At 68.6% G+C, this 57,240-nt stretch carries 50 protein-coding genes and 2 pseudogenes (1 of these 52 only partly in view); 35 read left to right on the top strand and 17 right to left on the bottom strand.

The features are described from left to right. Positions 1-339 precede the first annotated feature (339 nt). Positions 340-1,353, top strand: coding sequence for a hypothetical protein (locus KEC56_RS09125; RefSeq protein ID WP_227530728.1), 1,014 nt, complete (start codon positions 340-342; stop codon positions 1,351-1,353). A 352-nt stretch (positions 1,354-1,705) separates the two neighbouring features. Here KEC56_RS09125 and KEC56_RS09130 read toward each other — a convergent pair whose 3' ends face one another. Continuing rightward, positions 1,706-2,782 (bottom strand): hypothetical protein, encoded by a 1,077-nt coding sequence (locus KEC56_RS09130; RefSeq protein WP_227530729.1) that lies wholly within the window; start codon positions 2,780-2,782, stop codon positions 1,706-1,708. Between the two features lie 456 nt (positions 2,783-3,238). Between KEC56_RS09130 and KEC56_RS09135 the strand changes: the two are divergent. Then, positions 3,239-3,745 (top strand): annotated as a pseudogene (locus tag KEC56_RS09135) (integrase core domain-containing protein); the annotation flags it as partial. A 197-nt stretch (positions 3,746-3,942) separates the two neighbouring features. Next, a complete protein-coding gene (locus KEC56_RS09140; RefSeq protein WP_227530730.1) occupies positions 3,943-4,635 on the top strand; it encodes a hypothetical protein in 693 nt (230 codons plus the stop codon). Between the two features lie 367 nt (positions 4,636-5,002). On the opposite strand, the gene KEC56_RS09145 is transcribed toward KEC56_RS09140, so the two are convergent. Further along, positions 5,003-6,103, bottom strand: a complete 1,101-nt coding sequence (locus KEC56_RS09145; protein ID WP_227530731.1) for an NAD(P)-dependent alcohol dehydrogenase — start codon at positions 6,101-6,103, stop codon at positions 5,003-5,005. Positions 6,104-6,235: 132 nt separating this feature from the next. Between KEC56_RS09145 and KEC56_RS09150 the strand changes: the two genes are divergently transcribed. From KEC56_RS09150 to KEC56_RS09160, 3 genes are read left to right on the top strand one after another with little or no spacing between them, the layout of a single operon-like run. Continuing rightward, complete coding sequence (locus KEC56_RS09150) at positions 6,236-6,625, top strand: winged helix-turn-helix transcriptional regulator (RefSeq protein WP_175987990.1); 390 nt, start codon at positions 6,236-6,238, stop codon at positions 6,623-6,625. After that, a complete protein-coding gene (locus KEC56_RS09155) occupies positions 6,622-7,689 on the top strand; it encodes an LLM class flavin-dependent oxidoreductase (RefSeq protein WP_175987992.1) in 1,068 nt (355 codons plus the stop codon). The genes KEC56_RS09150 and KEC56_RS09155 overlap by 4 nt, the downstream gene beginning before the upstream one ends. A gap of 23 nt (positions 7,690-7,712) precedes the next feature. After that, positions 7,713-8,270: an NAD(P)H-dependent oxidoreductase gene (locus KEC56_RS09160; RefSeq protein ID WP_250646213.1), complete on the top strand. Its 558-nt coding sequence runs from the start codon at positions 7,713-7,715 to the stop codon at positions 8,268-8,270. 127 nt (positions 8,271-8,397) lie between these two features. Here the strand turns inward: KEC56_RS09160 and KEC56_RS09165 are convergent, their stop codons facing one another. The 3 genes from KEC56_RS09165 to KEC56_RS09175 all read right to left on the bottom strand — a co-directional run bounded on the left by KEC56_RS09165 (position 8,398) and on the right by KEC56_RS09175 (position 10,922). Further along, on the bottom strand, positions 8,398-9,153 hold the full coding sequence (locus KEC56_RS09165; RefSeq protein ID WP_372456270.1) for an NADPH-dependent F420 reductase: 756 nt from the start codon (positions 9,151-9,153) through the stop codon (positions 8,398-8,400). Between the two features lie 122 nt (positions 9,154-9,275). Continuing rightward, positions 9,276-9,920: a DedA family protein gene (locus KEC56_RS09170; protein ID WP_227530733.1), complete on the bottom strand. Its 645-nt coding sequence runs from the start codon at positions 9,918-9,920 to the stop codon at positions 9,276-9,278. 42 nt (positions 9,921-9,962) lie between these two features. Beyond that, complete coding sequence (locus KEC56_RS09175) at positions 9,963-10,922, bottom strand: methyltransferase family protein (RefSeq protein WP_227530734.1); 960 nt, start codon at positions 10,920-10,922, stop codon at positions 9,963-9,965. A gap of 61 nt (positions 10,923-10,983) precedes the next feature. Between KEC56_RS09175 and KEC56_RS09180 the strand changes: the two genes are divergently transcribed. Continuing rightward, on the top strand, positions 10,984-11,364 hold the full coding sequence (locus tag KEC56_RS09180; RefSeq protein WP_227530735.1) for a hypothetical protein: 381 nt from the start codon (positions 10,984-10,986) through the stop codon (positions 11,362-11,364). A 27-nt stretch (positions 11,365-11,391) separates the two neighbouring features. Here the strand turns inward: KEC56_RS09180 and KEC56_RS09185 are convergent, their stop codons facing one another. Genes KEC56_RS09185 through imuA' form a run of 3 tightly spaced genes read right to left on the bottom strand, consistent with a single transcriptional unit; the run spans position 11,392 to position 17,074 of the window. After that, complete coding sequence (locus KEC56_RS09185; RefSeq protein ID WP_227530950.1) at positions 11,392-14,814, bottom strand: error-prone DNA polymerase; 3,423 nt, start codon at positions 14,812-14,814, stop codon at positions 11,392-11,394. After that, positions 14,814-16,340, bottom strand: a complete 1,527-nt coding sequence (locus tag KEC56_RS09190; protein ID WP_227530736.1) for a DNA polymerase Y family protein — start codon at positions 16,338-16,340, stop codon at positions 14,814-14,816. Before KEC56_RS09190 ends, KEC56_RS09185 begins: the two co-directional genes overlap by 1 nt. Continuing rightward, positions 16,337-17,074, bottom strand: a complete 738-nt coding sequence (imuA', locus tag KEC56_RS09195; RefSeq protein ID WP_227530737.1) for a DnaE2-dependent mutagenesis accessory factor ImuA' — start codon at positions 17,072-17,074, stop codon at positions 16,337-16,339. The genes KEC56_RS09190 and imuA' overlap by 4 nt, the downstream gene beginning before the upstream one ends. A 124-nt stretch (positions 17,075-17,198) precedes the next feature. Between imuA' and KEC56_RS09200 the strand changes: the two genes are divergently transcribed. The 6 genes and pseudogenes from KEC56_RS09200 to KEC56_RS09225 all read left to right on the top strand — a co-directional run bounded on the left by KEC56_RS09200 (position 17,199) and on the right by KEC56_RS09225 (position 21,584). Then, positions 17,199-17,678 carry a prepilin peptidase gene (locus tag KEC56_RS09200; RefSeq protein ID WP_227530738.1) on the top strand — a complete coding sequence of 160 codons (480 nt, stop codon included), beginning with the start codon at positions 17,199-17,201 and terminating at the stop codon, positions 17,676-17,678. Between the two features lie 88 nt (positions 17,679-17,766). Then, positions 17,767-17,865, top strand: a pseudogene (locus tag KEC56_RS14110) (type II toxin-antitoxin system HicA family toxin); the annotation flags it as partial. 93 nt (positions 17,866-17,958) lie between these two features. Then, a complete protein-coding gene (locus KEC56_RS09210; RefSeq protein WP_227530964.1) occupies positions 17,959-18,396 on the top strand; it encodes a hypothetical protein in 438 nt (145 codons plus the stop codon). 52 nt (positions 18,397-18,448) lie between these two features. Further along, on the top strand, positions 18,449-18,661 hold the full coding sequence (locus KEC56_RS09215; protein WP_175988010.1) for a response regulator: 213 nt from the start codon (positions 18,449-18,451) through the stop codon (positions 18,659-18,661). After that, positions 18,654-19,262, top strand: coding sequence for a CYTH domain-containing protein (locus KEC56_RS09220; protein ID WP_227530739.1), 609 nt, complete (start codon positions 18,654-18,656; stop codon positions 19,260-19,262). The genes KEC56_RS09215 and KEC56_RS09220 overlap by 8 nt, the downstream gene beginning before the upstream one ends. A gap of 54 nt (positions 19,263-19,316) precedes the next feature. Then, entirely contained in the window at positions 19,317-21,584 is a 2,268-nt protein-coding gene (locus KEC56_RS09225) for a TIM-barrel domain-containing protein (protein ID WP_227530740.1), read from the top strand. Between the two features lie 13 nt (positions 21,585-21,597). Here the strand turns inward: KEC56_RS09225 and KEC56_RS09230 are convergent, their stop codons facing one another. Then, complete coding sequence (locus tag KEC56_RS09230) at positions 21,598-22,497, bottom strand: diacylglycerol/lipid kinase family protein (RefSeq protein ID WP_175988018.1); 900 nt, start codon at positions 22,495-22,497, stop codon at positions 21,598-21,600. A gap of 1 nt (position 22,498) precedes the next feature. Further along, positions 22,499-24,115: an FAD-binding oxidoreductase gene (locus tag KEC56_RS09235; protein WP_227530741.1), complete on the bottom strand. Its 1,617-nt coding sequence runs from the start codon at positions 24,113-24,115 to the stop codon at positions 22,499-22,501. A 20-nt stretch (positions 24,116-24,135) separates the two neighbouring features. Between KEC56_RS09235 and KEC56_RS09240 the strand changes: the two genes are divergently transcribed. Both KEC56_RS09240 and KEC56_RS09245 read left to right on the top strand, forming a co-directional pair. Further along, complete coding sequence (locus tag KEC56_RS09240) at positions 24,136-24,759, top strand: TetR/AcrR family transcriptional regulator (RefSeq protein WP_227530742.1); 624 nt, start codon at positions 24,136-24,138, stop codon at positions 24,757-24,759. Next, positions 24,756-26,324, top strand: a complete 1,569-nt coding sequence (locus KEC56_RS09245) for a glycerol-3-phosphate dehydrogenase/oxidase (protein WP_227530743.1) — start codon at positions 24,756-24,758, stop codon at positions 26,322-26,324. Before KEC56_RS09240 ends, KEC56_RS09245 begins: the two co-directional genes overlap by 4 nt. Before the next feature lie 52 nt (positions 26,325-26,376). Here the strand turns inward: KEC56_RS09245 and lpdA are convergent, their stop codons facing one another. Together lpdA and KEC56_RS09255 are read right to left on the bottom strand one after the other, a co-directional pair. Beyond that, entirely contained in the window at positions 26,377-27,774 is a 1,398-nt protein-coding gene (gene lpdA / locus KEC56_RS09250; RefSeq protein ID WP_175988019.1) for a dihydrolipoyl dehydrogenase, read from the bottom strand. 9 nt (positions 27,775-27,783) lie between these two features. After that, complete coding sequence (locus tag KEC56_RS09255) at positions 27,784-28,449, bottom strand: copper resistance CopC family protein (RefSeq protein ID WP_227530744.1); 666 nt, start codon at positions 28,447-28,449, stop codon at positions 27,784-27,786. A gap of 100 nt (positions 28,450-28,549) precedes the next feature. Between KEC56_RS09255 and KEC56_RS09260 the strand changes: the two genes are divergently transcribed. The 3 genes from KEC56_RS09260 (at position 28,550) to KEC56_RS09270 (ending at position 30,368) form a co-directional block, all read left to right on the top strand. Further along, a complete protein-coding gene (locus tag KEC56_RS09260; protein WP_227530745.1) occupies positions 28,550-29,035 on the top strand; it encodes an FHA domain-containing protein in 486 nt (161 codons plus the stop codon). Beyond that, positions 29,035-29,724 (top strand): transcriptional regulator FtsR, encoded by a 690-nt coding sequence (gene ftsR, locus KEC56_RS09265; protein ID WP_175988021.1) that lies wholly within the window; start codon positions 29,035-29,037, stop codon positions 29,722-29,724. The genes KEC56_RS09260 and ftsR overlap by 1 nt, the downstream gene beginning before the upstream one ends. Before the next feature lie 98 nt (positions 29,725-29,822). Beyond that, positions 29,823-30,368 carry a MerR family transcriptional regulator gene (locus KEC56_RS09270; RefSeq protein WP_276573127.1) on the top strand — a complete coding sequence of 182 codons (546 nt, stop codon included), beginning with the start codon at positions 29,823-29,825 and terminating at the stop codon, positions 30,366-30,368. Positions 30,369-30,467: 99 nt separating this feature from the next. Here the strand turns inward: KEC56_RS09270 and KEC56_RS09275 are convergent, their stop codons facing one another. Next, complete coding sequence (locus KEC56_RS09275; protein WP_175988125.1) at positions 30,468-31,280, bottom strand: ParA family protein; 813 nt, start codon at positions 31,278-31,280, stop codon at positions 30,468-30,470. Between the two features lie 93 nt (positions 31,281-31,373). Between KEC56_RS09275 and KEC56_RS09280 the strand changes: the two genes are divergently transcribed. From KEC56_RS09280 to def, 3 genes are read left to right on the top strand one after another with little or no spacing between them, the layout of a single operon-like run. Further along, positions 31,374-34,781: a pyruvate carboxylase gene (locus tag KEC56_RS09280; protein WP_227530746.1), complete on the top strand. Its 3,408-nt coding sequence runs from the start codon at positions 31,374-31,376 to the stop codon at positions 34,779-34,781. Between the two features lie 42 nt (positions 34,782-34,823). Next, positions 34,824-36,299 (top strand): MinD/ParA family ATP-binding protein, encoded by a 1,476-nt coding sequence (locus tag KEC56_RS09285; RefSeq protein ID WP_227530747.1) that lies wholly within the window; start codon positions 34,824-34,826, stop codon positions 36,297-36,299. After that, positions 36,299-36,790 carry a peptide deformylase gene (def, locus tag KEC56_RS09290; protein ID WP_227530748.1) on the top strand — a complete coding sequence of 164 codons (492 nt, stop codon included), beginning with the start codon at positions 36,299-36,301 and terminating at the stop codon, positions 36,788-36,790. The genes KEC56_RS09285 and def overlap by 1 nt, the downstream gene beginning before the upstream one ends. Positions 36,791-36,927: 137 nt before the next feature. On the opposite strand, the gene KEC56_RS09295 is transcribed toward def, so the two are convergent. Beyond that, positions 36,928-38,754, bottom strand: a complete 1,827-nt coding sequence (locus KEC56_RS09295; RefSeq protein ID WP_227530749.1) for an AMP-dependent synthetase/ligase — start codon at positions 38,752-38,754, stop codon at positions 36,928-36,930. Positions 38,755-38,934: 180 nt separating this feature from the next. On the opposite strand from KEC56_RS09295, the gene KEC56_RS09300 reads away from it, so the two are divergent. Both KEC56_RS09300 and KEC56_RS09305 read left to right on the top strand, forming a co-directional pair. Next, on the top strand, positions 38,935-39,621 hold the full coding sequence (locus KEC56_RS09300; protein ID WP_175988033.1) for a lysophospholipid acyltransferase family protein: 687 nt from the start codon (positions 38,935-38,937) through the stop codon (positions 39,619-39,621). 38 nt (positions 39,622-39,659) lie between these two features. Beyond that, positions 39,660-40,991, top strand: a complete 1,332-nt coding sequence (locus KEC56_RS09305) for a class II 3-deoxy-7-phosphoheptulonate synthase (protein ID WP_227530750.1) — start codon at positions 39,660-39,662, stop codon at positions 40,989-40,991. Positions 40,992-41,084: 93 nt separating this feature from the next. On the opposite strand, the gene pknB is transcribed toward KEC56_RS09305, so the two are convergent. Together pknB and KEC56_RS09315 are read right to left on the bottom strand one after the other, a co-directional pair. Further along, complete coding sequence (pknB, locus tag KEC56_RS09310; protein WP_227530751.1) at positions 41,085-43,025, bottom strand: Stk1 family PASTA domain-containing Ser/Thr kinase; 1,941 nt, start codon at positions 43,023-43,025, stop codon at positions 41,085-41,087. A gap of 89 nt (positions 43,026-43,114) precedes the next feature. Continuing rightward, on the bottom strand, positions 43,115-44,101 hold the full coding sequence (locus KEC56_RS09315) for a LysM peptidoglycan-binding domain-containing protein (protein WP_443676915.1): 987 nt from the start codon (positions 44,099-44,101) through the stop codon (positions 43,115-43,117). A 190-nt stretch (positions 44,102-44,291) separates the two neighbouring features. Here KEC56_RS09315 and KEC56_RS09320 point away from each other — a divergent pair, with 190 nt between their 5' ends. After that, positions 44,292-44,639, top strand: coding sequence for an Rv2175c family DNA-binding protein (locus KEC56_RS09320; RefSeq protein ID WP_227530753.1), 348 nt, complete (start codon positions 44,292-44,294; stop codon positions 44,637-44,639). A 4-nt stretch (positions 44,640-44,643) separates the two neighbouring features. On the opposite strand, the gene KEC56_RS09325 is transcribed toward KEC56_RS09320, so the two are convergent. After that, positions 44,644-45,732: a polyprenyl synthetase family protein gene (locus KEC56_RS09325; RefSeq protein WP_175988041.1), complete on the bottom strand. Its 1,089-nt coding sequence runs from the start codon at positions 45,730-45,732 to the stop codon at positions 44,644-44,646. An 87-nt stretch (positions 45,733-45,819) separates the two neighbouring features. Here KEC56_RS09325 and KEC56_RS09330 point away from each other — a divergent pair, with 87 nt between their 5' ends. The 11 genes from KEC56_RS09330 to murC all read left to right on the top strand — a co-directional run. Then, the gene (locus KEC56_RS09330; RefSeq protein WP_227530754.1) at positions 45,820-46,209 is read left to right on the top strand and encodes an SCO2097 family morphological protein; all 390 of its coding nucleotides are present in this window, start codon (positions 45,820-45,822) and stop codon (positions 46,207-46,209) included. A gap of 267 nt (positions 46,210-46,476) precedes the next feature. Continuing rightward, positions 46,477-46,908 carry a division/cell wall cluster transcriptional repressor MraZ gene (gene mraZ, locus KEC56_RS09335; protein ID WP_175988045.1) on the top strand — a complete coding sequence of 144 codons (432 nt, stop codon included), beginning with the start codon at positions 46,477-46,479 and terminating at the stop codon, positions 46,906-46,908. 99 nt (positions 46,909-47,007) lie between these two features. Next, positions 47,008-47,946, top strand: coding sequence for a 16S rRNA (cytosine(1402)-N(4))-methyltransferase RsmH (rsmH, locus tag KEC56_RS09340; RefSeq protein ID WP_175988047.1), 939 nt, complete (start codon positions 47,008-47,010; stop codon positions 47,944-47,946). Continuing rightward, positions 47,943-48,518: a cell division protein FtsL gene (ftsL, locus tag KEC56_RS09345; RefSeq protein WP_227530755.1), complete on the top strand. Its 576-nt coding sequence runs from the start codon at positions 47,943-47,945 to the stop codon at positions 48,516-48,518. Before rsmH ends, ftsL begins: the two co-directional genes overlap by 4 nt. Before the next feature lie 39 nt (positions 48,519-48,557). Continuing rightward, positions 48,558-50,339, top strand: a complete 1,782-nt coding sequence (locus KEC56_RS09350) for a peptidoglycan D,D-transpeptidase FtsI family protein (protein ID WP_227530756.1) — start codon at positions 48,558-48,560, stop codon at positions 50,337-50,339. A 28-nt stretch (positions 50,340-50,367) separates the two neighbouring features. Next, positions 50,368-51,780: a UDP-N-acetylmuramoyl-tripeptide--D-alanyl-D-alanine ligase gene (locus tag KEC56_RS09355; RefSeq protein WP_227530757.1), complete on the top strand. Its 1,413-nt coding sequence runs from the start codon at positions 50,368-50,370 to the stop codon at positions 51,778-51,780. Further along, positions 51,777-52,886, top strand: a complete 1,110-nt coding sequence (gene mraY / locus KEC56_RS09360) for a phospho-N-acetylmuramoyl-pentapeptide-transferase (protein ID WP_175988051.1) — start codon at positions 51,777-51,779, stop codon at positions 52,884-52,886. The genes KEC56_RS09355 and mraY overlap by 4 nt, the downstream gene beginning before the upstream one ends. Beyond that, positions 52,883-54,436, top strand: a complete 1,554-nt coding sequence (murD, locus tag KEC56_RS09365) for a UDP-N-acetylmuramoyl-L-alanine--D-glutamate ligase (protein ID WP_227530758.1) — start codon at positions 52,883-52,885, stop codon at positions 54,434-54,436. The genes mraY and murD overlap by 4 nt, the downstream gene beginning before the upstream one ends. Then, positions 54,399-55,589, top strand: a complete 1,191-nt coding sequence (gene ftsW / locus KEC56_RS09370) for a putative lipid II flippase FtsW (protein ID WP_175988053.1) — start codon at positions 54,399-54,401, stop codon at positions 55,587-55,589. Before murD ends, ftsW begins: the two co-directional genes overlap by 38 nt. Further along, complete coding sequence (locus KEC56_RS09375) at positions 55,586-56,665, top strand: UDP-N-acetylglucosamine--N-acetylmuramyl-(pentapeptide) pyrophosphoryl-undecaprenol N-acetylglucosamine transferase (RefSeq protein ID WP_227530759.1); 1,080 nt, start codon at positions 55,586-55,588, stop codon at positions 56,663-56,665. Before ftsW ends, KEC56_RS09375 begins: the two co-directional genes overlap by 4 nt. Before the next feature lie 38 nt (positions 56,666-56,703). Continuing rightward, positions 56,704-57,240, top strand: partial view of a UDP-N-acetylmuramate--L-alanine ligase gene (murC, locus tag KEC56_RS09380; RefSeq protein WP_227530760.1) — the start only. Its footprint extends 864 nt past the window's final position; the window shows 537 of its 1,401 coding nt (coding positions 1-537); the start codon lies at positions 56,704-56,706; the stop codon falls past the right edge of the window.

The following is a 57,240-nucleotide window of genomic DNA, read 5'->3' on the forward strand; positions in this document are numbered from 1 at the left end:
TCATCGTGATGATGCCTTTCGAGTGGAGGTAAGAGACTTCTCGAAGGATCACACGGTGGCCGCGCTTACGTCAGGAGCGACGAGCCGGTCACCGAGGGCTACACCACTTTAAGGGGCACTACTCGGCACGAGCACCTGGCCTTAGCTGCGCTGTCGGCCCGGTTCTTCCCATCCATCGTCGGTCGGGTCACCTACCGGGATAGTGCTGAACGCGAGACGCTCCTCGCGGCCCGCTACGATGTTGATGCCACGGCGCGACTGGTCGCAGCCGGTTTTCCTGTGGAGCGCCTTCGCCCCACAGCGGAGTTCCTGCTTTCCCGCGCCCATACCCACGATCCGATGCGCGAGTGGTGGGATCTGGCCAGGCATTCCGATGCGAGTGGGTGGTTCCGTCTCCGTGGCGGGGCGCTCGAAGCGGTCTGGCAGCGAATCGCTGCGGAAGTGTTCCTACGAACACACGAAGAGCTCACCTCGCTTGGCGCCCTTGACCCACTTCCCGAAACGAGCGACCCGCACATGTGGCATCCCCTACAGGAGCGGATCGGATTGCAGCAGGATAGCGACGGCATTCATCGAAGCCTCGCGCGGGTGGGCCTGTCGCCCGAGCCATGTGTTGTGCTCGTGCTCGAAGGTCAGACTGAGATGGCTCACGTACCTGCGCTGCTGGATGCCCTAGGGATCAGCAAGCCACAGCAAGTACGTATCATCAACCAACGCACATCGAGCGACAGACCCAACCAACTCGCTCGCTACGTCTCGCCCCGGTTGGGGCGCGTGCGCGGTGACCGGCAACTTATAGAGGCAGGCCCAACGGCACTCATTATCGCCATGGACGCCGAGGGAAGGTACTGGGGCACCCCGGAAGCGCGAGAGCGACACCTCGGCGAGCTACGTGGGATCGTGCGTCAAGAAGTTGCCGAGCAAGGGGGCACGATCACCGACCATGAACTCGAGATCCTCGTGCAGCTACACACCTGGGGTTGCCAAAAATACGAGCTCGCGAACTTCACCGACGAAGAATTGGAGACAGCGATCGGGCAGGTGCTTCGAGCGAACCCTGACGCGGCAGGCTCAGAGGCAGCCTGGTCGCCTCGACTTCGCGCAGACATCGAGTACGTCCGTGAAAGCATGCTTGATATTGGCGTAGTTTTCGACCGCATCCAGCAGCATGTCAGCAAGGTCAAACTCGCCGAGGTGCTCTTGCCTGTACTTATTGCAAAGCTCGAACACGAGAGATATCCGGGACACATCCACCCACCGGTCGTGGATCTTGCTTACAACCTCGCCAGACTCGTGAGCCGGCTCTCCGGAGGCGGATACAGCCTTGAGACGCCCGTCCCAGTACCCCAATAGTCAATCAGCACCCGGCCGTCTTTGGTCTCGTATACGCAGGTAGGACGGTAAACGGCGAAGGGTTTGATAGCGGCCATTCGAGCGAGCGATCTGAGAAATCCCAGCGTGACATCTGGTGAGCGACTCCAAACTGATGCCACCCTTCTACATGTCGTGCACTGGCTCAGTGACTGGCAAGGGGGACACACGTTGTGGGACGCGGCCCGAGCGAGAACTCTCGGAAACTCAAAGGCTCTGGCAGGCACGAACAGTGAGGTTCCTGCTTGGTCATCGGAGCGCGAGTGCGGCGATGGAGGCTCAGCGGTGCCAAGACGACGTCTGGCTGGGACCTCGTCTTGGTTGGTACCTCCGGTCACTCAGAGTCGTCGCCAAAGTACTCGTTGATGAGGAGATTCCCACGAAACCACGAGCACGCGAGGTTGGACCAGACAGCGGCGGGGAAGTGCCCGTCGATCCGGAAGAGCTTCCTGTAGCGATCGCCCTTACCGCGGTTCTTGAAATCGTGCTGGGCCCGGGGATATCTGTCTCTGGCGTATGCCTTGACTGCCCCGTCGCAATGGATGAATTCGCGCTTAGTAGTGTCGCGGATGGCATGAAGGTATCGAGCAAACACCCACTCAGATTTGGCCTCTGGTGGTGGCATGAACTCTTCGATCTCTACGGTCTTCAGAGAACCATCGACGGTCCACCGAACCGAAAGCCCAGCGTAAGGATTGAGCAGGGACGTGCCACCGTCAGGATCGCCGTGGAATGTCTCGCCGACAATCGCCAAGTTGTCGAGGTCGGCCTCGGAAAGTGAGGGCCCATACCAATAGTCGGCCTCGTGGATTTCGCGGTACTCCTCTTTGAACTGGAGGCGACGTTCATCGAGCGCGAACCGTGCTGTCAGCCGATACTTCTCTGCCATTCGTAGGACGGTCCCGATAAGACCGTAATGAATACCCGACCCGTAGCCCCGCCGAAGGAGCTGGTGATAGTGGAACGCGTAGTCGCCTGTGTGAAGGCCCCATGGGCGTGCATCGAGACCTGTCACCTTGACGAGCCCACTCTCGTCCAGGAGGGGAATCAGATCGGGAGCCATTGCGAATACTCGTGAGTCGGCCGCTGGATAGCCGAAGAGATCGATTAGCGGATCGGCGTAGTCCGACCATGTGGCTGCTTCAAGCAGCGACTCAGATAGTGAGCGACGCCGCACCAGGTCGGGAAGTCGCGCGTGAATCTCGCTGGTCGTCTTCGGCTCGGCTGCTACCCATTGATCGAGCAGCTGGATGGCTGCTGCTCGTGACTGCATGAGACGGGGACGGTCGTCAGAGAACAGGAAAGCCGGGGACGAGTCGAGGTCAAGCATCGTCCTGCGTAGCTCGTCGAACCGGGGCCCAAGGTGCGCGCGAACCGCGGCGACGTGATCCGGGTCCAGATTGAAAGGCATGATGCGAGGGTATCGACGGAAGAGCCGGTGGCCCACCGATAACTCATCTCAATCACCCGCCAAGGCCCGCCACCAACCGGATACACTCGTACCAAGTGAACCGCCCGGTTCCCTGTAAACACAAGGGAATCCGCGAGTTCCCGAGACGATCGGCGGAGACCGGAAATCGACCGGATCCTCCAAGGGGTCGCAGGTTCAAATCCTGTCAGCCCGACCACATAAGGCCCGGAAACTCGCAAGAGTCTCCGGGCCTTCTGCATGTTCTGGAAACGTCAAAGGCGCCAAAAGGGCTCCAGTTCTCCACAGCCTCTGCCAGGATGACGCTGTGGCCGGTTTCGATGCGATGTTCAAGTTCAAGCCGTACGACCGGGAGTTGGTCGTGGCATGCGTCGCAGCCATGCGTCGCCGCGCTCGACGGTTCGAGATCCGGATGAGAGCAACTGTTCGCCGGGGAGCGGCGGCGGGTGGCGTCTCCACGGCCGCGGGCGACGCCCCGCGAGCAAACGGGGACTGGGCTATGACTACGTCCACACCGTCATCGACGACCACTCCCGGGTCGCCTACGCGGAGATCCACGGTGATGAGAAAGGCACCACCGCCGCCGGTGTCCTCGACCGCGCTATCGCGTTCTACCAGGCCCTCGGCGTCACAGTCGAGCGAGTGATCAGCGACAACGCCTTCGCCTATCGCCACTCGACCGCGTTCCGAGGCGTGATCGACGCACACGGCATCACGCAGAAGTTCATCCGCCCACACTGCCCCTGGACCAACGGGAAGGTCGAGCGCCTCAACCGCACCCTCGCCGCCGAATGGGCTTACGCCCGCCCCTGGGCCTCCAACGACAACCGCAGAGCAGCATTGACGACCTGGCTCGACCACTACAACCTAGACAGAGCCCACCTCGGCATCGGAGGCAAGACCCCCATCGACCGAATCAACAACGGTCGAGGTCAATACACCTAGCGGCAGAGCTGCAGAAACCAAAGCCCCGCGCTTCGGCGCTTCAGTTTCATGCTCTCCTAACCAGTGCGTGGAGCGCTTCGCAGCAGTGCGGAGTGCGACTGCGAGTGTTTTGTTCGGAGTAGCATCTTCGCACCGATCATCTGATGTCGGTGCCCGCTGCTACCGTGACGCCACAACCGCGAGACCAGGAGGCCTCCTTGGTAGCTGTCCCGAATGCAGTATCCCGCCTCGGCGACGATGATTCACGAGAAGCTCAGAACACCCGGGCCGTGAAATGGCTGCTTGATCAGCCTGGTGGCCCTGTCGTCGTTGTGACGCCGCGGCGCGACGTTCCTAGCGATGTTCTTAAACGGCTAATCTCGTCACCTGGCGTGGCGCACCACTCGTGGCGCGGCTACGCGGGCGGTCAATACGGCGGGCGGCGCGCGCTGTACGCCTGGCCAGACCGCGCTCACCTTAACAAGATCTGGGGAGTCGAGGCGGACGCTATCACGGTGATCGAATGGAACGAAGCCGAGACCGCGGAATGGATCGCCGACGTCAACCCGATCCAGCTGCTACCGGGCCGGATGATCGAACCTGCGCCGCAACCTGCACCGAACGTCGCGCCACTCCCGAACGGCGTCGAAGAGATCCTGGAACACGTCGCGGCGATGGCCGCAGGCTACTCGTCTGGCTTGAAATGGAACGAGGAAGACAAGCTCAAGGCAGACATGATGAACCGGCCCGAGCGGTGGCAGCCCATCACCGTTGCTCAAGTGAGAGCGAAGTGCCGAGCTCTGGGTATGAGGGCAGATGACGTCGACACCATCGCCGACTACGTCCAGCGCCGTAAGGATGGCCGCCGGTTCAACGTCAGGTCCTCGTATCGAACGTTTGAGTTCGCTTGAGACGACTTTGCGGTAGTTCGACTCCGTTGTCGTTCATCGACCAGAATGCACCGGGCGCTATGGTCGTGCTCCGGCGTCGTGATGTCCGATGGAGCAAGCGCGGCACCCACACGCTCACCTCTTTCCGGCGTGAAGGCGGCCGATCAGCACCGCCTGTCCTTCGGCGGCGCGCCGTCACAGGAAAACCGAGTGCTGGCGACAGGAAACGTGGGTTCGCGGCACCACAAGGTTCAGCGCCAGGAGGGGTTGTGCCAACAGCCCACCGAGAAAGGCCCGGAAACTCGCAAGAGTCTCCGGGCCTTCTACGCGGTCAGCGGTACCCCTCGTGATCGCGAACGATCTTTTCCGGCTCCAGTCGGGATGCCCGTCAGAATGTGATGACGGGTTTGAGGACGGTGCCGTTTTCGCTGTCTTCGAAGGCGATGTTGATGTCGTCGAAGTTGTAGGTTTTGATCATCTTGTCGAAGGGGAAGTCTCCGGCTTGGTGGAGCGCGATGAGTTCGGGGATGAACGTTTGCGGGATCGCGTCGCCTTCGACGATCCAGGTGATGGAGATGCCGCGGGCGAGTGCACTGGGCATGTCGATGATGCCTTCGCTGCCTGGCGCGGAGGCGCCAATGGCTCCGGCCCGTCCGCTCATGGCGAGGGCGTCGATCATCTGCTTGAACACGAACTTGTTGCCGGTGGTGTCGATGGCAAAGTTCGCTCCACCCCTGGTGATCTCCTGAATGCGGGCGACGGCATCTTCTTCTTTACCGTTGATCGTGTGCGTGGCGCCGAATCCGATCGCGGCGTCGAGGCGGCTGGGGATAATGTCCACAGCGATGATGGTGTGGACACGGCTGGCAGCTGCGGCCATGATTGCGGACATTCCGACCGCGCCTGTGCCGAAGACAACAAGGCTGTCGGCGGTACTCGGCTTGAGCACGTTGAGCACGGCGCCGGCGCCGGTCTGGATTCCGCATCCCAGAGGCCCAAGGAGTGCCAGGGGGATCTCCGAGTCAACCTTGACGACACTGCGCACGGACACGTTCGTCACTGAGGCGAAGGATGACTGCCCGAAGAAGTGCGAGCTGATCGGCGAACCGTCTGCGGCGCTGAATGCGGTGGTGCCATCCGGACGGCTTCCCGCGAAGTTGCTGGCATAAAGGTTCGCGCAGTAGGCGGGGTGTCCGGAAAGGCATGCGGAGCACACGCCGCAGCTGTTCACGCTGAGCACCACATGGTCGCCAGGCGCGAGGTGGGTGACGGCTGCGCCTACTTTCTCGATGATCCCGGAGCCCTCGTGCCCGAGGACGATCGGCATGGTGGTGGGAATCCACCCGTCGCGCAGGACCGCGTCGGTGTGACACACGCCGCTGGCGACCATGCGCACCTGGACCTCGTTCGCGCGCGGCTCGTCGAGTTCGATGTCCTGGATCGTCAGTGGTTGCTTGACCTCGGTGGCGACGGCGGCTTTGACCTTCATGATGCTCCTGCTCGTGTTGAAAATGTGACGGTCGCGGGCAGGGCAAGACATGGCTAGCGGTGCCTCGCGTTGCAGACCGGGAGCTATCGCAGTTGATGCCTCCGGCCGCTCACACCATGTTACTCTCTTTTTGTGAGCAAAAGGTTGGATGTCCCACCCCCGAACGAGGGCGCGTGCGCGGCGTTCCTCGCGGCAATGGCCGTAATCGGTAAGCGGTGGAACGGGATCCTGATCCAAGGATTGGGAAACGGCCCACGCCGCTTCGGAGAGCTACGCGACCACGCGGTCGGTATCAGCGATGCGGTCCTGGCTCGTCGGCTCGACGAGCTGCTGGGGTGCGAGTTGATCGCGCGTGTCGAGCCCACCGACGGCGGCGCACGTCACGTGTATGCGTTGACCGAGAAGGGGCGGGCGTTGCTGCCGTCGTTGGATGGTTTGACGGCGTGGAGCACCCAATGGCTGGCTGAGCCCGGTGCGACACATAGTCAGAGCCCGGCGCAAGGAAACGAGGATTCTGTATGAGTTTCGATATCGGTGTTTACCACTTCGGAGAGTTGACGGCCGACCCGGTCACCGGGGCGCGGAAGAGTCCTGCGGAGCGTTTTGATGAGCTGATCGAGCAGGCGGTGCTCGCTGATGAGGTGGGGTTGAGCGTGTTCGCGGTCGGCGAGCATCACCGTTCCGATTTCGCGGTGTCCGCGCCTGCTGTGGTGTTGGCGGCGATGGCCGCGCGCACGACCCAGATCCGTCTCTCCAGCGCGGTGACGGTGTTGAGCTCGGATGATCCGGTGCGGGTGTTTGAGCAGTTCGCGACTCTCGATAACCTGTCCCACGGCCGGGCAGAGCTGATCGTAGGGCGCGGGTCGTACACGGAGTCGTTCCCGCTGTTTGGATACGACCTCGCCGGGTACGGCGACCTGTTCGAGGAGAAACTGGACCTGCTGATGGCGATCCAAGCATCCAACCCACTGACCTGGTCGGGACGCCTGCGCCCCGCACTCCACAACGCGGATGTTGCGCCGCGCGCCTTCGAGGATCGAACCCTCCCTGTCTGGGTCGGCGTGGGCGGGACGCCGGCGTCTGCGGTGCGGGCGGCGACACGCGGGCTCCCGATGGCGCTCGGGATCCTCGGCGGGCGTGTCGACGGCTTCGCCCCGATTGTCGACTTGTACCGCGAGGCGGGCGCACGTGCCGGGCATACACCCGAGCAGTTGCGGGTAAGCGTGAACGGTCCCGGGTTTGTAGCGAAGACGAGTCAGGCAGCGATCGAGATCTCTTACCCGTCGTTCGCGCAGGGGATGAGGGAGAACTTCCACGAACGCGGCCAGGGCGTTCACATGCCGCGTCGCGCCTACGAAGCATCCGCGTCTCCCGCGGGTGCCCTGTTCATCGGGAGTCCGGCGGAGATCGTGGACAAGATCCTCCGCCAGCACGAAGCCTACGGGCATGAGCGATACATCATGCAGCTCGGATTCGGGAACACCCCGCACCGCGAGACGTTGGAAGCGATCGAGCTGCTCGGCACCGAAGTTCTCCCTCAGGTCCGCGCGGCCCTTGCCGGCGTCACTACGGATGATGCGGCATGAGTAGTCCACTACGTGTCGTAACAGTGAACGGGAGCTATAGCGCGCCCAGTAAGACCGGAGCCCTTCTCGAACTCGTCACCACGACACTCGCCGACCACTTCGACCTCGACGTCACCCGCGTGGAGGTCTCAACCCTCGGACCCGGGTTTACCAGCGCGCTGGAACGCACCGCACTCAGCCCCGAAGCCCTCGCGGCGGTAGAAGCGGTCGAGCAGGCCGATCTTGTGGTCGCCGGAACTCCCGTGTTCCGCGGCTCCTATACCGGGCTGTTCAAGCACTTCTTCGACATGGTCGACCAGTACGCCCTCGCCAACCATCCGGTGCTCCTTGTCGCAACGGGTGGAGGCGAGCGTCACGCGCTCGTCCTCGAGCACCAGCTGCGCCCCTTGTTCGGGTTCTTCCAAGCCGCCACGGCCCCGGTCGGTATTTATGCCTCCACGGGCGACTTTGACGGCACCACGATCCTGAACCCCAAGATCTACTCCCGTATCGACACCGCCCTCGGTGACCTCAAACCGCGCCTCCAGGCAGCGATCGCTGCCGACACGGATGCCCACGCCGTGGCTGCCACGGCTGCGTGAAACCCTTATCGCACGACCACAAGAAGGAGCTCCCGTACGACTTCGCGGCACTGGAACCGCCTATCTCCGGCCGACGAACCGATGTGACCTGCGCATGCCGCCATGGTAGACCTGGGCGGTCGCGCGATCACGCCCCCGCGGCCTCCCGGGCCCGCCGAACGACGATGCCGCGCTGCGAGTCCCAGAATCCGTCGAGCATCGCACGCAACTGGTCGGCATCGACATCCGCGCCGAACAGTTCGGAACCGGGCTCGAGCATGATCCCGGCGGCGAGCGGCCCGGCGTGCACCGCATCGAATCCGAGCGTGTCGATGAGCGCTGAGACCACCGCCACATCGGCAGCGGAGCCCCCGGCGACGGCGATCGCCTTCCGCCCTGCCGTGCCGGCCGGGCGCGCCTCGTCCTCGAGATCCTCGTAGCCCATGTGGCTGAGCGCCTTGACGACGCGGGCGCCGGCCAGATGCTCCTGCACGAGTTCGCTCGTCGATGTGCGCGGATCACTGAGATCATCGCGGATGCCGTCGGACGCCCACCAGTAGTTCATGGCGTCGATCACGAGCCTGCCGCGCAGTGCATCGGCGGGCAGCAGCCGGTACCTGCCGAGCGGGAGCGCGAGGACCACGGCATCCGACTCGGCGATCACCGTCTCGCTCGACGCGGCGATGGCGCCGAGCGCCCGCATCCGCCCGGAGATCACGGCCGGGTCGCCGGAACGCGCCACGAGCACGCGCAGCCCTGCGGATGCCGCGAGCCGGGCGAGCATGCTTCCGAGCCGGCCGGCACCGAGGATGCCGAGAGTCTTGATCGAACGGGCGGCGGTCACCCTGTCATCGTATGGCCGGTCCGCATCCCCGGCGCGGCAGCGGTTGTGACCCGGCCGCAGCCTTTTTCCATTCCCCGGACGACTGGAGCGCGTCGACGTCGGCGAAGTCGACCGAGTCGAGCAGGATGCGGGCCGAATGCGTGCCGCCGAGCGCATCCGCGGCTCTCCCGCCCGTTCGTCTGTCAGTCGACGGTGATTCTATTGCGCCGCAGCTGCCGGACCCGGATGACGAGCCAGACGACGAATGCCACGACGACCGCGGCGATCACGACTTTCTGGAAGATCCCGGCGTAGTCCTCGACGATGTGCCAGTTGGCGCCGAGATAGAAGCCGGCGAGCACGAAGATCGTGTTCCAGATCGCGCTGCCGGCGGCGGTGAGGAGCGTAAAGCGGATCAGCGGCATCCGCTCGATTCCCGCGGGAATCGAGATCAGGCTGCGGAAGATCGGGATCATCCGACCGAAGAACACCGCCTTGGAGCCGTGGCGCTCGAACCAGGCCTCGGTGCGTTCGACATCCTCGATCTTGATGAGCGGCATCCGCTGGGCGATCGCATACATGCGGCGCCGGCCCAGCCACGCCCCGATGCCGTAGAGCGCCAGCGCTCCGACGACGGAGCCGACGGTGGTCCAGATGAGCACCTCGGCGAGGCCGAGCGTGCCCTTCGCCGCGGTGAATCCGGCCAGCGGCAGGATGATCTCACTCGGCAGCGGGGGGAACAGGTTCTCCAGTGCGATGGCGACGCCGGCGCCGACACCGCCGAGGGTCTCCATGAGTGAGACGGCCCAGGCCGCGATCGCGTTGAGGTTCTCGGCTCCGGCATCCATGGCTTCCAGCGTAGGGAGGTCTGGCTGTGGATCCCCGCAGAGTCACCGGATGTTCACGTCGGCGTGGAACGGTCGCGGCTGCGGGATCCAGCACCGTACAGCCGAGGCGTACTCGGCGTACTCGTCGCCGAATCGCGCCTCGAGATCCTCCTCCTCGAGCGGGCGGACGATCCAATTCCAGATCAGAGACCCGCTGAGGGCATACACGACGACCAGCCAGGATCCCGCGAGCAGACCCACGGAGACGCCCTGGGCGATGCCCGCGATCGCCATCGGATTGCGCACGAACCGGTAGGGGCCGTCGATCACCAGTCGCCGCGCTATCGCCGACGGCAGCGGTGTGCCCTCGCCGCGCGTCGACATCGTGTAGGCCGACCAGAGCCCGAGCGCTCCGGCAGCCACGAACAGGATGCCGCCGCCCCAGCGCACCCCAGCGGGGACATCGAGGTGCAGGTGCCAGCGCTGCTCGAAGAAGACGATGATCGCCGGGATGATCCCGAGGAACAGCCCCCAGAACACGACGATCTGCAGGGCGGAGCGCGTGATGTGCGCCCGGTTCGTCGTCGCCGTCGCGAGCCGGAACGAGAACGGCCCGAACAGGATCCACTCCGTGGGCAGGCGTCCGAGCAGCACCAGCATCCCGGCGCCGATGCTGCCCGCGGTGGCGGCGATCATGCACAGCACGCCCCACCCCGCCAGCCCGGTGACCGTCGCGTACACGCCCAGGGCGGCGGTGACCAGCGCGGTCCACGGCACGACGACCCAGACGGCGCTGCGCGCACCGAGTGCGACGATGCCGGAGGCGAGCACGAACAGTGGAACATCCATCGCCGCGACCCAGACGGGGTCGAGGTGCCCGAGCGTGAGCTCGCGGACCGTCCCCGACTGCTTGGGATCGGACAGCGCGACGGCGATCCACCATGCGGCTCCGAGCAGAGCCTGCGCGGCGAAGTAGAGCCGGCCCGTCCGAGCTCCCAGACGCGAGAGCAGCGTGGACGGCATGCAGCGAGTCTAGAGCGAACCGGGGGGTTGCCCTGGCGACGGCGCTTCGTAGGCTGTAGCCATGGACAGGACGATCATCATCGCCGTGCCGGCTGCGATTCCGCACGGGCATCGCGTCGAGGTGGTCGAACGCGTGGACGAGAACGGCGAGCGCGCGGTCGTCGCCCTGACGGACCTCGACACCCGGATCCGCTACGAGCATGCGCGTCCGCCGTCCGCAGGGGCGGCGAGCTGGGTCGGCCGGGTCCTGGAGTGCACGCTCCACACCAACAGGACGGGGGTCAGCACCACGCTGCTCGTGGACCCGACCGGCCCCGGTGCGGCCGAGGCGGACGTCGCGCTGCGCGGCGCGGATGCGGCGGCATCCGCCGTCACCGACGAAGCCCTGCGCTGGGGCGGGGCGGACCGCAAGCCCGAGCCGGAGGCGCCGCGCTTCTGGTGAGCGCGGCGTGCGCGCCGGTTCGGGCGCTCACCGGAAGTCGCGGGAACGGTGCTCGATGCCGGTGCGCAGATCCTCGAACGCATCCGCGAGCACGTTGATCACGCCCTCGGGTGAGCGCTCCAGGATGCCACGGATGATGAGCGCAGGGGAGTCGCGGGCCGTGCGGTGGTAGCGCGCCCACACCCCGGCCGAGCAGACCACGTTGACCAGGCCCTTCTCGTCTTCGAGGTTGAGGAACGTGATGCCGGATGCCGTCGCCGGCCGCTGCCGGTGCGTGACGAGTCCCGCCACCTCGATGCGCCGGCCGACCTCGTGCGTGCGCAGCTGCTCGGCCGTGAGCACGCCGCGCTCGTCCAGCGCCCCGCGGAAATGCAGCATCGGGTGATCGTCGATGGAGACCCCGGTGGTCTGCAGATCGGCGGCGAGCCGCTCGTAGCTGGTCTGGTCCGCGAACAGCGGCGGCTGCACCGAGACGGTCGTGCCGGGCAGGTAGCGGGCGCGATCCTCTGCGGCGGCCCCCGCCAGCCAGACCCCTTCGCGGCGGCTCAACCCCAGGCACTCGAAAGCGCCGGCGGTCGCCAGAGCCTCGAGCTGGGCGGCTGTCGCATCCGTCCGGCGCACGAGATCGGGCAGATCCTTATACCGGCCGTTCGCGTCGCGCTCGGCGGCGATGCGCTCCGCCATCGGCTTGCCGATGCCGCGCACGCTCAGGAGCCCGAGGCGGACGGCGAATGCTCCGTCTCGGCGATGCGCCGCGGACTCATCCGGCGCCGTGCGGTCGAACTCCCCGGCTGCGGGCTGGTCGTACACCGTGCACGCGTCGAGACCGGTGGGGCCCGCGGGGTCGGTGAGGCCGGCGGCATCCGACAGCGGTTCGAGAGTCGCTCCGGCCGCCGACAGATGCAGGTCGGGACGGCGCACCTGCACCCCGTGCCGCCGCGCGTCGGCGGTGAGCGTGGCGGCGGAGTAGAAGCCCATCGGCTGCGCGTCCAGGAGCCCCGCGAGGAACGCGGCCGGATAGTGCAGCTTCAGCCACGAGCTGGCGTAGACGAGCAGAGCGAACGACAGCGAATGCGACTCGGCGAACCCGAAGTTCGAGAACGCCTGGATCTGCTCGTAGATGCGGTCGGACTGCTCCGCCGACAGGCCGTGCCGTGCCATGCCGGCGTACAGCTTGCCGCGGATGCTGTCGATCCGCTCCAGGCCCCGCTTGGACCCCATCGCACGGCGGAGGGTGTCGGCCTCATCGGCCGTGCAGTCGCCGATCGTCGTCGCCATCTGGATGAGCTGCTCCTGGAACACCGGGATGCCCTTGGTGCGCTCGAGCACGGGCCTCAGCGCCGGGTGCGGGTAGGTGATCTCATCGACGCCCATCTTGCGGCGGACGAACGGATGCACGGCTCCGCCCTGGATGGGGCCGGGACGGATGAGCGCGATCTGGATCGCGAGATCGTAGAACGCCCGCGGCTGCAGCCGCGGGAGCAGGCCGATCTGCGCGCGGGACTCCACCTGGAAGACGCCGATCGAGTCGGCGCGGCACAGCATGTCGTAGACGGCCGGCTCCTCTTTGGGGATGGTCTCCAGCTTCCAGGTCTCACCGGTCGCCCCCGCCACGAGGTCGAAGCAGTTCTGGAGGGCTGCGAGCATGCCGAGCCCGAGCAGGTCGAACTTCACCAGCCCCATCCACGCTGCGTCGTCCTTGTCCCACTGGATGACGGTGCGATCCTGCATCCGCGCATGCTCGACAGGGACGACCTCGCCTACCGGACGTGCGGTGAGCACCATCCCACCGGAATGGATGCCGAGATGCCGGGGCGCCTTGAGCACCTCGCCGGCGTACTCCAGCACCGTCTCGGGGATGTCGTGGCCGTCTGCGGGCTCCAGGCCCGCACCCCAGCCGTCCACCTGCCGCGACCAGGCGTCCTGCTGACCGGGGGAGTAGCCGAGCGCCCGCGCCATGTCGCGCACGGCGTTCTTCGGCCGGTACTGGATGACGTTCGCCACCTGCGCCGCGCGCTCGCGCCCGTACTGCTCGTACACCCACTGGATGATCTCCTCGCGGCGGCCGGAGTCGAAGTCGACGTCGATGTCGGGCTCTTCGGTGCGGGTGCTGGCGAGGAACCGCTCGAACGGCAGTCCGTAGAGGATCGGGTCGACGGCGGTGATGCCCAGCAGGTAGCAGACCGCGCTCGCCGCCGCCGAGCCGCGCCCCTGGCAGAGGATGCCGCGGCGCTTCGCCTCGGCGACGATGCCGTGCACGATGAGGAAGTACCCGGGGAAGTCCTTCTCCTCGATCACGTTCAGCTCGCGCTCGATCCGTGCGCGCCCTGCGTCGTCGAGCCGGGGGTAGCGATCGGGCACGGCCTGCCAGACCAGATGCCGTAGCCAGCTCATCGGGGTGTGTCCGTCCGGCACCTCCTGCCGCGGCAGGGCGGGCCGCGCCCTGCGCAGCTCGAACGCCGACTCGGCGGCGATGCGCAGTCCGTGCGAGATCGCTCCGGGGTAGCGGGCGAAGCGCTCGGTCATCTCGGCGCCGCTGCGCAGATGCGCCGACCCGTGCGATGGCATCCACCCGTCGAGGTCGTCCATGCTGCGCACGGACCGGACGGCGGCGACCGCCTCGGCGAGCCCCGCGCGGTGCGGTGCCGAGTAGTGCACGTTGTTCGTCGCGACGACCGGGAGCCGGAGGGATGCCGCGAGATCGGCGAGTGCGTCGTTGCGGCGGGTGTCCTGCGGATCGCCGTGGTCGAACAGCTCGACGACCACGGCGTCGTGCCCGAACAAGTCGACCAGGCGCCGCAGGGGCGTGGAGGCATCCCCGTGGGCGAGACCCTGGCGCACGCCGCCCTTGCGGCAGCCGGTGAGGATCGTCCACTGCCCGCCCGCGCTCGCCGCGAGATCATCGAGATCGTAGACGGGACGCCCCTTCTCGCCGCCGCGCAGCTGGGCCCGGGTGATGGCTCCTGCGAGCCGGTGGTACCCCTCCATACCGCGGGCGAGCACGAGCAGATGCTCGCCGACCGGGTCTGCAACGCCGCCCTGGGGGCGGGGGAGGTCCAGCGACAGCTCGGCGCCGAACACGGTCTGCAGGCGGACGTCCGGGTTCGCGCTGATCATGAGGTCGGCGGCCTCGGCGAACCGCGCCGCGCCGTAGAACCCGTCGTGATCGGTGATCGCCAACGCAGTGAGGCCGAGCCGGGCGGCCTCGGCGAGCAGGTCCTCCGGCGGGGATGCGCCGTCGAGGAAGGAGTACGAGGTGTGCGCGTGCAGCTCGGCGTACGGCACGGCGTCCGCTGGCGGCGTGATCGGGGGCGGAGGCTCGGATCTGCGCTTGCGGCTGATCGGGCCGGGGTCCGTCCTGGTCGCACGGGTTTCACCGGAGCCGCCCGGCTCGCCGCTGAGGGTCTTCTCGAGGTCTTTCCACGACATCGCGGGGTTGTGGAAGCCCATCAGCGGTACCGCCCCTCGATCCACCAGGCGCCGTCCTCCCAGAGGGCGAGCCAGGCGCGCTGCGATTCGTCGACGATCTGGAACCGCTGCGCCGTCCGGGCGCGTTCGGCATCCCATGCCCGCTCGCGAAGCGGCCACGGACCCGCCCAGCCGAGCACCGCAACGTCTTCGATGCGTGCCGGTGGAGCAGACAGCACGCCGCGTTCGTCGACGGTGGGAGACGTGCCGTCGGCCGCCGTCACCCGGGCGGGGACGGGAGGCGCGAACACCTCGGAGGGGTGCGGCGGGGGTAGGCTCCCCGGCCACGGCAGGCCGGCATCGCGCTCATGCGGGGTCTTGTCGCCCCACGGCTGGAAGAGCTGCCGCTCGGCGAGTCGGCGCCCGCCGGTGATCTGCGGGGTCACGACGCCGCGATGCCCGAGCAGGGCCTGCACGCGCGAGACGGCGTGGTGCAGGCGCTGCTCCGGCCCCTGTCCGAACAGGCCGGGCTGATGATGGGCGCTGTCATCGACGCGCGTCGGGGTGATCCGCACCTCGAGGATGCCTGCGCCCGCTCTCTCGGTATCGGCGAGGGCCCCCGCCATCGATTCGAGCTGCCATCGGACCCGGTCGACGAGGTCGCTCGCCTCGAACGAGGTCGGATGCATCCACACCCGCGACGACACGCCCCCGTCGTCGTCGGTGAGATCGATGCGCACCTCGGTGCACACCTGCGAGAGCTCGGCGAGCCCTGCGGTCACGGCGTCCGCCGTCTGACGCACCGCGAAGGCGACCTGCTCGGCCTGGGCCAGCGGCGCATCGAACACGATCTCGCGGGCGAGCTGCGGCTCGGGGGCCTGCGGGGTCAGCGGTCGCGAATCGGCTCCGGCGGCCAGATCGTGCAGCCGCACGCCCCGCTCGCCGAGGCGGTCGCGCACGTGGCTGACCTCGAGGGCGGCGAGCTCGGCCAGCGTCCGCACGCCGAGCTTGATCAGCAGCGCGGTGATCTGCTCGTCGGCCAGAGCCTGCACGGGAAGCGGGGCGAGGAACGCGCGCGAACCGCCGGGTTCGACCACGCGCACCGGATCGGCGAGCCTGGCGGCCTGCTCGGCGGTGAACAGCCCGTCGGCCACCCCGGCGCGGGAGCCGGGGTGGGTGTGCTCGGCGAGGGTGTCGATGAGGTGGAGTGCGGCCTGCTCCTCGCCGCCGTAGTAGCGGGCGGCTCCGCGGGCGCGCAGGGCGACCAGGCCGGGGCGCAGCGGCTGGATGCCGGGCACGAGCTCTTCGAGCAGCCGCAGCACCGGTACGAACATGCGCTGCTCCTGCAGCGGATCGGCGGGGAGGATCCGGAGCCCGGGCGAGCGGGTCTGCGCGAGTCGGCGGCGCTGCCCGCGGCGCACGCCCTGCGCTCGGGCGGAGGCCGAGCACGCGATCACGGTGTTCGCCTGCACGACCGCGACGGGTTCATCGCCCGGCGGGGCGCCGAGCGCCGCGCGCACCGGCCAATCCGGCAGCCACAGCACGAGATGGCGGGGAGGGGCGGTCATCCGGCCACCGCCAGGTGGTCGGGAAGCGGCAGCGCGGCGACGGGACGGACGGAAGCCGGTGCGGCATCCACCCGACCGAGCGAGGTCGGCATCTGCACTCGCACGCGCCTGCCGTTCTCGAACCGGCGCCCCGATGCCCGCAGCGTCACGGTGCGATCGGACAGCAGTCCCCACCCGGAGCCCAGACCGTGCCACTCGGTCTCCTCCACACGGATCGTCGCCTCTGCCTGCGGCCACGACGCGGTCACCAGCAGCGTGCAGCCGCGATCGCGCAGCCGCGCGTTCAGCCGGGCGATGTCGGCGTCCGGGACGCGGCTGCGCGGGTGCACGGCGATGACCGGGATCACCTCGGACAGCGCCGTGGCCACGGTCAGCCAGCGCGGGCCGGGGTCGGGCACGAGGATGAGCCGCTCGAGTTCGACGCCGAGATCGCTCATCGCCTCGACGCCGATCGTGGGCATGCCGATCACCGCGCACCACGATCCCTTCTGCGACGGGGCTGCCAGCAGGGCTCCGAGCAGGCTCGGAGAGGGGGAGATCGAGTACGAGGAGCCCACGCGCAGGCCGGAATCGGGCAGCAGCCCCTCCAGTGCCGGATCGAGAGGGAGGAAGGGTGCGTCGCTGCGCCGCCGCTGCATGCGGGAGATCTCGCTGCGCAGACGATGGACCTCCTGCGCGCGGGAGGCGATGCTCTCGGGGGCCAGAGCGGTGGGGGCGGGAAGTGCGGTGCCCATGCCAACCATCCTCGAAGATAAATACGAATAAATCAAGCGATGCTTCGATGGTAATTCGTAGATCGGACATCGCGGTTATCCACAGCCCCGTCCGCGCCGGCATCGTTTCTCGTAGCCTTCCGACATGTCTTCCGTCTCGCCGTACGACCTCGCGGTCATCGTCGTGCACCTGGGGCTCGCGGGCATCGGGGTGTGGCTGCTGGCGATCGATGCCCGCACGCACCGGCTGCCCAACCGGATCGTGCTGCCGGCGCTCGCGGCATCCCTCGCCCTCGTCGCCGTCGACGCCCTCGTCACATGGCGGACGACGGCGCTGATCGGTGCGCTGGCCGGCATGCTGATCCTCGGCGGCTTCTACCTCGTGCTGCGCGCCATGAGCCGGGGTGGCATCGGCGGGGGAGACGTGAAGCTCGCCGCCCTCATCGGCCTCGTGCTCGGATGGCACGGATGGCAGGTGCTCGTGATCGGTGCGGCAGCCGCCTTCGTCCTCGGCGCGCTCTACGCCCTCGCGCTCATGGCGCTCAGACGTGCGAACCGTTCGACGCGCATCGCCTTCGGCCCGTGGATGATCATCGGTGCGGTGCTGGGGATCGCGATCGGATGAGCTATGCGCAAAAATGCCAGGCTGGCTTGCATTGAAGCGCTAGAGGGGGTTGCGTAGAGTTGTGACGAAGCGGCAGAAGTACCGTGATGTGTCACGCTTTCTCCGGTCGCAAGGCTGGGAGATCGCCCGCACGAAGGGCAGTCACGAAATCTGGAAGTCGAAGGACGGCGCCCGGATCCTATCGGTCGCAGCTCACGGAGGTCTCCGCGGGCGTCGTGAAGCAGATTCAAGACGTGTTCCCGGACACGCCACGGAACTGGAACTGAGAGGAACGACGGCGATGACCGAGGCTCGCAGGATTCGGGCACACGCATACCGTGACGATGACGGATGGTGGACGATCAAGATTCCCGAACTCACCTCCCCCGGCCCCAACGGACGAACCATCGTCGCTACGGGGGCCGCTACGACCTACCGCGGAATCGACAAGGCGGCGCACGACTTGGCGGCTGCATGGCTCGATGACGACAGCGCCGTAGCGGTCGATGTCGAGGTCGACGTGCCTGACGAGATCGCGAAGCTCTGGAGGGATGGAAAAGAGGCAGAGGAGACCTCCCGCGCCGCCCAGGCGCGCGCCGTGGTACTTCGTCGCAGCGCGGTTCGGGCACTTCGCGCGCGTGGGTACCCCGCCGAGGCCGCGGCTGCCGCGTTCGGCGTCAGCCGACAACGAATCGGTCAGCTTGAAAAGTCCGAGCCCACGGAGAAGGCCGCGTCATGACCCGCCACCCGTGAGCGGTGTCGCGGAGGCTTAAGAGGGCTATTGTGTGCTCATGGCAATCGCACGACTTCACGGCGGCCCGCTCGACGGGCAGATCATCCCCATCGAGGATGCCGACGACAAGCTGATCGTCCCCTACAGCGAGACGCAGGTGGTCTACAACCGACGCGGCGACGCGCAGAACACCGGTGAGAGCGACGGCCCCACCGAGATCGACTACTGGTTCGACGAGGCGCTCGAAGATCTCACGCTCAGCGATGACTGAAGGCGCGCGGTCCGTCGAGATCGAGCGCAAGTACGACGTCGACGTTGCGACGCCGCTGCCCGACTGGAGCGGTCTGGACGCCGCGGTCGACCAGGGCGAGTCGCGCGAACTCGACGCCCGGTACTTCGACACCGCTGACACGGCTCTCGCCCGCGCCGGTGTCGCCGTGCGCCGGCGCACGGGAGGCCCCGACGCCGGTTGGCACATCAAGGGACCGCGCGAGGGCGACGGTCGGCTCGAGATCGCCTGGCCGCTGGGGGAGGGAGACACCGTCCCGGATGCCGTCGCTGAAGCGCTCGCACACTGGACGACGGATGCTCTGACGCCGCTCGCCCGCATCGAGAACCAGCGCACCGCCTACCTGCTCACAGGCCCCGGCGGTGTCGTCGCCGAGTTCGTCGACGACCGCGTCCGCGCCACCGACCTGCGACAGGGCGTCCAGCGCGAATGGCGCGAGTGGGAAGTGGAGCTCGGCCCTGCGGCTCCTGCCGACGAGACCGGCCGCGACGCGCTGTTCTCGGCGATCGAGACGGCCGTCTTCGCCACCGGGGCCCGTGCCGCGGCATCCGATTCGAAACTCGCCCGCGCCCTCGGCTTCTGACGCAGCCCCCTCTGTTTCAGGGGTGAGCGACGGCCCCGAACCTATACTGAGCGTGTGACCGACACCGCAGCCGCGCCACCTCGTCGTCGGCGCGTCGGGCGCCGGATCAGGCTCGCGGTTCTCGCGCTGGTCGGTGCCGCCGCGATCCTCGGAGGCGTCTTCGTCGCCGTGCAGCTGCCGCAGTCGGCCACGCAGCTCGCGGATCCGCCTCGCGGCGACCTCATCGTCGACGGGGTGGACGGCGAGTGGCGGATCGGCGAGTTCACGATCGTGCTCGATGAGGCCCTGCACGTGACGCATCCGCAGGCGGCGGCATCGGTGTGGCAGACGGTTCCGGGCGAGGCGTTCCTCACAGCCGCCCAGGGACGCGCGAGCTATATCGACGACCTCGGACTCGTCCGGGTGAGCGATGACCAGGACGCCATCTGGAACACGCAGCACGTCACGGCGGCGGAGGTCGACTCCGAGGGGGCGCTCGCGCTCAGCGGAACGCTCGACGACGTCGACTCGGTGACATGGACGCTCCGGCTCCGCGAGGGCGCGCCCGGGCGGTTGGATGCCGAGATATCGGTGTCCGAGCCCGCGAACCGCGTCTATCTCACCGCCGCGCTGGACGACGGCGAAGGCGTCCACGGGCTGGGGGCGCAGTCGGCCGGGTGGGATCTCCGTGGCGACCGCGTGCCGATGATCCCGCGCGAACAGGGGATCGGGCGGGGCGAGCAGCCGCTGTCGTTCCTCGTCGACCTCGCGGCGAGTTCGGCCGGCGGGCAGGACACCACCTACCTCCCGAGCGCCGTGAACGTCACAGGCCTCTCGCGCAGCCTCGTCTACCGCGGCGACGCGTTCTCCTCGGTGGACCTGCGCCCCGACGACCTCGTGATCTGGGAGGTCTGGAGCAGCACGGCCGACTTCTCGCTTGCCGCTGCTGCGACCCCCGCGGACGTCGTGGCGATCCAGTCGGCCTGGGCAGGCGCAGCCGAACCTCCGCCGGCATGGACGCGGACCGGATTGATCGCCGGCATCCAGGGCGGCACGGACGAGGTGCGGGAGAAGGTCGCCACCCTGCAGGCGGCGGATGTGCCGCTCGCCGCAGTGTGGCTGCAGGACTGGGTCGGGCGCCGGACCACCGATTTCGGAGAGCGTCTGCAATGGAACTGGAGCCTCGACGACGAGCAGTACCCCGGCTGGGAGCAGCTGGTCGCAGACCTCGAGGCCCAGGGCATCCGCGTCCTCACCTACGTCAATCCCTCCCTGTCCGTGGACAGCGGTGCGGCAGCGTCTGCCCGCGGCGGACGCGACCTGTACGCCGAGGCCGCAGCCGCCGGATACCTGGCGCTGGACGAGGGCGGCGCCGTGCTCGACATCGATCAGCACGGCTTCACTGCGGCGATGGTCGATCTCTCCGACGCCGATGCCAGGGAGTGGCTGGCGCGGGTCATCGCCGACGAGGTGGCCGGGGCCGGAGCATCCGGCTGGATGGCGGACTTCGCGGAGGGGCCGCCTCCGGACGCCGTGCTCGCCGGCGGGTCAGGGGCGGACTGGCGGGTGCGGTGGCCCGTGCTCTGGCAGGACGTGAATCGGCGTGCGCTCGAGATCGCCGGGCTCGAGGCCGACGGCTTCGTCTGGCACCGCAGCGGAGGAACCCGCTCGGCCGGTGCGGCCGACGCGCTGTGGCTGGGCGATCAGACGCAGGACTGGTCGCGCGAGGACGGCCTGGCCTCCACCGTCACGCTCACGCAGTCGCTGTCCGCGAGCGGCATGGCGCAGGTGCACGGCGATATCGGCGGGTACACGAGTATCGATCTGCCGGTCATCCCCGATCCCGTCCGCGACGACGAGCTCGTCATCCGCTGGGCGGAGGCGTCGCTGCTGCAGCCGGTTCTCCGCACGCATGAGGGCAACCGGCCCGCCGTGTCGGCTCAGCCGGCCGAGGATGCGGAGCTGGCCGCGCAGCTCGCCGAGCTGACCCGGGTGTTCGTGGCGCTCGGTCCGGAGCGCGAACGGCTCGCGGCGCAGGGCGGGCTCGCGGACGCCGTGCAGCATCCGTGGATGCTCGCTCCGGATGCCGGGCTCGACGGCATCGCGGACGAGGAGCTTCAGCTCGGGCCCGATGTCCTGCTCGCACCCGTGCTCTCCGCCGGTGCGACGACAGTCGACGTGGCCTTCCCTCCGGGAAGATGGCAGAACATCTGGACCGGTGCAGTGTTCGGCGAGGCCTCGTCCGTGACGCGCGAGAGCGTGGATGCCCCGATGGGGCGACCAGCCCTGTTCGTCCGGGACGGGACGGCGGTGGCGGGCGAGCTCAGCGTGTTCGCGGACTGAGGGCCCGGCTCGGTCACCGCGGCAGCAGCACGGTCAGCGCTCCGGGCAGCACACGGATGCGGGCGCTGCCGGTGCCGATGCGCTCGCCGTCGGCGTAGACCACGAGTCCTGGCGCCGACACCTCGATCTCGCGTCCGTGCATCGTCGTCACCTCGGGCAACTGGACGTGCGTGCCGCGCAGCAGACGCGGGAACAGCCGCAGCAGCTTGAGCCTGCCCACCGGACCGACGTGCGTGATGTCGAACAGTCCGTCATGCGGGTCGGCGCCGGGGCACACCGGCATTCCTCCGCCGTAGCTGCGAATGTTGCCCACGGCGATGAGGGTCCCGTCCGAGACCCGGGCGTCCTCGCCGTCGATGCGCAGCGAGAAGCGCATCGGGGCCAGACGGAACAGCTCGATCAGCAGCGCGAGGTAGTAGCGCGCTGTGCCGCGCGGCCAGCGCAACAGGTTCGTGCGCTCGCTGACCTTCGCATCGAAGCCGAGGGCGGCCACCGTGAGGAAGCGGGCGCTCGCGTCGGTGCAGATCGCCTCGCCGACGTCGAGCGAGTGCGGGGAGCCGGCGACCGCGGCGTCGACGGCAAGGGCAGCGCTCTCGGCCGAGTCGTACGGGATCCCCAGGGAACGCGCGAGGTCGTTGCCGGTTCCGGCGGGGACGAGGACGAGCGGCACGCCGGATCCGGTCAGCACGTCGACCACGGTCGCCAGCGTCCCGTCGCCGCCGACGATGACGAGGGCGTCCGGACGCGCGGCGACCGCTTCGGCGGCGAGGCGCCGGGAATCCGCGGCCGATGACCCCTGGTGCACGACCGGGTCGATGCCGTGCGATCGCAGCCGTGCGATCGCGGCATCCGTGCGCGCAGCGCCCTTGCCGCGCCCGGCATCCGGATTGCCCAGAACATGGATGCGCGGCACGTCAGCCCGCCCCGACCGGCAGCAGGGCGCCGGGGTTCATGATGCCGGTGGGATCCAGTTCGGCCTTCAGCGCTCGCAGGATGCGGATGCCGCCGTCGCCGATCTCGTGCGCCAGCCAGGGCGCGTGGTCGCGCCCGACGCCGTGGTGGTGGCTGATCGTGCCGCCGGCCTGCAGGATCGCATCGTTCACACGGGACTTGATGGCATCCCAGTCGGAGAGGACATCGCCCTTGAGGTTGCCGATGATCGTGAAGTAGAGGGCGGCCCCCGTGGGGTACACATGCGAGATATGGCACATCACGAGCGACTTCGCGTCATGATCGGCGAATCCGCTGCGGAGAGCTTCCGTGACCGCCGTCTTCACCTGGGCGACCTTCGACCAGAGCGTCGCGGTCTCGAGCGTCTCGCAGAACACGCCGTGGTCGAGCAGCGCGTCGCGCAGGTACGGGGCGCCGAACCTGCCGTTCGCCCACTCCTCGGCGGGCTCCGGCCCGGTGGAACGCCCGCCGGCATCCGTCAGCACCTTCGCCGTCAGGGCCTGACGGGCCGCGGCCACGTCGGGGTGGCCCTCGAACACGGTGACGGCGCTGCATCCCTTCGACAGGGCCTTGCCGATCCTGCCGTGCTGCGCGAGTCCGATCCCGGTCTCGGCCTCGTCGGACAGACGGATCACCGTGGGCCCGGTGCCGAGCTGGGCGACGCGCCGCAGGGCGTCGACGCCCGTGGCGAAGTCGGGGAAGGTCCATCCCTCGTGCAGGCGCGTCTCGGGCACGCGGTGCACGCGCAGACTCAGCTCGGTGATCACACCGAGGATGCCCTCGGCGCCCAGGAACACGCGCATCAGATCGGGCCCAGCTGCCGTTCCGGGCGCGCCGCCGAGCGCGACCTCGCCGGTCGGGGTCGCGACGCGCACGGCCGTGACCATCGCGTCGAACCGGCCGTTGCCCGCCGAGTTCTGGCCGGATGAGCGCGCCGACGCGAACCCGCCGAGTGTGGCGTAGAGGAAGCTCTGCGGGAAGTGCCCCAGCTCGAAGCCGTGCTCGGCGAGCAGCCGCTCGGCCTCGGGGCCGGTGGTGCCGGCGAGGAAGCGCGCCTCGCCGCTGATCCCGTCCAGGTGCAGCAGGCCGCTCAGGCGGCGCACGTCCAGCGCGATGACGGCCCGGTGCGTCCCGCGCTCCGGATCGAGGGCGCCGACGACGCTCGTGCCGCCCGCGAACGGGATCACGGCCAGCCCGCGCTCCGCACAGGACTGCAGGACGCCGGCGACCTCGTCGTGACCGGCGGGGGAGACGACGGCATCCGGAGCCTCCTGATCGGGCGTTCGCCGGTGGACGAGGTCGATCGTCGATCGCCCGCCCGCGTGCCGGATGCGCGTCTCGTCGTCGGTGCTCACGTGCGCGTCGCCGACGATGTCGGCGAGCGCGCGCCGGTCGTCGTCCGTGAGCGCGGAGGGCGCTATGCGGACGTCGGCGAGGGAGACCGCGGGCTGCGGACGCTGCACGCGCCCGATCACCGTCGGCAGCAGTGCGCGCACCGCGAGCGGCAGATCCTTGGCGAGGTCGGGGTCGCCCCATCCGTTCCAACGCATCATCGCGGCAGGTGTGGTCTCCGTCGTCATGCGTTACAGTGTGACACATTGTGGAAGATCGTCAAGCAAGCAGCGAGCCCCCCGCCCGCAGCGAGGTCCGTGCGGATCTGCCGTCGTGGGATACCACGGACGCGCATATCCTCGACCGGGCCGCCGCTCTGATCTCCGCGCGGGGAACGGCCAGGCTCACGATCGCCGAGCTCGCCCGCGAGGCGAAGGTCAGCCGGCCCACCATCTACCGGCGCTGGTCGAGCGTCGACGAGGTCGTGCGGGCGGCGCTCCTGCGCCGGACGGTCCTGCTCCTGAGCGGCTTCGAGACCGCCGTGAGCACACGGGCCGAGCTCGTCGCCGAGGCGGTGCGCTTCGCGGATGCCTTCCGGCAGGATGCCGTGTTCGGCAGCCTGCTCGCGAGCGAGCCGGAAGCGTTCACGCAGTACAGCCTGGAGCGGGTCGGCACGAGCCAGCGCGTCATGCTGCGATGGCTCGCCGATGCCATCGTGCACGCCCAGCGGGGCGGTACCGTCAGGCCCGGCGATGCCGACGACATGTCGGTCATGATGCTGCTCATCGTGCAGTCCGCCGTGCTCTCGCACAACGCCGTCTCCGCCCTGATCGGCGAGGCGGAATGGCATACCGAACTCACCCGTGCGATGGACGGATACCTGCGACCATGAACACCGGTGTCCGATCCTCGGCGATGCTGAACGCGACGCGCAGGATCCGCGAATGGGATCGGATGACCGGCGGCGACGAGGTCGATCTGCTCGTCATCGGCGGCGGGGTGACCGGTGCCGGCGTCGCTCTGGATGCCGCGAGCCGCGGCCTGTCCGTCATCCTCGCCGAGGCCCACGACCTCGCGTTCGGCACGAGCCGCTGGAGCTCGAAGCTCGTGCACGGCGGTCTGCGCTATCTGGCATCCGGCGATGTTGCCGTCGCGAGGGAGAGCGCGGTCGAACGGCACCTGCTCATGACCCGCACCGCCCCGCACCTGACCCGCACCCTCCCGCAGCTGCTGCCCTTCGTCCAGGGCGTCTCGACGACGCAGCGCACCGTCGGCGAGATCGGGTTCTGGCTGGGGGACGGTCTGCGCCGCGTCGCCGGAACACCGGGACGCGTCCTGCCGCGACCGCATCGGGCGTCACCGGCAGAGGCGGTCGCAATGTTCCCGGCGCTGAGCAGACGAGGACTCCGCGGTGGTGTGGTCGGCACCGACGGGCAGCTCGTCGACGACGCGCGGCTCGTCGTCGCGATCGCCCGCACCGCGGCTGCGCACGGCGCGATGATCCTCACGAGGACACGCGCGTCGGACGTCGACGGTTCGGGGGCCACGCTGCACGATGAGCTCGGCGGCGGCTCGGTCCGGGTGCGCGCCCGCGCCGTCGTCAATGCGGCGGGCGTGTGGGCCGGAGGCCTCGATCCGGACATCCGTCTGCGGCCGAGCAGGGGCACGCATCTGGTCCTGGATGCCGCGACGCTCGGCAACCCGACGGCGGCGCTGACCGTGCCGCATCCGGGGTCGATCAGCCGCTTCGTCTTCGCGCTGCCCGTGCAGCTCGGGCGCGTGATCGTGGGGCTGACGGACGTGGATGCGCCCGGCGGCATCCCCGAGGTCCCGCAGCCGACGGCGGACGAGATCGACTTCCTGCTCGGCACGCTCTCCCAGGCGCTGGACCGGCCGCTGACGCGCGGCGACGTGCGAGGCACGTTCGCGGGCCTGCGGCCGCTCATCGAGTCCGGAGCCGGGTCCTCCACGGCGGACATCTCGCGGCGCCATCGCGTCGAGGTCTCGTCGAACGGCGTCGTCGGCGTCCTGGGTGGCAAGCTCACGACGTACCGGGCGATGGCGCAGGATGCCGTCGACCTCGCATCCCGCCATGCCGGCCTGGATGCCGCGCCCTGCCGGACCCACCGGCTCCCGCTGGTCGGCGCCCCCGACTCGCCGGTGCCGGTCAGCGGCGCCGCGACCGCCCGGAGATCGTCGGCGTCGCTGCGCGCCCGCTACGGCGCAGAGGCCCCGTCGGTGCTCGCGGCGGGCGGTAAGGGCGCCGCCGAGACGGTGGCCGAGGGCATCGACATCACCCGCTCCGAGGTCGCCTTCGCGGTGCGCGCCGAGGGGGCGCTGGACGCCGACGACGTGCTCGATCGCCGCACCCGCATCGGCCTCGTCCCGGCCGATCGGGATGCCTCGGCCGGAGTCGTCGCAGAGGTCGTCGCGGAGACGCTCGACTCCCTCGGCTGAGACGACGAACGGCCCGGCAGGCAATGCCTGGCCGGGCCGTTCGGGCGACGGATCAGAAGTTGATCATGTGGCCCGCGAGTCCGTGGAAGCCCTCCTGCAGCGCCTCCGACAGCGTCGGGTGCGTGTGCACGTTGCGGGCGAGCTCGAGAGCGGTGAGGTCCCACTTCTGCGCGAGCGTCAGCTCGGGGAGGAGCTCGGAGACGTCCGGTCCGATCATGTGGGCGCCGAGCAGCTCGAGGTGCTCAGCATCCGCGACCATCTTGACGAAGCCGACCGGCTCGCCCAGGCCGTGCGCCTTGCCGTTGGCCATGAACGGGAACGTCACGACCTTGACGTCGTGGCCCTCGTCCTTGGCCTGCTGCTCGGTGAGGCCGAACGAGGCGACCTGAGGCGAGCAGAAGGTCGCGCGCGGCATCATCCGGTAATCGCCCAGCGTCTGCGTCTCGGCGCCGCCGATGGTCTCGGCCGCCACGACGCCCTGCGCCTCGGCGACGTGCGCGAGCTGCAGCTTCATCGTGACGTCGCCGATCGCGTAGATGCCGTCGACGTTGGTCTTCATGTGGTCGTCGATGTCGATCGCGCCGCGCTCGGTGAGCTTCACGCCGGTCGCCTCGAGTCCGTAGCCGTCGACGTTCGGCGCGAATCCGACCGACATGAGAACCTTGCCGGCCTCGATGGATGCCTGCTGGCCGTCCTTGCCGGTGTAGGTGACGGTGACGGACGAGCCGTTGTCGACGACCTTCTCGACCTTGGTGGAGGTGAGGATGTCGACGCCGTAGTTCTTGTACTGCTTGGTGATCTCCTTCGACACGTCGGCGTCCTCATTGGGGAGCGCGCGGTCGAGGAACTCGATGATCGTGACCTTCACGCCGTAGTTCGTGAGGACGTAGGCGAACTCCATGCCGATGGCGCCGGCGCCGACGATGACGATCGACTCGGGCAGTTCGCGGGTGAGGATCTGCTCCTCGTAGGTGACGACGTTCTCGCTGAGCTCGACGCCGGGGAGCAGGCGCACCTTCGAGCCGGTCGCGATGATGACGTTGTCGAACGTGACCTCTTCGGTGGAGCCGTCGGCCTTCGCGACCGAGATCGCCTTCGGGCCGGTGAAGGTGCCGCGACCGTTGTACTCGGTCACCTTGTTCTTCTTCATGAGGAAGTGGATGCCCTTGACCCGGCCCTCGGCGACCTCGCGGGAGCGGTCGAACGCCTTGCCGAAGTCGATCGTGAAGTCACCCGAGATGCCGAAGAAGTCGGCCTTGTGGTTGAGGGTGTGGGCGAGTTCCGCGTTCTTGAGCAGAGCCTTGGAGGGGATGCAGCCGACGTTGAGGCACACACCGCCCCAGTACTTCTCTTCGATGATCGCGGTGGAGAGGCCGAGCTGTGCGCTGCGGACTGCGGCGACGTACCCGCCGGGGCCCGCGCCGAGGATGACGACGTCGTAGTGTGGCATGCCTCAAGCCTATCGCTCTGCAGGGTCGTCCGACCCGGCGTCGTGCTGTTCCGCCGCACCCGGTTCGCGGCGGCTTTTCGCCAACAACACGGCGATGAGCGCACCGAGTCCTGCCGCCAGGATGATGCCGCCGATGATCCAGGGCAGATTGCGCACGAAGGAGTCGCCGTCGGCGGGCGTTCCCTCCTCCGCGGGGGGAGCCGTCGACGCGCTCGGCTCGCTCGACGCGCTCTCGGTGGGCGTCGCCGACGGCGCCGCGGTCTCGGGCGCCGAACCGGTGGTCACGGTGAAGCGGAACTCGCCATCCGTCGGATGCCCGTCGCTGGAGACGACCTTCCAGAGCACGCGGTACTCGCCGGCCTCGCCGCCGGCGGTCAACGGCTGGGTCACCATCGCGCCGTCCACCTCGGCGGGGCCGTCGGTGACGGATTCGCCCGCGGCATCCGTCACGACGACCTCGGTCGATCCCTCGCCGCCGATCAAGGCGGCGCCGAAGGTGAGGGTGAGCTCGTCCGGCAACGTCTCGATGGTCGAGTCGGCCGCCGGGTCGGACTCCACGAGCGCGTCGTGCGCGGCCGCCGGCTGCGGCCAGGCGAGCAGGAGAGCGAACGCGACGAGCAGCGCTGCGGCGATCATGAACGGGGTGAGGGGGCGTCGTGAGGTGAGGGTGTGCACACGTCCACCCTAGGAAACGGCCTTGTGCGCGTGCTGTGTCGGACTGGGCCTCGCTCGGCGGTCGCGCGATCCGTTAGTCTGGATCGGAAGGAGGGCCACCGTGACAGATTTCGAAAGCCGACCGGCTCGCGACGCGTCGATTCACCGCGACGGCGAGCAGCGGCACGACGCCACGCAGACATTCGGACACGACTCCGACCTTTCCTTCGTCCCGTTCGGCGCGGAGCTGACCGAGGTCGAGCAGTCCGCGATCTCGGCGCTGCCCACCGGCTCGGCTCTCCTGCTCGTGCGCTCGGGCGCGATGGCAGGGGCCCGCTACCTGCTCGACACCGACGTCACGACCATCGGGCGGCATCCTGAAGCCGACATCTTCTTCGACGATGTCACCGTCTCGCGCCGTCACGCCGAGATCACGCGCTCGGGTCGCTCGTTCGAGATCATCGACCAGCGTTCGCTCAACGGCACGTACGTCAACGGGGAGCGCGTGGACCGCAGCGAGCTCGTCAACGGGTCGGAGCTGCGCATCGGCAAGTTCCGTCTGAACTTCTTCATCTCGCCCGCCGACCTCGCGGTGGCGTCCGACTGATGGCGGCGCTTCCCGCCCGCGATCGCTCTGCGTCCGCGGGGCTCCTGAGCATCGGTCAGGTCCTCGCACGGCTCACCCCGGAATTCCCCGACCTCACCTCCAGCAAACTGAGGTTCCTCGAGGTTCAGGGCATCGTCACGCCCTCGCGCACGGAGTCCGGCTATCGCAAGTTCTCGCCGTCCGACATCGAGCGGCTGCGGCTCGGACTCACCCTCCAGCGCGATCACTATCTGCCGCTCAGCGTGATCCGCGAGCAGCTGGACGAGGCCGAGGCGAACGGCGACACCGGACTCGCGTTCGCCCCGCCGCCCTCGATCACCCCGGCGCCGCGCCGGTACCGTCGTGAAGAGCTGCTCTCCGCCGCGGGAGCAGGGCCGCAGATCCTCAACGACGCCATCAGCACCGGCATCATCGCGGCGGCCGAGACCTACCCCGAGTCGACCGTCACGCTGCTGCGCGGCCTCGTCGCACTGGACCGTCACGGCATCGAGCCGCGTCACCTTCGGACCGTCCGCCAGAGCGCGGAGCGCGAGGTGTCGCTGATCGAGTCGGCCATGTCTGCGCTGCTGCGCAGGACGGATGCCGCGTCCCGCGGCAAGGCGCGTGAGATGGGTCCGGAACTGGCGGGCAAGATCAGTGAGGTCAGGGCGGCCTTCGTCAAAGAAGCACTCGCCCGCGTGCTTTCGTAACGAACAGGTTGCGACACACCCCCACAGCGAAGCGGATGTCGTTGCCCGGGGCAGGGCACTGCTCTAGCGTGGGGGTAACCCGTCAGAGAGGAAGTCATATGAATGCGGATGAGCGTGCAGGCGACCCGCGGTTCGTGACCGAACTCCTCTTCACCGACGGCCTTCCGGCGATGGACGACGAGGTCGGCTACCGCGGTGCTGTCGCAGCCCGTGCCGCCGGTATCACCTACCGCCAGCTCGACTACTGGGCGCGCACCGAGCTCGTCGAGCCGACCGTGCGCGGCGCCAGCGGATCCGGGTCGCAGCGTCTCTACGGCTTCCGTGACATCCTCGTCCTCAAGCTCGTCAAGCGTCTGCTCGACACCGGCATCTCGCTGCAGCAGATCCGCACGGCCGTCGATCAGCTGCGCGCAGCCGGCATCCGCGATCTCGCGGGAACGACGCTCATGAGCGACGGCGCTTCGGTCTACCTGTGCACCTCGAACGATGAGGTCATCGACCTCGTCAGCCGCGGCCAGGGCGTCTTCGGCATCGCCGTCGGCAAGGTCCTTCGCGAGGTGGAGTCCACGCTCGTGGAGTTCGACCCCACCGCGCCGGGCCCCGTCGACGAGCTCAGCGCGCGCCGCGCCAAGCGCTCCGCCTGACGCGCAGCCGCTCCTACATCAGCGAAGCAGCAAGGCCGCGCCGAGACAGCAACGAGATCGCGCTGTCTCGGCGCGGCCTTGCCGTCTTGGGGCGTGTGATCAGGCCTGGGCGCCGGTCTCCGGGACGGGGACGCGGCCGGTGCGCACGATGCGGTCCAGGAGCAGGTCGAAGTCGGCGGCGAGCTCCTGTGCGGAGTCGCCCGGCCAGATGTGCAGCGGCTTGGCCGCTCCCTGCGCCTGCTGCAGCGACGTGCGCTCCGGCAGCTGCGGGGAGAGCACGAGCGGGCCGAACATGTCGCGCAGCTCCTTGATGCGGAACTGGTGCTCGATCGATTGCGGGCGCACGCGGTTGACGACGATGCCCAGCGGCTGAAGACGGGGGGAGAGGCCGCGGCGGATCTCCTCGATCGCACGCAGGGCGCGGTCGGCGGCGGCGACCGAGAAGAGCCCCGGTTCGGTGACGACCATGACCCGGTCGCTCGCTGCCCACGCCGTGCGGGTGAGCGCGTTCAACGAGGGGGCGCAGTCGATGAGCACGAGATCGTAGTCGCTCTCGACGGAGGCCAGTGCCTCCTCGAGCTTCCAGACGTCGCGGACACTCGGGTGCGGACCGTCGTAGTTGATGGCCGACGGGCTGCCGATGAGGACGTCGATGGTTCCGGGGTGCACCTTCGCCCAGCCGCTGGAGGTGATCGCCTGGCGGACGACCTTCTCCTTGGGGTTGGCCAGCACATCCGCGACATTGAGTCGACCGGCGACCTGGATGTCCATGCCGGTGGAGACGTCGGACTGCGGGTCCAGGTCGACGACGAGAGTCCGGACACCCCGGGCGAAGGCCGCAGAGGCCAATCCGAGGGTCACGGTCGTCTTGCCGACACCGCCTTTGAGAGAGCTGACGCTGAGTACGTGCACGGAGACCACGTTACCTTCCCCTAGGCTTGGAGAACACTCAGCCCCGCCCCATGTGCGTCGACTGCGCCGCACATCGAGCTACCAGAGGTGTGCATGTTCCAGAAGATCCTTGTGGCCAATCGCGGCGAGATCGCGATCCGCGCCTTCCGAGCGGCGTTCGAGGTGGGGGCCAGGACCGTTGCCGTGTTCCCGTATGAGGACCGCGGGTCGCAGCACCGGCTCAAAGCCGACGAGGCATATGAGATCGGCGAGCGCGACCACCCCGTGCGCGCGTACCTGAGCGTCGACGAGATCATCAGGGTCGCGCTCGAGTCGGGCGCCGATGCGATCTACCCGGGCTACGGGTTCCTCTCCGAGAACCCCGAGCTCGCCGAGAAGGCGGCGGCGAACGGCATCGTCTTCATCGGCCCGCCCTCTGCCGTCCTCGAGATGGCGGGCAACAAGGTCGAAGCCAAGCGGCACGCGATCGAGGCCGGCGTGCCGGTGCTGCGCTCGACCGAGGCATCCGACGACGTCGACGCCCTCGTCGCCCAGGCGGACGAGATCGGCTTCCCGGTGTTCGCGAAGGCCGTCGCGGGCGGCGGCGGCCGCGGCATGCGCCGCGTGGAGAAGAAGGCCGACCTCCCGGCCGCGCTCGCCGAGGCGATGCGCGAAGCCGAGAGCGCGTTCGGCGACCCGCGCATGTTCCTCGAACAGGCTGTCGTGCATCCTCGCCACATCGAGGTGCAGATCCTCGCCGACAAGACCGGCGAGACGGTTCACCTGTTCGAGCGCGACTGCTCGGTGCAGCGACGCCACCAGAAGGTGGTCGAGATCGCACCTGCTCCGAACCTCGACGACAGCATCCGGACCGCGCTGCACGGCTACGCGATCGCGTTCGCCCGGTCGATCGGCTACGAGAACGCCGGAACCGTCGAGTTCCTCCTCGAGACCGCAGGGGAGCGGGCCGGTGAGGTCGTCTTCATCGAGATGAACCCGCGCATCCAGGTCGAGCACACCGTGACCGAGGAGGTCACCGACGTCGACCTCGTGCAGGCGCAGATGCACATCGCGGCCGGAGCGACGCTCGCCGACCTCGGGCTGCAGCAGGACAGCATCCATCTGCGCGGCGCCGCGCTGCAGTGCCGCATCACCACCGAGGATCCGACGCAGGGATTCCGCCCCGACACCGGCAAGATCACCACCTACCGTTCGCCCGGCGGCGCCGGTGTCCGCCTCGACGGCGGCACCGTGCACCAGGGTGCGCAGATCAGCCCGCACTTCGACTCCATGCTCTCCAAACTCACCTGCCGCGGTCGCGACTTCGAAGCGGCCGTGGGACGGGCGCGCCGGGCACTCGCGGAGTTCCGCATCCGCGGCGTCTCGACGAACATCCCGTTCCTGCAGGCGCTCCTCGCCGACGACGCGTTCATCGCCGGTGACATCAGCACCTCGTTCATCGACGAACGCCCCGACCTGCTGCAGGGACGCGTGTCAAAGGACCGCGGGACCAAGCTGCTGAACTGGCTCGTCGACGTCACGGTCAACAAGCCCAACGGCGACCACCCCGGCGTGATCGACCCGGCTGCGAAGCTCCCGAGCATCGACCTGGCTGCCGAGCCTCCCGCGGGTTCGCGCCAACGGCTCCAGGAGCTGGGCCCTGAGGGCTTCGCCCGCGCCCTGCGCGAGCAGTCAGCCCTCGCGATCACCGACACGACGTTCCGCGACGCGCACCAGTCGCTGCTGGCGACACGCGTGCGCACGCGCGACCTCGCCGCCGCCGCCCCGTACCTGGCGCGTCTGACCCCCGGTCTGCTGTCTGTCGAGGCCTGGGGCGGAGCCACGTACGACGTCGCCCTCCGCTTCCTCGGCGAGGACCCGTGGGAGCGACTCGACAAGCTGCGGGCGGCGCTGCCGAACATCAACATCCAGATGCTGCTGCGCGGCCGCAACACCGTCGGCTACACGCCGTACCCGACGGCGGTGACCGAGGCGTTCGTCAGCGAGGCGGCGACGAGCGGCATCGACATCTTCCGCATCTTCGACGCGCTCAACGACGTGGCGCAGATGCGCCCGGCGATCGACGCGGTGCGCGCCACCGGCAGCGCGGTCGCCGAGGTCGCGCTCTGCTACACCGGTGACCTGCTGAACCCCGCCGAAGACCTCTACACGCTGGACTACTACCTGCGCCTGGCGGAGCAGATCGTGGATGCCGGCGCCCACATCCTCGCCATCAAGGACATGGCCGGGCTCCTGCGCCCCGGGGCCGCCGCCACGCTGGTGCGCGCGCTCCGCGAGCGCTTCGACCTGCCGGTGCACCTGCACACCCACGACACCCCCGGCGGACAGCTCGCGACCCTGCTCGCGGCCAGCGCTGCGGGCGTGGACGCCGTGGATGCGGCATCCGCCCCGTTATCGGGGACGACCAGTCAGCCCTCGCTCTCGTCGCTCGTCGCGGCGCTGGCGCACACCGAGCGCGACAGCGGCATCGATCTCGCCGGCGTCTCGGACCTCGAGCCGTACTGGGAAGCCGTTCGCAACCAGTACGCGCCCTTCGAATCCGGGCTTCCCGGCCCCACCGGACGTGTCTATCACCACGAGATCCCGGGTGGTCAGCTCTCGAACCTGCGTCAGCAGGCCAAGGCGCTCGGGCTCGCCTCGGACTTCGAGCTCATCGAGGACATGTACGCCGCAGCCGACCGCATCCTCGGTCGCGTGCCGAAGGTCACGCCGTCGTCCAAGGTCGTCGGCGACCTCGCGCTTCACCTTGCCGCCGTCAAGGCAGATCCCGCGGACTTCGAGGCGAACCCCGAGAAGTACGACGTCCCCGATTCGGTCGTCAGCTTCATGGCGGGTGAGCTCGGCGACCTGCCCGGCGGGTGGCCCGAGCCGTTCCGCAGCAAGGTGCTCGCCGGCCGCACGGTGCGCACCGGACTCACCGAGATCTCGGCCGACGACGAGACGGCGTTGGCGGGATCGAGCACGCAGCGGCGCGAGCGCCTGAACACGCTGCTGTTCCCGGCCCCGACCATGGAGTTCGCGCAGCAGCGCGAGCTGTTCGGCGACCTCTCCGTGCTCGACACGGCCGACTACCTGTACGGACTCGTCCAGGGGCAGGAGCACCTCGTCGAGATCGACCGCGGCGTGCAGCTCTACGTTGGCCTCGAAGCGATCGGCGAGGCCGACGAGCGAGGCATGCGCACCGTCATGACGACCCTCAACGGGCAGCTCCGTCCGGTGTTCGTGCGCGACCGATCGGTCGCGGTCGACACGCACGAGGCCGAGAAGGCAGACAGCTCGCAGCCCGGTCAGGTGGCGGCCCCGTTCTCCGGTGTGGTCTCGCTCAAGGTCGACGTCGGCGCGTCCGTGCGGGCCGGCGAACCGGTAGCATCCATCGAGGCGATGAAGATGGAGGCGGCGATCACCGCACCCGTCGACGGCGTCATCGAGCGGCTGGCGATCGCCTCCACTCAGCAGGTCGATGCCGGGGATCTTTTGGTCGTGATCACCCCCGCCAAGTAATCTTGTGCGGGCGACACGCTCGCACAAGCTTGGAGTGACACAGTGACATCGAAGAACAGTTCCCCCTCGGAGGACGACGATCTCGGCATCCTCGACGAGGCCGCATCGCTCGACACGACCGCGCTCGGCATCCTCGGGCACACCTCGCAGGTGAGCGTCACGCTGCCCGCCAGCGCGGACGAGGACGACGACCTGACCGAGGATGACATCGTCGACGGCGAGTTCTCAGGCGAGATCCTCGTCGGTGAGATCGAGACCGCTCACGAGGATGAGGATGCTGCGGATCCGGTTGCCGCCGTCAGCGCTGTGGATGCGGTCGAGGTGACCGAGGAGGCAGAGCCCGTCGAAGAATCGGTGCCCATCGAGGAGCCCGAGCCGGTCGGGGAGCCCGAGGTCGTGGAGGACGTCCTCGACGAGCCCGAGGCCACCCCGGCGCCGGCACCGGCCGCACCCGCACCGGCGGCAGCGGTGGCTCCCGGCGCCCCTGCCGCTCCCGCCGCGAAGCCCGCAGCCCCCGCACCCGAGATCGCGTTGACGGCCAAGCGGTTCGGGGAGCAGGCCGGGCAGTCGTCCCGCGAGACCGCCGACCTGCTGACGCCCGACCGCCTCCTCAACCCGAGTCAGCTGACCAAGCCCGAGCCCGAGGGCGCGTGGAGTCACCTGCTCTACTCGATCTCGGGGCGGCGCATCAACATCGGTGACGGCAAGCGGGCACGTGAGCGCAAGGCCCTCACCGCTCGGATCGCGAATGCCCTCTCCGGAGGCGCGCGTTTCGTCCCCGTGCTCTCGCGCAAGGGCGGCGTCGGAAAGACGACCGTCACCGCACTGCTCGGCATGGCGCTCGCAGACGCACGCGAGGACCGCGTCATCGCCGTCGACGCGAACCCCGACCGCGGCACCCTGGCCGACCGCATCGTGCGGGCCCCGGGGGGCAAGTCGGTGCGGGACCTCGTCAGGATCCACGACGAGGTCAACGGCTACCACGACCTCTCCGCGATCGTCGCCCGTGACTCCACGCGCCTCGACGTGCTGGCATCCGACACCGATCCGCACATCGCCGAGGCCTTCAGCGACGAGGAGTACCGCAATGTCGCCGGCGTCGCCGCGCACTACTACTCGCTCGTGCTCACCGACACCGGAACCGGCATCGTGCACTCGGTGATGGGGGCCACACTCGACCTGGCCGATCAGATCGTCATCGTGTCGGGGCTCAGCGTCGACGAAGCGCGCCTGGCGTCCGAGACGCTGACCTGGCTCGAGACCAACGGCCACGAGGAGCAGGCGCGGAACGCCATCATCGTGCTCAACCAATCGACGCCCGGGAGCCCTCTGGTGCGCCTGAACGAGCTCGAGGCGCACTTCAAGACCCGCGCCAAGCATGTCGTGCGGATGCCGTACGACGCGCAGATCGCCGGCGGCGGGGCCATCGTGTTCGCCAACCTGCAGCCCGAGACGCGTCAGGCGGCTCGTGAGCTCGCGGCTGTGCTCGTCGAGAGCCTGCGGGCGAAGGCCGCCTGATGACCGTTCGCGAGATCCGTGTCTTCGGCGACCCCGTCCTGCGCACGAAGTGCTCGCCGGTCGAGCAGATCGACGACGGTGTGCGCTCGCTCATCGCCGACCTCGTCGACAGTGTGAAGCTCCCCGGCCGTGCCGGGGTCGCAGCTCCGCAGATCGGCGTCGCGGTGCGGGCGTTCAGCTATAACATCGACGGCGACGTCGGCTACGTCATCAATCCCGTCCTCACCGAGGTGCGCGGCGAGCCCGTGCCGACCGGTGAGGGATGCCTGTCGGTTCCCGGTCTCTGGCACGACGCGCTGCGCCACCCGTGGGCTCGGGTCGAGGGCATCGACCTCGACGGCGAACCGGTCGTGCTCGAGGGGGAGGGGCTGCTGGCACAGGCTCTCCAGCACGAGACCGATCACCTCGACGGGATGCTGTACCTCTCGCGTCTCGCTCCTCAGGACCGCAAGACGGCCATGCGCGAGATCCGCGAGAGCGACTGGTTCTGACACCTGCTTCCCACAGACCCCGTCTCAGCGACGAGACCCCGTCGTAATCACGTCGATATGACGGGGTCTCGTCGGCAAGACGGGGTCTGTGCACGAAGAATGCCCCGGCCGAAACCGGGGCATTGTTCGTCGGGTGCTCAGCCGATCGCGACGTTCGTCGTCTGCACCGGCTCGTCGTAGATCGCCGAGATCTGGTCGGCGAAGTCCGACACGATCACGTTGCGCTTGATCGACATCTTCGGGGTGAGGTGACCGCTCGCCTCCGTCCACTCCGTGTCGAGGATCGTGAACTTGCGGATCGATTCCGCACGCGAGACGCTCTTGTTCGCGATGTCGACCGCACGCTGCACCTCGGCGCGGACGGCCTCGTTCTTCGCGGCATCCGCGATCGACATGTCGGCCGGGAGACCGTTGTTGCCGAGCCATGTCGGCAGCATCTCCGGGTCGAGAGTGATGAGAGCCGAGATGAACGGCTTCTGATCGCCGACCACGACCACCTGTCCGACGATCGGGTTCGCCCGGATCGGGTCCTCGAGCGCTGCCGGAGCGACGTTCTTGCCGCCGGCCGTGACGATGATCTCCTTCTTGCGGCCCGTGACCGTGAGGTAGCCCTCGGAGTCGAAGCTGCCGATGTCGCCGGTGCGGAACCAGCCGTCATCGAACGCATCGGCGGTCGCCTCGGGGTTGTTCCAGTACTCGCGGAACACGTTGATGCCCTTGACCTCGATCTCGCCGTCCTCGGCGAGACGCACGCCGACGCCGGGGAGCACAGGGCCGACCGTGCCGATCTTCGTCTTGTCGGCGACGTTGACCGTGGCAGGGGCCGTCGTCTCGGTGAGGCCGTAACCTTCAAGGATCACGACGCCCAGGCTGTGGAAGAAGTGCCCGAGGCGGGGTCCGAGGGGAGCGGAGCCCGAGACGGCGTACTGGACGTTGCCGCCCATCGCCTCGCGCAGCTTGCCGTAGACGAGCTTGTCGAACAGGGCGAACTTGATCTTCAGCCCGAACGGGATCTTCTGGCCCTCTTCGAGCAGTCGCGAGTGCTCGATCGCGGCAGCGGCCGCGGCGCGGAAGATCTTGCCCTTGCCGCCTGCCTCGGCCTTCTGCTCGGCGGAGTTGTAGACCTTCTCGAACACACGCGGCACGGCCAGGAGGAAGGTCGGCTTGAACGAGCCGAGCGCTGGCAGCAGCTGCTTCGTGTCGGGCTGGTGCCCGGTGCGCACACCGGCGTGGACGTCCAGGATCGAGATGAATCGCGCGAAGACGTGGGCGGTCGTGATGAACAGCAGGGTGGATGCTCCGGGCGTCTGCACGACCTTGTCGAGCGACTTCGCCGAGTTGCGGGCGAGCTCGACGAAGTTGCTGTGCGTGAGCACGCAGCCCTTCGGGCGGCCCGTCGACCCCGAGGTGTAGATGAGGGTCGCGATGTCGGAGCCGACGGCGATGTTGCGGCGTCGCTCGATCTCGGCATCCTCGACGCCCGTGCCGGCGGCGGTCAGCGTGTCGATGGCGCCCAGATGCATCTGCCAGACGTCGCGGATGAGCGGGAGGTCGCCGCGCACCTCGTCGAACTTGGCGAAGTGATCAGCGGACTCGAGCATGATCGCGATCGCGCCGGAGTCCTCCATGATCCACTGGATCTGGCCGGGGGAGCTGGTCTCGTAGATCGGCACCATCACGGCGCCGGCGTAGAAGAGCGCGAAGTCGACCAGCGTCCACTCGTACGTCGTGCGCGCGAGGAATCCGACCTTGTCACCGGGCTGGATGCCGGCTGCCACGAAGCCCTTCGCGAGCGCGATGACCGCGGTCTGGAAGTCGGCGGCGGAGATGTCGCGCCAGCCGGAGCCGTCGGGGACGGAGAACAGCGCGAGGTTCGGGGTGGCCTCGGCGCGCTTCACCAGAAGATCGGTGATGTTCGCCTCGGGGTCGGCGGGGACGATCGCGGGGACTTCGAATTGGACCACGGCAGCTCCTTCGGTACCGGTCGGGCACGGCTTTCCCTGAGTCTAGGGCACAACCTCATGCGAACCCGGTGGGTTTTGGTATTCAGTAGCGTATCAAGTGAGACTCAGTCGCACGCCTCGGGAAGGTCGTCGACGCGGTGATGATGTCGGTCCGACACCCCGGAGATAGACTTCCAGACGATGTTCTACTGGCTGATGAAGTACGTGGTGGTTGGCCCCATCGTCAAGGCGGTCTTCCGCCCGTGGATCGTGGGCCGAGCCAACGTGCCCCGCAACGGTGCGGCGATCCTCGCGAGCAACCACCTCTCGGTCTCCGATTCGATCTTCCTTCCGCTGCTCATCGACCGGCCGATGTCGTTCCTGGCGAAGAGCGACTACTTCACCGGGCGCGGCCTCAAGGGCTGGGCGACCAAGAACTTCATGAAGGCGACGGGGCAGATCCCCATCGACCGCTCGGGAGGCAAGGCCTCCGAAGCGTCGCTCAACACCGGACTTCAGGTGCTCGGGCGCGGCGATCTGCTCGGCATCTATCCGGAGGGTACCCGCAGTCCCGACGGCAAGCTGTACCGCGGGCGCACCGGGCTTGCGCGCATGGCCCTTGAGGCGAAGGTGCCGGTGATCCCCGTCGTCATGGTCGACACCGACACCGCGATGCCGATCGGCCGGACCGTCCCACGGGTCGTGCGCGTCGGGATCGTCATCGGAGAGCCGCTCGACTTCTCCCGCTACGCCGGGATGGAGAACGACCGCTACATCCTCCGATCGGTCACCGACGAGATCATGGTCGCCCTCCAGCGACTGGGCGAGCAGGAGTACGACGACGTCTACGCGTCGTCGGTCAAGGAGCGGATGCCGCGGCTGTCATGACGGCACGGCGCTGCGCGCCGCGCCGGTAAGCTGGGCAGATGCCGCAGCACGCTCTCGACACCTGGCGCGACCTCCCCATCAAGCAGCAGCCGACGTGGCCCGACGCTGAGCGCGTGGCCGACATCTCCCGGCAGATCGCCGCGCTCCCGCCGCTCGTGTTCGCCGGTGAGGTCGACAACCTCCGCGACCGGCTCGCCCGTGCGGCATCCGGCGAGGCGTTCCTGCTGCAGGGCGGCGACTGCGCCGAGACGTTCGCCGGGGCGACGGCCGAGCAGATCCGAAACCGGATCAAGACCGTGCTGCAGATGGCCGTCGTTCTCACGTACGGCGCGTCGATGCCCGTCGTGAAGATGGGGCGCATGGCCGGCCAGTTCGCCAAGCCCCGCTCCAGCGACTCCGAGACCCGCGGAGACGTCACGCTCCCGGCCTACCGCGGTGACATCGTCAACGGCTACGACTTCACCGAGGGCTCGCGTCAGGCCGACCCCGGCCGTCTGCTGCAGGGCTACCACACCGCAGCATCCACGCTGAACCTCATCCGGGCGTTCACGCAGGGCGGTTTCGCCGACCTCCGCGAAGTGCACTCGTGGAACAAGGGCTTCGCGCAGAACCCCGCGAACCAGCGCTATGAGCGCATGGCGGCCGAGATCGACCGCGCCATCAAGTTCATGGAGGCGGCGGGCGCGGACTTCGACGAACTCAAGCGCGTCGAGTTCTTCACCGGTCACGAGGGCCTGCTCATGGACTACGAGCACCCGATGACCCGCATCGACTCGCGCACGAGCACGCCGTACAACACCTCCGCGCACTTCCTGTGGATCGGGGAGCGCACGCGCGACCTCGACGGCGCGCACGTCGACTACTTCTCGAAGATCCGCAACCCCATCGGCGTGAAGCTCGGCCCCACGACGACGTCCGAGACGGCGCTCGCGCTGATCGACAAGCTCGACCCGAACCGCGAACCAGGGCGCCTGACGTTCATCACGCGCATGGGCGCGGGGACGATCCGCGACGCCCTGCCGCCGCTGCTCGAGGCCGTCCGCGACTCCGGCGCGACCCCGCTGTGGGTGACCGACCCCATGCACGGCAACGGCATCACCACACCGACCGGCTACAAGACGCGTCGCTTCGACGACGTCGTCGACGAGGTGCGCGGCTTCTTCGAGGCGCACCGCGCGGTCGGGACGTTCCCCGGCGGCATCCACGTCGAGCTGACCGGCGACGACGTCACGGAGTGCCTGGGCGGATCCGAGCAGATCGACGAAGAGGGCCTCGCCACCCGCTACGAGAGCCTGTGCGACCCGCGCCTGAACCACATGCAGAGCCTGGAGCTCGCGTTCCTCGTCGCCGAGGAGCTCGAGAAGCGCTGAGTCCGCTCGCGCCCCCGGCCCATAACGCCGCGAACCGCCCTTCCGGATGCCGAGGAAGGGCGGTTTCTGCGTTGACGACGGGCGGGACGACCGCTAGAGGACGCCGCGGATCTGCATGTAGACCTCGGCTCCGGAGCGGCGCATGGATCCCGCGGCCGGATCGGTTCCCGTGACCTCGGTGTTGGAGTCGGCCAATGCGCTCCAGAAGCCGTTCCATGTCGGCTCGAATCCGGCATCCCGAAGCGCCTGAGCGGCTTCGTCGCGCGTCATCCCCGACACCTCGGGGACCTCGAACAGCTGCGGCCCGAGCGAGACGACGAGCGTCATGGTGTCGCCGGGGCGCCAGTTGCCGCCGCCGTCTCGCTCCCCGGTGCGGATCACGCGGCCCTGCTCGACGTCGTTGCTGTACTCCTCGACGGTGTTCGTCGTGATCTGCTTCTCGCCCAGTGCGTTCGACGCCTCGTTGACGGTCATGCCGGTGACGTCCGGCAGGCCGCCGAGCGACACGACGAGGTTGGCGGTGTCGTCCTCGAAGACCTCGCAGCCCTCGCCGCAGGCGACGGCGTCGCCGCCACCGCGCGGCGTGATGGTCGCGTTGATCACGATGTCGTTGTCGGCGTTCGAGTAGAGCTTCAGCACGTCGTCGGAGACGTTGATCCCGAGCCCGGCGAGATAGTCCCGCGCTTCATCCACGGTCTTGCCGTTGAGCGTCTCGACCGTGCGAGGGGCCGGCCCCGTCGAGATGAAGACCGTCACCTCCGTGCCTTTGTCGAGACGGTCTCCTTCTGCGGGTTCCGTTCGGATCGCGACGTCCGGGTCCACGTCGACCGAGCTCTCACCCGCCTGCACGGCGACGAAGCCCTCGTCCTTCAGCGCGGCGGCTGCCTCGTCGTACGTCATCCCGGCGACCGAGGGCACAGCCACGAGCGAACCCGGCCCCGACCCGAACCACCAGCCGACGCCTCCGGCGAGCACGGCGAGCAGCATGACGAGGGCGAGCAGGAACGCTCCGCGTGCCCGGCGCTTCGAGGTGCGGCGGCGCAGCAGTGTCGCGTTGTCCATCGGCTGCGCGGCGACGGGCCCCGTGACGGGATCGAGAACCATGGTCGAAGGCATGACCTTGGTGAGATCGCCCGAGTCGGACTGCGTGCGCATCGGTGCCGTGGTCGCGGCAGGCGCGGGGGAGATGCCGAGCTGACGCTCGATCTCGCGCAGCCGGTCGAGCATCTGCTGGGCGTCGTCCGGACGCTCGTCCGGAGACTTCTCCGTCGACCACAGCACGAGCTCGTCCAACTGCTCGGGCACGCCGGGGTTGCGGACGCTCGGCCGCGGAACCGACTCCGTCGCATGCTGGAATGCGATCTGCATGGGCTGCTCGCCCTTGTAGGGCTGCTCGCCGACGAGCATCTCGTAGAGCATGATGCCGAGGGCGTAGATGTCGCTGCGCGCATCGGCCGTGCCGCGCGTGACCAGCTCGGGGGCGAGATATGCGATCGTGCCGAGCAGCTGCTGCCCGGTGGCGGTGTTCGCCGTGGTGGCCCGCGCGAGTCCGAAGTCGCCGATCTTGATGCGGCCGTCTTCGGCGAGCAGAACGTTCTCGGGCTTGACGTCCCGGTGCACGATGCCGGCTTTGTGAGCGGCCGCGAGCCCTGACAGGATCGCATCCATGATGGAGATCGTCTGCGGGACCGTGAGCCGCTTCTGCTCGCGGAGCAGCTCCCGCAGCGTGATCCCGGGCAGATACTCCATCACGAGGTAGGCGAGTTCGCCGTCCTGCCCCTGATCGAAGACGTTGACGACGTGCGGATCCGCGAGGCGCGCGGCCGCACGGGCCTCCTGGATGAACCGGCTCTGGAACACGGCGTCGTCGCTGAGGTGACCGTGCATGACTTTGAGGGCGATGCGCCGCTCGAGGCGGAGATCGGTGGCGACGTACACGGTGGCCATGCCGCCGCGCGCGATCCGCGCACGGACCCGGTACCGACCGTCGACAAGCCGCCCGATGAGGGCGTCTGCCTGCTGATTGGTCGTCACGTACAGATTCTATGGAGAGCTGGCTGAAAGCCCGGGGAGCGCCTCACCCTTGGCCCGGTATTCCGCGCACAGCAGGTATGCGGCGACGCTCAGCCGTAGAGGTCGAGCCAGGTGTACGCCGCCTGCTCCCATTTCGCGTAGCGATCGGGGTACGCGGAGATCTGCACGGCCTGCGCGGCCTCGGCGAACGACATCTTCTCCCACCCCGGGATGTCCAGGAGGCCCCGGGTGGTCGTGCCGTCCGGGTTGGACGCGCCGACGAAGAACGCGCGGATGCTGTACCCGCGATTCATGATCTGCTCGGGCTCGCCCCACCCGGTGCTGCTGCGCTGCTGGAACAGTCCCAGAGAGTCGCGGTCGCCCCATTCGAGGTTGCGGAGCCAGGCCTCGACCATGGACGTGCCCAGTGCGATGGCGATGCCGCGCTCGGGGACGCCGAGTTCGCGGCCGATGCGGATGATGAGGGTGGCGTTCTCCGCCTGGAGCGCGTTGAGGTCGGCCGAGGTGGATGCGGCGGACGGCGTGGGAACGGATGCCGGGGCGGCCGCTGCGGCCGGCTGCGGCGCGTTCGCGGCCGCGATGCGGATCGTCTGACCCGGGTAGATGATCGAGCCGCGGCCCAGACCGTTCGCGGCGAGGACCGCGTCGACAGACGTGCCGTGCTTCTTCGCGATCGCGAAGATCGTGTCGCCCGCGACGACCGTGTGCGAGCCCGTGGCCGTGGTCGACGGAGCCGCGGCCGGCGCCGGGGCGGCCGGCGTGCTCGCTGATGGGGCGGGAGCGGGAGCAGCGAGACGGATCGTCTGACCGGGGTAGATGACCGTCCGCCAGCCCAGGCCGTTCCATGTCAGGACGTCGGCCGCGGCGAGGCCGTGCCGCTGTGCGATGCCGGCGATCGTGTCGCCCGGACGCACGGTGTACGAGGCGGGCTTCGCGGCTGCCGGGACGGGGCGAGGGGTCTTCTCGAGCTGGAGCGCGCCGCCAGCGCGTGCCTGCAGGGGCGTGGGTGCCGTGTCCGCGGGAGCCGCGGCGTGCGCGGGCGTTGCGGCCAGCGCTCCGACCAGGACGCTGACCATCGCGGCCGGCGCACCGATCTGGGCGGATCTCTTGCGGTTCGACATCGCTGCGAGTCTCACGGTTTCCCTCCTGTTCGGACCCTGAAACGCTGACACGGATGTAAAGGGAAGTCAACCAAAGTGACGAATGTGATGCATGTGACAGAAGAGGCGATGTGCGCCATCGCGGCGGAGGTGAGATAGTCGAGACGTGTCTGACGTACCTGCAGCATCCCCCGGCGACTGGCTGACCACTCCTGACCTCGTCGAGGTCCTGGGGGAGCCGCTCGGCCGGGTCCGCCGACTGATCGCCGAGCAGCATCTGGTCGGCTCGACCCGCAACGGCGCGTTCGCCGTTCCCGGCATCTTCATCGTCGACGGACGCCCACTGGCCTCTCTGCGCGGAACGATCATCGTGCTCGCAGATGCAGGCTTCTCCGACGACGAGATCATCGACTGGCTGCTCGCCGAGGATGAGGAGCTGGGCAGACCGCCCATCGCCGCGCTCCTCGACGGGCACAAGAGCGCCGTCCGCCGCGTCGCGCGCGCACTGGCCTGAGGCCTCAGGCGGTTCTGACCGTCGCCGCCCTGGCGAGCTCGCGGAGCGTGCCGACCGCCGCAGTCTCGAGCCGTGCGCCCGACAGGGCGCGATCGGCCTCTGCGGCGTAGTCCTCGATCATCGCCTCGACGCGGTCCAGCGCTCCCGAGGCCGTGATCGTCGCCTGCAGTGCCGCGACCTGGCTCGCATCGAGGTCAGGATCGCCCAGCAGGTCGTCGAGCACGCGGCGCGCGGGGGCGTCGAGGTGCTGGCGTGTGAGCGCCACGAGCACGGTCCGCTTGCCCTCGCGCAGGTCGTCTCCCGCCGGCTTGCCGGTGACGGACTCGTCGCCGAACACGCCCAGCACGTCATCGCGCAGCTGGAAGGCCATCCCGACCGGATGCCCGAACGCGCGCAGCGCGCGGAGCTGGTCGGCATCCGCCCCGGCCAGCTCCGCACCCAGCGCGAGCGGCTGCTCGATGCTGTATCTGGCCGATTTCAGCGAGACGACGCGCAGGGCGCGCTCGGCGTGCTCGTCGTCGGGATTGACGCGCCACGCCGATTCCTCGGCGATGTCGAGGAACTGGCCGGTGGTGACGTCACGACGCATCCGCGCGTATCCGGCGCGGACGTCGGGGGCGTGCGGATGCTGCGCGAGAGCATCTTCAAGCAGATCATCGCTCCACGAGATGAGCAGGTCGCCGAGCAGGATGGCGGCCGAGCGGCCGAACGCCGCCGCATCGCCGCCCCATGAGCGGGCGACGTGCTCGTGCTCGAGAGCGCGGTGTGCAGCGGGCCTGCCGCGGCGGGTGTCGGAGTTGTCGATCAGATCGTCGTGCACGAGCGCGGCCGACTGGAACACCTCGAGCGCGGCGCACAGGTCCCATACGGCGTCGGACTCAGCCGCCGTCCGGTCCGCGAAACGGGCGACCGCCTGCCAGCCGGCGTGGCAGAAGCGCGCCCGCAGACGCTTGCCTCCCTGCAGAGTGGCGACGGCGGATTCGATGAACAATGCGGCATCGGGCCCGTACTCCGCGGACTCGGCCCGCAGACGTGCGGTGAAGCGATCCAGGCGGGTGGCGACGGCCTGCTGGACTTGCTGGGAGAGGGGCACGATAATCAGCTTAGGTTCTCAGCCGAAACCTAGCCTCAGCCCGCGCGCTGAGCGTAAACTGGAGGACACTGACCCGAGGGAGGCGTCATGCCACTGTCTGAACAGGAGCAGCGTCTGCTCGATGAGATGGAACGCCATCTCCTGCACAACGATGCCGACATCGTCAGCGCGCCCTCCGGCGATCGAGCACTCAGCTACCGCAACCTCGTCTACGGCGCTGTCCTGCTGCTGGTCGGCATCGGAGCGCTCGTCGCCGGCGTCGCACTGGGCAGCCAGCTCGGCCCGGTCGTCAGCATCGTCGTCGGCGTCATCGGCTTCGCGGCCATGCTCGCCGGCGTGATCCTCGCCGCGACCCCCACGCGCCGCACCGGCACGAGCCGTTCGCCGAAGGCCCAGACGCCGAAGGGCCCGCAGAACTCCTCGTCTTTCATGGACCGCATGAATGACCGCTGGGATCGCCGCCACGAGGGTCACTGACCCCGGGGCCTCCACCAGCCCCCACTTCACAAGCCCGGATGCGCAGAGCATCCGGGCTTTTTCGTCGTTCTGAGACGATCTCCTCCACTCCGGCTCCACTGTCCTCCACTGGTAATCCATGCCCTTGATCCGCGGAATCCTGCGGGTCTGCTCGCGTGTGCTCCGAAGTTCTGCCATTCTCTTCGCAACTCTTCCTATATAAGTGGAGGGAAGTGGAGTAAAGTGGGGAACACCTCGAGTTGGCCGGACGAAGGGGGGTGATGGCCGATGTTGCTGGGAACGTATTCACCGAAGCTCGACGACAAAGGGCGCGTCATCCTTCCGGCGAAGTTCCGTGAAGACCTCGGAGGCGGCATCGTCGTCACCCGCGGTCAGGAGCGCTGCCTCTACGTCTTCAGCACGGCCGAGTTCGAGGCGATGCACGAGCGGATCCGGCAAGCGCCGCTCAGCAACAAGCAGGCCCGTGACTTCCTGCGCATGTTCCTCTCGGGGGCCAGCGCAGAGATGCCCGACAGCCAGAACCGCATCACCATCCCCGGTCACCTCCGTCAGTACGCGGGGCTCGAGAAGGAGCTCATCGTCACCGGCGTCGGCGCCCACGCCGAGATCTGGGATGCCGCGGCCTGGAACGACTACCTCGCCGCCGGCGAGGAGAGCTACTCAGAACTGGAGCAGGAGGTGATTCCCGGACTCTTCTGACCTCGGCTGTGATGCCCCGCCGCTCCCGCCCCGACACACTTCCCCGGTGCCGGGTCGTGAAGCGGAGGGGGATCAGGGCCCAGGTCCCCGGAAACGATCATGAACCTCCGCGACATCCACACCCCAGTACTCCTCGAGCGCTGCATCGAGCTCATGGCCCCGGCGCTGCAGCACGACGGCGCGATCGTCGTCGATGCGACGCTCGGCATGGGCGGGCACTCCGAAGCGCTGCTCGAGCGATTCCCGAACATCCGCCTGATCGGCCTCGACCGCGACACCGACGCGCTGCGCATCGCCGGCGAACGCCTCGCGCGCTTCGCCGACCGCGTCACCCTGGTCCACACCGTCTACGACGAGATCGGCCTGCATGCGCAGGGTGCCTCGGCCATCCTCATGGACCTCGGCGTCTCCTCGCTCCAGCTCGACGAAGCAGACCGCGGCTTCGCCTACTCCAAGGATGCTCCGCTGGACATGCGGATGGACCAGACCAAGGGCGTGACCGCGGCCGAGGTGCTCGCGACCTACAGCGAGGGCAACCTCCGCCGCATCTTCGAGCGGTACGGCGAGGAGAAGCTCGCCGCACGCTACGCCCGCTTCATCGTGCAGGCGCGCGACGAGAAGCCGCTGGTCCGCTCCCAGGACCTCGTGGACCTGCTGCAGTCCGCGACCCCGGCAGCTGCGCAGCGCGCCGGTCACCCCGCCAAGCGCGTGTTCCAAGCTCTGCGCATCGAGGTGAACTCGGAGCTGAGCGTGCTCGCCGACGCGATTCCCGCCGCGATGGATGCTCTCGCCGTCGGCGGCCGGATCGTGATCATGAGTTACCAGTCGCTGGAGGACCGCCTGGTCAAGCAGGCGTTCGCCGCGGCATCCGCGTCGACGGCGCCGGCGGGGCTTCCCGTCGAACTGCCCGAGCACGCACCGCGATTCCGCACGCTCACCAAGGGAGCCGAACTCGCGAGCGACGAGGAGAAGGCGCGCAATCCGCGTGCCATACCGGTGCGCCTGCGCGCCGCAGAACGAGTGAGGGAGGCCGCATGAGCCGCGCCACCGCAGCAGCCCTGCTGCCCGAGACACCCCGGCCGAACACCGCGGCGCCCCGTACGGAGCGCCGCCTCACGAGCGTCACGGCGCCGGCCCCGCGTCGACGCCCGAAGCTCGCCTATGCCCTCGTCGCGGTGGCCGGCGCCGCCGCGATCGCCGCCGCGCAGATCGGGCTGTCGCTGGCGATCACCAACGACTCGTTCGTCCTCGCCGACCTCACCTCCCAGCAGCGCGAACTCGATCTTCAGACCAGCGCTCTGCAGGACGATCTCGCCGGGATCTCGTCACCGCAGCTCCTGGCGACGAAGGCCTCTCAGCTGGGTCTCGTCGTCGCGGGCCCGGCGTCGTACCTGCGACTGAGCGACTCGGCCGTGCTCGGTTCGGACGAGGGCGCCAGCTGGGGCTCGACGGTCAATCCGGAGGGAGCGGGCGCCGTCAACAACGCTCTGCTCGACGAGGACGCGCAGGAGGCGGTCGCGGCGGAGGAGAACGCCGAGACGAGCACGACGAAGGACCCCGACCTGCCGCCGGCCATCACCGATGGTCTCCCCAGCCCCACCACCCGCTGACACCGACCCACCGCTGACACAGGACACGGAGAGAGCCGCATGACCACTCGAGCCACGCGCGGACCGCGCCGCCGGACCGTCGTCGCCCTCGCCGTCATCCTCATCGTGCTGTCGGCGTTCGTCGTGCGCCTGGTCGACATCCAGGTCGTCAGCGCCAGCGACCACGTCGAGGACTCGCTCCAGGTCGGCCAGCTCGGCAGCACCGACACGATCCACGGCGACCGTGGTTCGATCGTCGATCAGAACGGAATCGCGCTCGCCGCGAGCGTCAAGGTCTACGACGCCCAGCTCAGCCCGAGCCTCATGCAGGAGCTCGAGGACGACGAGAAGAACCCTCCCAAGGTGCCGTGGAACGAGGCATCCGACCGGATCGCAGCGATCATCGGGCAGGACCCCGAGGAGCTCCGCGCGGCTGTCGCGGCCAACCTCGAGGCCGACCCGAACTCGCAGTACTACCAGCTCGCCAAGGGCCTCAGCACCGAGAAGTACCTCGAGCTGCGCGACCTCGGGCTGCTGTACGTCTACGCGAAGGCCCGCGAGACCCGCGTCTATCCGAACGGCGCCGTCGCAGGCAACGTCGTCGGCTACGTCGACTCGGCCGGCGACGGCCAGGCCGGCATCGAGCAGATGCAGACGCAGTGCCTGTCGCCCACGAGCGGGGAGCGCAGCTACCTCCGCGGCAAGGACGGCGTCACGATCCCCGGAAGCGAGCGGACTGTCGATGCCGTCGACGGCGGCACCGTGACGCTCACGATCAACAGCGACCTGCAGTGGTACCTGCAGCAGATGATCGCCGAGGAGGCGCAGACGCAGAAGGCGCAGTCCGGCACGGTCACGGTGGTCGAGATCGAGACGGGCAAGATCCGTGCGGCGGCCGAGTGGCCCTCCCTCGACCCCAACGACCTGAACGCCTCGTCTCCCGATGACTGGGGCACCAAGGTGTTCGGCAACACGTTCGAGCCCGGCTCCACGTTCAAGGCCGTGACGGCCGCGGCCCTCCTCGACTCCGGCGCCGTCGACATGAACACGACGGTCACGGCATCCAGCCACGAGAAGTTCGCCAACGGCGCCGTCATCAACGACGCGTTCGTCCACGGCGCCTATCAGTACACACTCGCAGGGGCCCTCATCGACTCCTCGAACGTCGCGCTATCCAAGTTCGGCACCATGGTCGACCCGCAGGTGCGCTACGACTACCTGGAGAAGTTCGGGGTCGGACAGACGACCATCGACTTCCCCCGTGAGGCGACCGGTGAGATCCACCCCGTCTCCGAGTGGGACGCGCAGTCGCTCTACACGACGACGTTCGGCCAGTACTACACCGTCACCGCGCCTCAGCTCGCGAACGTCTACCAGGCGATCGGCAATGACGGCGAGAAGATCGACATCTCACTGATCGAGTCGTGCACGATGCCCGACGGCACCGTGATCACCCCCGAGGCCCCGAAGCACGAGCAGGTCATCAAGAAGAGCACGGCGACGACCCTGCAGCGGATGCTCGAGAACGTCGCCGTCCAGGGGGGACTTGCCGATCAGATCAAGATCCCCGGCTACCGGATCGGCATCAAGACCGGTACCGCGCAGGTCACCGACGGCAAGGGCGGCTACAAGAAGGGCGTGTACTACACGAGCATGGTCGGCATCGCCCCGATCGATGACCCGAAGTACGCCGTCGTGGTCACTCTGGACCAGCCGACTAGGATTACATCGTCCGCAGCAACCGCATCCGCCTTCCAGAAGGCGATGGCACAGGTCCTGAAGACCTACCGCGTATCGCCGTCCACCGAGCCGATGGACGAGCCGCTGCCCAAGTTCAAGTAGCCGGCCACGTGCCGCGCATGGAGACGTCATGATCGCCCTGTCGCTCGCCGAGATCGCAACCATCACCGGCGGCGACCTCCGCCTCGTCGGAACCGACACCGACAGCACCCTCGTCGACGGCGTCGTCGACACCGATTCGCGGAACATGACCGCGGGCGGGATCTTCATCGCCAAGCCCGGTGCCGACACCGACGGTCACCGGTTCGTGGGCGCCGCAGTCGCGAACGGTGCGGTGCTCGCTCTCGTGGAGCACCTCGTCGACGACGAGGTCACGCAGATCGTCGTCCCCGACGTCGTCGAGGCACTCGGCGCACTCGCCCGCGAGGTCGTCGCACGCGTGCGCGCAGCAGGCGATCTGAAGATCGTCGGCATCACCGGTTCGAACGGCAAGACCACGACGAAGAACTTCCTGGCGCGGATCCTGCAGGACGACGGCGAGACGGTCGCGCCCATCAACTCCTACAACAACGAGGTCGGCGCCCCGGTGACGATGCTCCGCGTCACCGAGACCACGCGGTACCTGGTCAGCGAGTTCGGCGCTGCAGCACCCGGCAGCATCGCGAAGCTCGCGGGCCTCGTGGAACCCGACGTCGCCGTCGTCCTCATGGTCGGCATGGCGCACGCCGGGGGCTTCGGCGGGATCGAGGCGACCGCCAAGGCGAAGTCCGAGCTCGTCACGGCATCCCGCGCCGACGGCACGGCCGTCCTGAACATCGACGACCCGCGCGTGGCCGCCATGCGCGAGATCGCTGACGGGCGGGGGATGACCGTCCTCGGCTTCGGCCGGAACGAGGAAGCCGCCGTCCGGGCATCCGACGTCGAGGTGTCGGCATCCGGTACGCGGGCGACCATCACGGCCGGCGGCGCGTCCTACCCGCTGCATCTGAAGGTGCTGGGCGCCCACCACATCAGCAACGCCCTCGCCGCCATCACGGCCGCCGGCGCCCTCGGCGTGTCGCCCGCGGACGCCATCTCCCGACTCGAGACCGTCGAGATCGCCGAGCGGTGGCGGATGCAGCCGATGGGCAACGACCGCGTCCGCATCATCAACGACGCCTACAACGCCAGCCCCGACTCCATGGCCGCAGCTCTGCGCACGCTCGCGCAGATCACCGCTCCGGGTGAGCGCACCGTCGCCGTCCTCGGTGCGATGAGCGAGCTGGGCGAGACCGCGGGGGAGGAGCACGATCGGATCGGGCTGCTCGCCGTCCGCCTGAACATCCAGCGCATCGTCGTGGTCGGACCCGAGGCGCGACGGCTGTATCTCGCCGCCGTCGGCGAGGGATCCTGGGACAGCGAGGCGATCCATCTGCCCGATCAGGATGCCGCGTTCGAGTACCTGCGCACCGAGTTGCGCGACGGCGACCGCGTGCTCGTGAAATCGTCCAACTCCGTGGGCCTGCGGCACCTCGGCGATCGTCTGGGAGAATTGTTCTCGTGAGATCACTCCTCATGGCGGCCGCGATATCGCTCGCCTTCACCCTGTTCCTCACCCCCGTCTTCCTCCGGCTGTTCCGCCGGTGGGGCTGGGGCCAGGTCATCCGCACCCCCGAAGACATCGCGAACCCGAGCCACGAGGCCAAGCGCGGCACCCCCACCATGGGCGGCGTGATCTTCATCGTCGGCACGATCGTCGGCTACTTCACCGGCGTCGTAGCCGGCGGCAGCGAGCCTGCGCTCTCGGCCATCCTCGTGCTGTGGCTCATGGTCGGATTCGGAGCCGTCGGTTTCATCGACGATTACATGAAGGTGCGCTCCCAGCGCAGCCTCGGCCTCTCCGGCTGGCGCAAGGTCATCGGTCAGCTCGTCGTCATGATCCCGTTCGGCGTCGTCGCGCTGAACTTCCCCAACCAGTACGAGCAGACCCCGGCGAGCGGCTACATCTCGCTGTTCCGCGACATCTCGTGGCTGAACCTGTTCGCGTTCGGGGTGATCATCGGCTGGATCGTCTACCTGGTCTGGATCGCCGTCATCGGCATCGCGACCTCCAACAGCGTCAACCTCACAGATGGTCTGGACGGCCTTGCCGCCGGCGCCGGGGTCTTCGTCGTCAGCGCGTACAGCCTCATCGCCTTCTGGCAGTTCAAGCAGTCCTGCGTCGGAACGGGCGTCGACAGCGATGCGCTCGACGCGTGCTACGAGGTCCGCGATCCGTTCAGCCTCGCGATCGTGGCGGCGTCCTTCGCCTCCGGTCTCATCGGCTTCCTGTGGTGGAACGCACCCAAGGCCAAGGTGTTCATGGGCGACGTCGGATCCATGGCCATCGGCGGCGTGATCACCGCCATGGCGATCCTCACCCGCACCGAGCTGCTCCTGCTCGTCATCGCCGGGATCTTCGTGCTGTCGTCGGGATCGGTGATCCTGCAGCGCCTGTACTTCAAGATCACCCGCGGCAAGCGCCTGTTCCTCATGAGCCCGTTCCACCACCATCTCGAGATGCGCGGCTGGCTCGAGGTCACGATCGTCGTGCGCCTGTGGATCATCGCCGGGCTCCTCGCGGTCGCGGCGATCGGCCTGTTCTACGTCGAGTGGCTGACGCTCGCATGAGCGCGCCCCTGGACGCCCTCACGAGCTGGCATGCCGACTGGAAGGGTCTGCGCGTCGCGGTCCTCGGGCTCTCGGTCACGGGGTTCTCGGCCGCCGACACCCTCACCGAGCTCGGTGCCGACGTCCTCGTCATCTCCGAGTCCGCCTCCGAGGAGTACGAGCGGCTGGTCCCGGTCATCGGCGCGCGCCTCGCGCTCGGACCGCTGGATGCCGTCCCGCAGGAACTCGTCGACTTCGCACCGCAGGTCGTTGTCGCATCCCCCGGCTTCGCGCCGTCGCATCCGCTGATCCGCTGGACCCAGGATGCCGGAATCGCCCTGTGGGGCGACGTCGAGCTGGCCTGGCGGGTGCGCGACAAGGTCGTGCGCGCCGACGGAACTCCGGCCGACTGGGTGCTCATCACGGGCACCAACGGCAAGACCACCACGACGCAGCTGACGGCGACGCTACTCGTCGAGGGCGGACTGCGGGCTGCACCGTGCGGCAACATCGGCGTCCCCGTGCTGGATGCCGTGCGCGACCCTGCCGGCTTCGACGTGCTCGTCGTCGAGCTGTCCAGCCATCAGCTCTGGTACATCGGTCAGAGCGCGCCGGAAGGCGAGCTCGTGCCGCACTCGTCGGTGTGCCTGAACATCGCCGACGACCACCTCGTCTGGCACGGCAGCGCCGACGCCTATCGGGCTGCGAAGGCGTTCGTCTACCGCAACACGCGCGTCGCGTGCGTCTACAACAAGGCCGATCTCGCGACACGCGAGATGGTCGAGGACGCCGACGTCACCGAGGGCGCCAGGGCGATCGGGTTCGACCTCGGCGTGCCGGGTCCCGGCGACCTCGGCATCGTCGACGGCATCCTCGTCGATCGCGCCTTCCTCGACGACCGTCGCAACAGCGCCCTCGAGCTCACGACGATCGCCGAGCTCGAGCGACTCGGACTGTCGGCCCCGCACATCGTCCAGAACATCCTCGCCGCGAGCGCTCTCGCCCGCGCGCTCGGGACGCAGCCGGAGGCCATCCGCCGCGCGCTCGCGGGGTTCCACCTCGACGAGCACCGCATCCAGGTCATCGCCCGTCATGCGGGCATCACCTGGGTGGACGACTCCAAAGCAACCAACCCGCATGCTGCGGCATCCTCGCTGCGCGCGTACCCCGGCGCCCTCTGGGTGGTCGGCGGCGATCTCAAGGGCGTCGACCTCACGGAGCTCATCGCGGGCGCCGGCCGCACGGCGGGCGCAGCACTGGTGATCGGCGTGCGGCGCGACGAGATCGTCGCCGCATTCGCACGACACGCGCCGGACGTACCGGTCCACGAGGTCGTCACTGGTGAGACTGAAGATGTCATGACCCGAGTGGTGCAGCTCGCCGCGGGGATCGCGACCGACGGGAGCACGGTGCTACTGGCCCCGGCGGCGGCATCCTTCGACCAGTTCACGAGCTACGCGGATCGTGGCCGCCGTTTCGCCGAGGCGGTGCGCACGTGGATCGACAGTACTGGGACCGACAGGGGGAGTGCCGATGACACAGGTGGCTCGCCCTCCGCGCACCGACCCTGACTCCGGAGCACGCGGACTTGCGGCGCGCGTCTCGCTCGGCCGCATCTTCACCCCGCCCTCGAGCGAGTTCCTCCTCATCTCCTCCACGGCGCTGCTGCTGACGATCTTCGGGATCGTCATGGTCATCTCGGCCACGAGCGCGACCGAGACCGGTGTGATGGACACCGCGCTCAAGCAGGCCACGTTCGCCGTCATCGGCATCCCGCTGATGTTCCTCGTGAGCAGGCTGCCGATCGGGTTCCTCAAGAAGATGGCGTGGCCGGCGCTGATCCTCGCGACGATGATGCAGCTGCTCGTGTTCACCCCGCTGGGCATCGAGGACGCCGGAAACCGCAACTGGATCGACCTCGGCGTCGTCTCGATGCAGCCCTCGGAGTTCCTCAAACTCGCCCTCGCCCTGTGGATCGCCTACGTGCTGCTGCGCAAGCGCACCCGCCTGGCCATCTGGCACCACGTGTTCATCCCCGTCGTTCCGGTCGCACTGCTCGCGATCGGGACGGTCATCGCGGGCAACGACCTGGGCACGGCGATGGTGCTCGTGCTGATCCTGCTCGGCTGCCTCTTCTTCGCCGGGGTCAAGCTGCGGCTGTTCATCCTGCCCGTGCTCCTCGGGATCGTCGGCGTTGTCGCCCTCGCGATCGTCAGCCCCGACCGGATGCGCCGCATCACCGCGGTCTGCTCCGACATGAGCAACTACGAGCACGACTGCTACCAGTCGATCCACGCCGTGTGGGGCATGGCCAACGGCGGGATCTTCGGCCTCGGCCTGGGCAATTCGCAGGAGAAGTACGGATGGCTCCCCGCGGCCGCCAACGACTTCATCTTCGCGATCGTCGGCGAGGAACTCGGTCTCATCGGCTGCATCGTCGTGCTCGCCCTGTTCACGTTCTTCGCGGTCGGCGCGTTCCACATCATGCGCAAGACGAGCGACCCGTTCATCCGCGTCGCGACGGGCGGGATCACCGTCTGGATCCTCGGTCAGGCGCTCATCAACATCGGCGTCGTGATCGGCGTCTTCCCCGTCATGGGCGTGCCGCTGCCGTTCATGTCGCAGGGCGGAACGGCGCTGCTGGCGGTGCTCCTCGCGTGCGGCGTGCTACTGGCGTTCGCTCGCACGATTCCCGCATCAGAGCGGGGTATGGTCGCGAAGTGACCTCGTACCTTCTCGCCGGCGGTGGCACCGCCGGGCATGTGAACCCCCTGCTCGCCGTCGCCGACGCACTGCGCGAGCGGGAGCCCGACGCCGACGTCCTCGTCCTCGGCACGAAGGAGGGCCTGGAGGCGCGGCTCGTCCCGCAGCGCGGCTACGAGCTGCTCATCGTCGACAAGGTGCCGTTCCCGCGGCGGCCCAACGCGCAGGCGCTCAGGTTCCCCTCGCGCCTCGGGCGGGCTGTCGGTCAGGTGCGGCGGCACATCCGCGAGCACGCGGTCGACGTCGTGGTGGGCTTCGGCGGATACGCCTCGGCACCCGCCTACATCGCGGCTCGTCGCGAGAACGTGCCGTACGTCGTGCACGAGGCGAACGCGAAGCCCGGCCTCGCGAACCGGCTGGGAGCCGGGGGAGCGGCGGGCATCGGCGTCGCCTTCGCCGGCACGCCGCTGAAGAACAGCGAGGTCGTCGGGATGCCGCTGCGCCGCGAGATCGTCGCCCTGGACCGTGCGGCGCTGCGCGCCGAGGCCGCAGAGGCGTTCGGGCTGGACGCCGGCCGCCCTGTGCTGCTCGTGTTCGGCGGGTCGCTCGGCGCTCAGCGCCTGAACGAGGCCATCGCCGGCTCGTGGGGAGACGTGCTCGCCGCCGGATGGCAGCTGCTGCACATCACGGGCGAGCGCAGCGAGCTCGAAGACCCGGAGGTGCCCGGCTATGCGATGCGACGATACGTCGACCGCATGGACCTGGCGTTCTCTCTCGCGGATCTGATCGTCTCGCGAGCCGGATCCGCGACGGTCAGCGAGATCAGCGCGCTCGGCATCCCCGCCGCGTACGTGCCCTACGCGGTCGGCAACGGCGAGCAGCGTCTGAACGCGGCGTCGGCGATCGCGGCAGGAGCGGCGATCCTGCTCGAGGACGGCACGTTCGACGGCGACGTCGTGCGCCGGGAGATCGTGCCGCTCATGGGCGACCGCACCCGCATCGACGCGATGACTGCGGCGGCCGAGCAGGTCGGCACGCGCACGGGCACCGAGAACGTCATCGCGATGATCGATCGCGCGCTCGGCGCGGGGCGCTGAGCCCGCTCCTGGGCCCCGCGAATTAGGATGGATCCGACATGATCAGACCTGACCTCTCGCTCCCGATCCCGGAGTCCATCACCGCAGCCCACTTCATCGGGATCGGCGGTTCCGGCATGAGCGGCCTGGCGAAGATGTTCCTCGATGCCGGCATCCGCGTCTCCGGATCCGACCGGGCCGACAGCGACAATCTACAGGCTCTCGCCGCCGCGGGGGCGACCGTCCACGTCGGCCACGACGCCGCGCACCTCGGAGATGCCGACACGGTCGTGCACACCGGCGCGATCTGGCCCGAGAACCCCGAGTTCGTCACCGCGAAAGAACGCGGACTGCACGTCATCCACCGCTCTCAGGCGCTGCACTGGCTGATCGGAGGGCGCCGGCTCGTCTCCGTTGCGGGCGCCCACGGCAAGACGACCTCGACCGGCATGATCGTCACGGCGCTGCAGGCGCTCGGCGCCGATCCGAACTTCGTCAACGGCGGTGTCATCGAGCAGCTCGGGACTTCGAGCGCCTCCGGGGCGGACGACCTGTTCGTCGTCGAGGCCGACGAGTCGGACGGCACCTTCCTGCTC

Source organism: Microbacterium tenebrionis (assembly GCF_020682665.1).
GTDB classification, from domain to species: domain Bacteria; phylum Actinomycetota; class Actinomycetes; order Actinomycetales; family Microbacteriaceae; genus Microbacterium; species Microbacterium tenebrionis.

What these genes read in the sequence shown, in the direction of transcription:
- KEC56_RS09125 (WP_227530728.1), top strand. Translation starts at nt 340, where the DNA reads ATGCGCGAGTGGTGGGATCTGGCCAGGCATTCCGATGCGAGTGGGTGG.
- KEC56_RS09130 (WP_227530729.1), bottom strand. Translation starts at nt 2,782, where the DNA reads ATGCCTTTCAATCTGGACCCGGATCACGTCGCCGCGGTTCGCGCGCAC.
- KEC56_RS09145 (WP_227530731.1), bottom strand. Translation starts at nt 6,103, where the DNA reads ATGAAGGTCAAAGCCGCCGTCGCCACCGAGGTCAAGCAACCACTGACG.
- KEC56_RS09155 (WP_175987992.1), top strand. Translation starts at nt 6,622, where the DNA reads ATGAGTTTCGATATCGGTGTTTACCACTTCGGAGAGTTGACGGCCGAC.
- KEC56_RS09170 (WP_227530733.1), bottom strand. Translation starts at nt 9,920, where the DNA reads ATGGATGCCGGAGCCGAGAACCTCAACGCGATCGCGGCCTGGGCCGTC.
- KEC56_RS09175 (WP_227530734.1), bottom strand. Translation starts at nt 10,922, where the DNA reads ATGCCGTCCACGCTGCTCTCGCGTCTGGGAGCTCGGACGGGCCGGCTC.
- KEC56_RS09180 (WP_227530735.1), top strand. Translation starts at nt 10,984, where the DNA reads ATGGACAGGACGATCATCATCGCCGTGCCGGCTGCGATTCCGCACGGG.
- KEC56_RS09185 (WP_227530950.1), bottom strand. Translation starts at nt 14,814, where the DNA reads ATGGGCTTCCACAACCCCGCGATGTCGTGGAAAGACCTCGAGAAGACC.
- KEC56_RS09190 (WP_227530736.1), bottom strand. Translation starts at nt 16,340, where the DNA reads ATGACCGCCCCTCCCCGCCATCTCGTGCTGTGGCTGCCGGATTGGCCG.
- imuA' (WP_227530737.1), bottom strand. Translation starts at nt 17,074, where the DNA reads ATGGGCACCGCACTTCCCGCCCCCACCGCTCTGGCCCCCGAGAGCATC.
- KEC56_RS09200 (WP_227530738.1), top strand. Translation starts at nt 17,199, where the DNA reads ATGTCTTCCGTCTCGCCGTACGACCTCGCGGTCATCGTCGTGCACCTG.
- KEC56_RS09210 (WP_227530964.1), top strand. Translation starts at nt 17,959, where the DNA reads ATGACCGAGGCTCGCAGGATTCGGGCACACGCATACCGTGACGATGAC.
- KEC56_RS09215 (WP_175988010.1), top strand. Translation starts at nt 18,449, where the DNA reads ATGGCAATCGCACGACTTCACGGCGGCCCGCTCGACGGGCAGATCATC.
- KEC56_RS09220 (WP_227530739.1), top strand. Translation starts at nt 18,654, where the DNA reads ATGACTGAAGGCGCGCGGTCCGTCGAGATCGAGCGCAAGTACGACGTC.
- KEC56_RS09235 (WP_227530741.1), bottom strand. Translation starts at nt 24,115, where the DNA reads ATGACGACGGAGACCACACCTGCCGCGATGATGCGTTGGAACGGATGG.
- KEC56_RS09245 (WP_227530743.1), top strand. Translation starts at nt 24,756, where the DNA reads ATGAACACCGGTGTCCGATCCTCGGCGATGCTGAACGCGACGCGCAGG.
- lpdA (WP_175988019.1), bottom strand. Translation starts at nt 27,774, where the DNA reads ATGCCACACTACGACGTCGTCATCCTCGGCGCGGGCCCCGGCGGGTAC.
- ftsR (WP_175988021.1), top strand. Translation starts at nt 29,035, where the DNA reads ATGGCGGCGCTTCCCGCCCGCGATCGCTCTGCGTCCGCGGGGCTCCTG.
- KEC56_RS09270 (WP_276573127.1), top strand. Translation starts at nt 29,823, where the DNA reads ATGAATGCGGATGAGCGTGCAGGCGACCCGCGGTTCGTGACCGAACTC.
- KEC56_RS09280 (WP_227530746.1), top strand. Translation starts at nt 31,374, where the DNA reads ATGTTCCAGAAGATCCTTGTGGCCAATCGCGGCGAGATCGCGATCCGC.
- def (WP_227530748.1), top strand. Translation starts at nt 36,299, where the DNA reads ATGACCGTTCGCGAGATCCGTGTCTTCGGCGACCCCGTCCTGCGCACG.
- KEC56_RS09300 (WP_175988033.1), top strand. Translation starts at nt 38,935, where the DNA reads ATGTTCTACTGGCTGATGAAGTACGTGGTGGTTGGCCCCATCGTCAAG.
- KEC56_RS09305 (WP_227530750.1), top strand. Translation starts at nt 39,660, where the DNA reads ATGCCGCAGCACGCTCTCGACACCTGGCGCGACCTCCCCATCAAGCAG.
- KEC56_RS09315 (WP_443676915.1), bottom strand. Translation starts at nt 44,101, where the DNA reads ATGGTCAGCGTCCTGGTCGGAGCGCTGGCCGCAACGCCCGCGCACGCC.
- KEC56_RS09330 (WP_227530754.1), top strand. Translation starts at nt 45,820, where the DNA reads ATGCCACTGTCTGAACAGGAGCAGCGTCTGCTCGATGAGATGGAACGC.
- mraZ (WP_175988045.1), top strand. Translation starts at nt 46,477, where the DNA reads ATGTTGCTGGGAACGTATTCACCGAAGCTCGACGACAAAGGGCGCGTC.
- rsmH (WP_175988047.1), top strand. Translation starts at nt 47,008, where the DNA reads ATGAACCTCCGCGACATCCACACCCCAGTACTCCTCGAGCGCTGCATC.
- ftsL (WP_227530755.1), top strand. Translation starts at nt 47,943, where the DNA reads ATGAGCCGCGCCACCGCAGCAGCCCTGCTGCCCGAGACACCCCGGCCG.
- KEC56_RS09350 (WP_227530756.1), top strand. Translation starts at nt 48,558, where the DNA reads ATGACCACTCGAGCCACGCGCGGACCGCGCCGCCGGACCGTCGTCGCC.
- KEC56_RS09355 (WP_227530757.1), top strand. Translation starts at nt 50,368, where the DNA reads ATGATCGCCCTGTCGCTCGCCGAGATCGCAACCATCACCGGCGGCGAC.
- murD (WP_227530758.1), top strand. Translation starts at nt 52,883, where the DNA reads ATGAGCGCGCCCCTGGACGCCCTCACGAGCTGGCATGCCGACTGGAAG.
- ftsW (WP_175988053.1), top strand. Translation starts at nt 54,399, where the DNA reads ATGACACAGGTGGCTCGCCCTCCGCGCACCGACCCTGACTCCGGAGCA.